General features: G+C 62.7%; 46 protein-coding genes, 3 tRNA genes and 1 other RNA gene (2 of these 50 cut by a window edge). 23 read left to right on the top strand and 27 right to left on the bottom strand.

The genetic code is table 11. The annotated features are described in order from the left end of the window. Positions 1-1,574, bottom strand: partial view of a hybrid sensor histidine kinase/response regulator gene (locus G365_RS22770; RefSeq protein WP_019644647.1) — the 5' portion only. 460 nt of this gene lie to the left of the window's left edge; the window shows 1,574 of its 2,034 coding nt (coding positions 1-1,574); the start codon lies at positions 1,572-1,574; its stop codon lies beyond the left edge, outside the window. Positions 1,575-1,836: 262 nt separating this feature from the next. Between G365_RS22770 and G365_RS0106240 the strand changes: the two genes are divergently transcribed. From G365_RS0106240 to G365_RS0106210, 7 genes are all read left to right on the top strand, one after another. Next, a complete protein-coding gene (locus G365_RS0106240; RefSeq protein WP_019644646.1) occupies positions 1,837-3,261 on the top strand; it encodes a bifunctional enoyl-CoA hydratase/phosphate acetyltransferase in 1,425 nt (474 codons plus the stop codon). A 3-nt stretch (positions 3,262-3,264) separates the two neighbouring features. After that, a complete protein-coding gene (locus G365_RS0106235; protein WP_019644645.1) occupies positions 3,265-4,455 on the top strand; it encodes an acetate/propionate family kinase in 1,191 nt (396 codons plus the stop codon). A 186-nt stretch (positions 4,456-4,641) separates the two neighbouring features. Further along, on the top strand, positions 4,642-5,619 hold the full coding sequence (locus tag G365_RS0106230; protein ID WP_019644644.1) for a GNAT family N-acetyltransferase: 978 nt from the start codon (positions 4,642-4,644) through the stop codon (positions 5,617-5,619). 96 nt (positions 5,620-5,715) lie between these two features. Next, positions 5,716-6,435, top strand: a complete 720-nt coding sequence (locus tag G365_RS20570; RefSeq protein WP_019644643.1) for a Crp/Fnr family transcriptional regulator — start codon at positions 5,716-5,718, stop codon at positions 6,433-6,435. 92 nt (positions 6,436-6,527) lie between these two features. Then, the gene (gene yaaA / locus G365_RS0106220) at positions 6,528-7,301 is read left to right on the top strand and encodes a peroxide stress protein YaaA (RefSeq protein ID WP_019644642.1); all 774 of its coding nucleotides are present in this window, start codon (positions 6,528-6,530) and stop codon (positions 7,299-7,301) included. A 22-nt stretch (positions 7,302-7,323) separates the two neighbouring features. Continuing rightward, a complete protein-coding gene (locus G365_RS0106215; protein ID WP_019644641.1) occupies positions 7,324-7,740 on the top strand; it encodes a DUF1489 family protein in 417 nt (138 codons plus the stop codon). A 35-nt stretch (positions 7,741-7,775) separates the two neighbouring features. Continuing rightward, positions 7,776-8,561, top strand: a complete 786-nt coding sequence (locus tag G365_RS0106210) for an alpha/beta fold hydrolase (protein ID WP_019644640.1) — start codon at positions 7,776-7,778, stop codon at positions 8,559-8,561. On the opposite strand, the gene G365_RS0106205 is transcribed toward G365_RS0106210, so the two are convergent. The 6 genes from G365_RS0106205 to G365_RS22765 all read right to left on the bottom strand — a co-directional run bounded on the left by G365_RS0106205 (position 8,536) and on the right by G365_RS22765 (position 16,974). Next, complete coding sequence (locus tag G365_RS0106205) at positions 8,536-10,017, bottom strand: adenylate/guanylate cyclase domain-containing protein (RefSeq protein WP_019644639.1); 1,482 nt, start codon at positions 10,015-10,017, stop codon at positions 8,536-8,538. The genes G365_RS0106210 and G365_RS0106205 overlap by 26 nt on opposite strands. A gap of 124 nt (positions 10,018-10,141) precedes the next feature. Beyond that, positions 10,142-11,920, bottom strand: coding sequence for a single-stranded-DNA-specific exonuclease RecJ (gene recJ, locus G365_RS0106200; protein WP_019644638.1), 1,779 nt, complete (start codon positions 11,918-11,920; stop codon positions 10,142-10,144). Between the two features lie 23 nt (positions 11,921-11,943). After that, a complete protein-coding gene (glpX, locus tag G365_RS0106195; RefSeq protein ID WP_019644637.1) occupies positions 11,944-12,936 on the bottom strand; it encodes a class II fructose-bisphosphatase in 993 nt (330 codons plus the stop codon). Between the two features lie 141 nt (positions 12,937-13,077). Further along, entirely contained in the window at positions 13,078-14,382 is a 1,305-nt protein-coding gene (locus G365_RS0106190; RefSeq protein ID WP_019644636.1) for a homoserine dehydrogenase, read from the bottom strand. Further along, entirely contained in the window at positions 14,379-15,617 is a 1,239-nt protein-coding gene (locus G365_RS0106185; RefSeq protein ID WP_019644635.1) for an LL-diaminopimelate aminotransferase, read from the bottom strand. Before G365_RS0106185 ends, G365_RS0106190 begins: the two co-directional genes overlap by 4 nt. Before the next feature lie 373 nt (positions 15,618-15,990). Beyond that, positions 15,991-16,974: an OmpA family protein gene (locus G365_RS22765; protein ID WP_019644634.1), complete on the bottom strand. Its 984-nt coding sequence runs from the start codon at positions 16,972-16,974 to the stop codon at positions 15,991-15,993. Positions 16,975-17,394: 420 nt separating this feature from the next. Between G365_RS22765 and G365_RS0106175 the strand changes: the two genes are divergently transcribed. Continuing rightward, positions 17,395-19,206 (top strand): PHA/PHB synthase family protein, encoded by a 1,812-nt coding sequence (locus G365_RS0106175; protein WP_019644633.1) that lies wholly within the window; start codon positions 17,395-17,397, stop codon positions 19,204-19,206. Between the two features lie 57 nt (positions 19,207-19,263). On the opposite strand, the gene G365_RS0106170 is transcribed toward G365_RS0106175, so the two are convergent. The 6 genes from G365_RS0106170 to rplM form a co-directional block, all read right to left on the bottom strand. Beyond that, positions 19,264-19,731 carry a GNAT family N-acetyltransferase gene (locus G365_RS0106170; RefSeq protein WP_019644632.1) on the bottom strand — a complete coding sequence of 156 codons (468 nt, stop codon included), beginning with the start codon at positions 19,729-19,731 and terminating at the stop codon, positions 19,264-19,266. Between the two features lie 188 nt (positions 19,732-19,919). Next, positions 19,920-20,474: a gamma carbonic anhydrase family protein gene (locus G365_RS0106165; RefSeq protein WP_019644631.1), complete on the bottom strand. Its 555-nt coding sequence runs from the start codon at positions 20,472-20,474 to the stop codon at positions 19,920-19,922. A 46-nt stretch (positions 20,475-20,520) separates the two neighbouring features. Next, positions 20,521-21,564 (bottom strand): N-acetyl-gamma-glutamyl-phosphate reductase, encoded by a 1,044-nt coding sequence (gene argC / locus G365_RS0106160; protein WP_019644630.1) that lies wholly within the window; start codon positions 21,562-21,564, stop codon positions 20,521-20,523. A gap of 165 nt (positions 21,565-21,729) precedes the next feature. Further along, the gene (locus tag G365_RS22760; protein WP_019644629.1) at positions 21,730-25,392 is read right to left on the bottom strand and encodes an ATP-binding protein; all 3,663 of its coding nucleotides are present in this window, start codon (positions 25,390-25,392) and stop codon (positions 21,730-21,732) included. Between the two features lie 183 nt (positions 25,393-25,575). Next, entirely contained in the window at positions 25,576-26,028 is a 453-nt protein-coding gene (rpsI, locus tag G365_RS0106150; protein ID WP_019644628.1) for a 30S ribosomal protein S9, read from the bottom strand. A gap of 3 nt (positions 26,029-26,031) precedes the next feature. After that, positions 26,032-26,496 (bottom strand): 50S ribosomal protein L13, encoded by a 465-nt coding sequence (gene rplM / locus G365_RS0106145; RefSeq protein ID WP_019644627.1) that lies wholly within the window; start codon positions 26,494-26,496, stop codon positions 26,032-26,034. Positions 26,497-26,849: 353 nt separating this feature from the next. On the opposite strand from rplM, the gene G365_RS0106140 reads away from it, so the two are divergent. Beyond that, positions 26,850-28,646 carry a potassium/proton antiporter gene (locus G365_RS0106140; RefSeq protein ID WP_019644626.1) on the top strand — a complete coding sequence of 599 codons (1,797 nt, stop codon included), beginning with the start codon at positions 26,850-26,852 and terminating at the stop codon, positions 28,644-28,646. A 10-nt stretch (positions 28,647-28,656) separates the two neighbouring features. On the opposite strand, the gene G365_RS0106135 is transcribed toward G365_RS0106140, so the two are convergent. Then, positions 28,657-29,082 (bottom strand): PaaI family thioesterase, encoded by a 426-nt coding sequence (locus G365_RS0106135; RefSeq protein ID WP_019644625.1) that lies wholly within the window; start codon positions 29,080-29,082, stop codon positions 28,657-28,659. 204 nt (positions 29,083-29,286) lie between these two features. On the opposite strand from G365_RS0106135, the gene G365_RS0106130 reads away from it, so the two are divergent. Then, on the top strand, positions 29,287-30,063 hold the full coding sequence (locus G365_RS0106130; RefSeq protein WP_019644624.1) for an enoyl-CoA hydratase: 777 nt from the start codon (positions 29,287-29,289) through the stop codon (positions 30,061-30,063). 30 nt (positions 30,064-30,093) lie between these two features. Here G365_RS0106130 and G365_RS0106125 read toward each other — a convergent pair whose 3' ends face one another. Beyond that, positions 30,094-31,110, bottom strand: coding sequence for a cytochrome-c peroxidase (locus G365_RS0106125; protein ID WP_019644623.1), 1,017 nt, complete (start codon positions 31,108-31,110; stop codon positions 30,094-30,096). A gap of 574 nt (positions 31,111-31,684) precedes the next feature. Between G365_RS0106125 and G365_RS20555 the strand changes: the two genes are divergently transcribed. Continuing rightward, complete coding sequence (locus G365_RS20555; protein WP_019644622.1) at positions 31,685-32,140, top strand: DUF3775 domain-containing protein; 456 nt, start codon at positions 31,685-31,687, stop codon at positions 32,138-32,140. Positions 32,141-32,216: 76 nt separating this feature from the next. Continuing rightward, positions 32,217-32,696, top strand: a complete 480-nt coding sequence (locus G365_RS0106115) for a CoA-binding protein (RefSeq protein ID WP_019644621.1) — start codon at positions 32,217-32,219, stop codon at positions 32,694-32,696. A gap of 101 nt (positions 32,697-32,797) precedes the next feature. Here G365_RS0106115 and G365_RS0106110 read toward each other — a convergent pair whose 3' ends face one another. The 8 genes from G365_RS0106110 to G365_RS0106075 all read right to left on the bottom strand — a co-directional run bounded on the left by G365_RS0106110 (position 32,798) and on the right by G365_RS0106075 (position 37,801). Then, a complete protein-coding gene (locus G365_RS0106110; RefSeq protein WP_019644620.1) occupies positions 32,798-34,219 on the bottom strand; it encodes a hypothetical protein in 1,422 nt (473 codons plus the stop codon). Between the two features lie 488 nt (positions 34,220-34,707). Then, on the bottom strand, positions 34,708-35,235 hold the full coding sequence (locus G365_RS0106105) for an SspB family protein (RefSeq protein ID WP_019644619.1): 528 nt from the start codon (positions 35,233-35,235) through the stop codon (positions 34,708-34,710). A 237-nt stretch (positions 35,236-35,472) separates the two neighbouring features. Further along, positions 35,473-35,829: a transfer-messenger RNA gene (ssrA, locus tag G365_RS23440) on the bottom strand. Positions 35,830-35,878: 49 nt separating this feature from the next. Next, the gene (locus tag G365_RS0106100; RefSeq protein ID WP_019644618.1) at positions 35,879-36,277 is read right to left on the bottom strand and encodes a VOC family protein; all 399 of its coding nucleotides are present in this window, start codon (positions 36,275-36,277) and stop codon (positions 35,879-35,881) included. Between the two features lie 263 nt (positions 36,278-36,540). Continuing rightward, positions 36,541-36,616 (bottom strand) — tRNA-Glu (locus tag G365_RS0106090). 55 nt (positions 36,617-36,671) lie between these two features. Further along, positions 36,672-36,747 (bottom strand) — tRNA-Glu (locus G365_RS0106085). A 67-nt stretch (positions 36,748-36,814) separates the two neighbouring features. Next, on the bottom strand, positions 36,815-37,300 hold the full coding sequence (locus G365_RS20550) for a Mov34/MPN/PAD-1 family protein (protein ID WP_019644616.1): 486 nt from the start codon (positions 37,298-37,300) through the stop codon (positions 36,815-36,817). Positions 37,301-37,321: 21 nt separating this feature from the next. After that, a complete protein-coding gene (locus G365_RS0106075) occupies positions 37,322-37,801 on the bottom strand; it encodes a hypothetical protein (protein ID WP_026345141.1) in 480 nt (159 codons plus the stop codon). Here G365_RS0106075 and G365_RS0106070 point away from each other — a divergent pair. Further along, a complete protein-coding gene (locus G365_RS0106070) occupies positions 37,745-39,019 on the top strand; it encodes an RluA family pseudouridine synthase (RefSeq protein ID WP_019644614.1) in 1,275 nt (424 codons plus the stop codon). The two genes, G365_RS0106075 and G365_RS0106070, sit on opposite strands and share 57 nt — an antisense overlap. A gap of 129 nt (positions 39,020-39,148) precedes the next feature. Here G365_RS0106070 and lon read toward each other — a convergent pair whose 3' ends face one another. Further along, positions 39,149-41,557 (bottom strand): endopeptidase La, encoded by a 2,409-nt coding sequence (gene lon, locus G365_RS0106065; RefSeq protein WP_019644613.1) that lies wholly within the window; start codon positions 41,555-41,557, stop codon positions 39,149-39,151. Positions 41,558-41,894: 337 nt separating this feature from the next. Beyond that, positions 41,895-43,247, bottom strand: a complete 1,353-nt coding sequence (locus tag G365_RS0106060) for a globin-coupled sensor protein (protein ID WP_019644612.1) — start codon at positions 43,245-43,247, stop codon at positions 41,895-41,897. A gap of 553 nt (positions 43,248-43,800) precedes the next feature. Here G365_RS0106060 and G365_RS0106055 point away from each other — a divergent pair. From G365_RS0106055 to clpP, 3 genes are all read left to right on the top strand, one after another. Beyond that, positions 43,801-43,885 (top strand) — tRNA-Leu (locus G365_RS0106055). Positions 43,886-44,019: 134 nt separating this feature from the next. Beyond that, complete coding sequence (gene tig / locus G365_RS0106050; RefSeq protein ID WP_019644611.1) at positions 44,020-45,438, top strand: trigger factor; 1,419 nt, start codon at positions 44,020-44,022, stop codon at positions 45,436-45,438. Between the two features lie 320 nt (positions 45,439-45,758). Beyond that, entirely contained in the window at positions 45,759-46,409 is a 651-nt protein-coding gene (gene clpP / locus G365_RS0106045; protein ID WP_043741762.1) for an ATP-dependent Clp endopeptidase proteolytic subunit ClpP, read from the top strand. Between the two features lie 60 nt (positions 46,410-46,469). Here clpP and G365_RS20545 read toward each other — a convergent pair whose 3' ends face one another. Continuing rightward, positions 46,470-47,771 carry a DUF1835 domain-containing protein gene (locus G365_RS20545; protein ID WP_019644609.1) on the bottom strand — a complete coding sequence of 434 codons (1,302 nt, stop codon included), beginning with the start codon at positions 47,769-47,771 and terminating at the stop codon, positions 46,470-46,472. A gap of 386 nt (positions 47,772-48,157) precedes the next feature. On the opposite strand from G365_RS20545, the gene clpX reads away from it, so the two are divergent. Further along, positions 48,158-49,429, top strand: coding sequence for an ATP-dependent Clp protease ATP-binding subunit ClpX (gene clpX / locus G365_RS0106035; protein WP_019644608.1), 1,272 nt, complete (start codon positions 48,158-48,160; stop codon positions 49,427-49,429). A gap of 74 nt (positions 49,430-49,503) precedes the next feature. Here clpX and G365_RS0106030 read toward each other — a convergent pair whose 3' ends face one another. After that, a complete protein-coding gene (locus G365_RS0106030) occupies positions 49,504-50,283 on the bottom strand; it encodes an EAL domain-containing protein (RefSeq protein ID WP_019644607.1) in 780 nt (259 codons plus the stop codon). Positions 50,284-50,455: 172 nt separating this feature from the next. Here G365_RS0106030 and G365_RS0106025 point away from each other — a divergent pair, with 172 nt between their 5' ends. The 6 genes from G365_RS0106025 to G365_RS0106000 form a co-directional block, all read left to right on the top strand. Then, positions 50,456-51,085, top strand: coding sequence for a GbsR/MarR family transcriptional regulator (locus G365_RS0106025; RefSeq protein WP_019644606.1), 630 nt, complete (start codon positions 50,456-50,458; stop codon positions 51,083-51,085). Positions 51,086-51,118: 33 nt separating this feature from the next. Next, the gene (locus G365_RS0106020; RefSeq protein WP_019644605.1) at positions 51,119-52,462 is read left to right on the top strand and encodes a cytochrome ubiquinol oxidase subunit I; all 1,344 of its coding nucleotides are present in this window, start codon (positions 51,119-51,121) and stop codon (positions 52,460-52,462) included. A 16-nt stretch (positions 52,463-52,478) separates the two neighbouring features. Further along, complete coding sequence (locus tag G365_RS0106015) at positions 52,479-53,489, top strand: cytochrome d ubiquinol oxidase subunit II (RefSeq protein WP_019644604.1); 1,011 nt, start codon at positions 52,479-52,481, stop codon at positions 53,487-53,489. A 222-nt stretch (positions 53,490-53,711) separates the two neighbouring features. Beyond that, entirely contained in the window at positions 53,712-55,460 is a 1,749-nt protein-coding gene (locus tag G365_RS0106010; RefSeq protein ID WP_019644603.1) for an acyl-CoA dehydrogenase, read from the top strand. 216 nt (positions 55,461-55,676) lie between these two features. Continuing rightward, positions 55,677-56,141 (top strand): hypothetical protein, encoded by a 465-nt coding sequence (locus tag G365_RS0106005; RefSeq protein WP_155976152.1) that lies wholly within the window; start codon positions 55,677-55,679, stop codon positions 56,139-56,141. A 276-nt stretch (positions 56,142-56,417) separates the two neighbouring features. Next, a protein-coding gene (locus G365_RS0106000; protein WP_019644601.1) for an SLC13 family permease crosses the window boundary here: on the top strand, positions 56,418-57,671 show its 5' portion. Its footprint extends 510 nt past the window's final position; the window shows 1,254 of its 1,764 coding nt (coding positions 1-1,254); it begins with the start codon at positions 56,418-56,420; its stop codon lies beyond the right edge, outside the window.

The raw sequence follows: 57,671 nt of genomic DNA, 5'->3' as shown, positions 1-57,671 counted from the left end.
GCCAACCCCAGCCCGGTACCGCCAAAGCGGCGGGAAATTGTGCTGTTGGCCTGAATGAAATGCTGGAACAGATGCGCCTGATCTTCCGGGGCGATACCGATGCCGGTATCCGTGACCGACAGGTCAACGGTTGCCGACAGGCCGTCTTCCGCCGCATGACAGCGCATCTCCACCCGTACACCGCCGGTTTCCGTAAACTTGACGGCATTGGACAGCAGATTCAGCAGCACCTGCCGCAGCCGCCCCTCATCCCCGGTGACCTGTACCGCCACATCCCCCTGCAGGACAACAGCCAGCTCAATTCCCTTTTCGCGGGCCGGGGCCTCCATCAGGGCAGCGGTTTCCTCCACCATCCGGGCGACGGAAAAGGGGTGGTCCTCAAGGCTAAGCCGCCCGGACTCCAGTTTGGAGAAATCAAGGATATCGTTCAGCACTTTCAGCAGGTTTTCCCCCGACGTCAGAATGATGCGGGAAAACTCCTGCAGCTCTTCCTCCGTCAGGCTGTCGCACAGCAGCTGCGCCATGCCGATAATGCCGTTCAGGGGAGTCCGGATTTCATGGCTCATCACTGCCAGAAACTCAGACTTGGCGCGGGACGCCTGCTCGGCATCGCGCTTGGCCTGCCGCAGGGCCTCCTGATAATCATGGCGGGACGTGACATCGCGCACGGTTGCGACGTATTGCACGGTTCCGCCAAGATCGAGCCGGTTGATCGACAGATCCATCGGGAACAGGCGGCCATCGGCATGGCGGCCCCGCACCTCTGACGGGCCGCTCCCGACCAGCCCTTCCGCCCCGGCACAGGCCGCAGGCCCCCACAGGGGCTTCAGATCAGTAGCGGTCGCACTGTCAAACAGCAGGGTAAACGGCTTGCCGAGCAGGCTGTCGGCGGTCAGGCCGAACACCCGTTCCGCCGATGGGCTGACCGAGCGGATCAGCCCCCAGCCGTCAATGGCGATCACCCCTTCCGGGATTGCCTGCAACAGCGTGCGGTAATGGGCCTCTGACGCCGCCAGTTCGCGGGTCCGGGCTTCAACCTGCCGCTCCAGCTCGGCATTGGCACTGGCAAGAATCCGCTGGCTGTCATGCAGGCTGGAAATCCCTTCATACGCCCGCAGGGCTGCCACCGTCACCGTCAGCAGCTTCTGGGCGGTCAGCTCTGTCTTGCTTTTGTAATCGTTGATGTCATAGCGCAGGATCACGTCGCGCTCCGGCGCCTGTCCGGGCTGACCGGTCCGCAGGACGATCCGCAGGGCTTCCAGCCCCATTTTGCCACGCACCTCAGACACCAGCGCCAGACCGGCGTCGTCGGTTTCCATCACCACATCCAGCAGCATGACGGCGGTATCGGGATGTTCTGCCAGCACCTCCCGCGCGCCACGGGCAGAGAAGGCAGAAAGAATTTTCAATTCACGGTTGCGAAAAACAAAACCGTCCAGCACAATCCGGGTCACATGGTGGATCTCGGCATCATCATCCACCACCAGCACTTTCCAGGGCAGGCCGACGTCAGGCCCGGAAACCTCATCGACCTCGGGCTGATACACCAGAATGTCATCATCCGCCGGTTTCATTTCACAACCCATTCAGCATTGTTTCAGGCCATTCAGCATTGTTTCAGGATTTTGCGGGCAATCCTGCCACGGGCCCTGCCCCTTGGCAAACGGCGGGACCACAGGCCGCATCTGATCAGAAAAGTGTCATAAACCCTTCCGCCGCTTTCTCCTTCGCTGTTGCAAAAATCCATATTAGTATTATGGCTTAGAACATGACGGTAACGGGGAACCGTCCGCACCGCTGCCCGGCCCGCTGCCGGACACTTTAGGGGAGTAAACCATGCAGAGTATCGAAAACCGGACCTATGCCGAAATCTCGATCGGAGACAAGGCCTCGCTGGTGCGGACCCTGACCAAGGAAGATACCGAGATGTTCGCCGCCCTGTCGGCGGATTACAACCCGACCCATCTGGATGAGGAATGGGCGAGCCGCCTGCTGAAATCCCAGAAGATCAGCGGGCATGGCATGTGGGGCGGCTCCCTGTTTTCCGCCCTGCTGGGCAACGAGCTGCCCGGCCCCGGAAGCGTCTATAAAACCCAGAGCTTCAGCTTCCATCGCCCGGTGGAACTGGGTGACACCCTGACCCTGACCATCACCGTCACCGCCAAAGAAGATGCCACCCGCAGCATCACTCTGGCCTGTCTTGCCATCAACCAGCGTGGCGAAACCGTGATTGACGGTCAGGCGGTGGTCGAGGCCCCGACCGAGAAAGTGCGCATTGCCGAGGCCTTTGTGCCGGAAGCCAAAGTGCGCCGCCGCTCGCATGTCTACGAAGACATTATCACCAAGGTCCAGTCGATGCCGCCGGTCTCGGTGGCGGTGTGCCACCCCTGCGACGAAATCTCGCTGACCGGGGCCCTGGATGCCTACCGCAACGGTATCATCACCCCGGTTCTGGTGGGGCCGGAAGACAAGATCCGCGAAACCGCTGAACAGTTCGGGCAGGATCTGACCGGCCTGCGCATCGTCAATACCGAGCATTCGCACGGCTCGGCTGAGGTGTCGGTTTCGCTGTGCCGCACCGGGGAGTGCGAGGCGCTGATGAAGGGCAGCCTGCACACCGACGAAATGATGCACGAGGTCGCCAAACGCGACACCGGCCTGCGCACCGGGCGGCGGATCAGCCATGTCTACATCATGGATACCCCGACCTATCCCAAGCCGCTGTTCATCACCGATGCCGCGATCAACATCTATCCGACGCTGGAAGACAAGGTCGATATCTGCCAGAACGCCATTGATCTGGTGCAGGTGATGGGGGTGGCCACCCCGCTGGTGGCGATCCTGTCAGCGGTGGAAACGGTTTACCCGAAGATCACCTCAACCATCGAGGCCGCCGCCCTGTGCAAAATGGCCGACCGTGGCCAGATCAAAGGCGCCATCCTTGACGGCCCGCTGGCCTTCGACAATGCCATTTCGCCGGAAGCGGCACGGATCAAGAAGATCACCAGCCCGGTGGCCGGCAATGCCGATATCCTGCTGGTGCCGGATCTGGAAGCCGGAAACATGCTGGCCAAGCAGCTGTGCTATCTGGCCGAGGCCGAAGCCGCCGGGATCGTGCTGGGGGCACGGGTGCCGATCATCCTGACCAGCCGGGCCGACACTGTGAAGGCCCGTCTGGCCTCCTGCGCGGTGGCAGCGCTGTACGCGCAGGCCCGCCGCACCGGAAAGAAAAAGCTGATGACCGGCGGAGGGGCGGAATAACCCATGTCTGACGGATTGCTCGTAATCAACGCCGGGTCGTCGTCGATCAAGTTTTCGGTCTATATCACCGATAACAGCGACCAGCGTCTGGTCTGTAACGGCCAGCTGGAAGGGCTGGGCGTGGGGATCACCCCCCATTTCTTCGCCAAAGATGCCGCTGGCAACGTGGTCGCCGATGATCTGTGGCCGGCGGTGGAGGTCGGGAAGCAGTCGGCTCTGCTCGGGCGGCTGATTGACTGGATCGAAGATCATCTGGGCGATGCCACCCTGCGCGCCGCCGGGCACCGGGTGGTGCATGGCGGGTCCGGTTATTCCGCGCCGGTGCTGGTGAACAAGACCGTTCTTGATGACCTGCGGGCCCTGACCTCGCTGGCCCCGCTGCACCAGCCGCACAATCTGGCCCCGATTGCCGCCCTGGCTGAACTGCACCCTGATCTGCCGCAGGTGGTGTGTTTCGATACCGCCTTCCATGCCCATAAACGGCTGGAAGCTGAAATGTTCGGCCTGCCGCGCAAGTACTATGACGCCGGGATCAAGCGGTACGGCTTCCACGGGCTGTCGTATGAGTACATTACCCACCGGCTGGAGGATCTGGACCCGCAGGCGGCACGGGGCCGGGTGATCGTTGCCCATCTGGGCAGCGGTGTCAGCATGTGCGCCATCAAAGAAGGGCGGTCGGTGGATACGTCCATCGGGTTCACCGCTGTCGACGGCCTGATGATGGGCACCCGCTGCGGGTCGCTGGATGTCGGTGTGGTGCTGCACCTGATGCAGCAGGACGGTCTGGATGCCAAGGCACTGGAAAAACTGTTCTACAAGGAATCCGGCCTGCTTGGCGTTTCCGGCGGTCTGTCCAATGACATGCGGGTGTTGATGGACAGTGACGCCCCGGAGGCAAAGCAGGCGGTCGATCTGTTCATCTATCGCGTTGCCAAGGAAGTCGGGGCGCTGGCAACCGCCATCGGCGGCGTCGATGCTCTGGTGTTTACCGCCGGGATCGGCGAACACTCCGCCGTCGTCCGTCAGCGGGTCTGTGATCTGCTGGGCTGGACCGGGGTGCGGCTGGATGCCGCTGCCAACGACAGTCACGCCCTGAAGGTCAGCGCCGCCGACAGCCACTATGGGGTCTGGGCAATCCCGACCAATGAAGAGCTGATGATTGCCCGCCACACCCGCAGGCTGGTGCTGGGATAACGTTAAAGACCATCGCCCGGCCTTCCGCAGTGGCACCCCGCTGCGGAAGGCCGTTTTCTTCTGCTGATACCCGTTTCATGACCACGGGTTGAAGGTTATGGCATTGGTAGACACACCGGTTTCCTGCACGGCACCGACACGGTACAACAGCGTCTGTGCCCTCCCCTCCGCCGTGCAGCAGGTGCCATGTCCTGTCCCAGCCTTTCTCCCGGTTTTCAGATCCGCCCTGCGGTCCCGGCAGATCTTTCCGCCTGCCTGCCGCTGACCTTCCGGGCCCTGTCATCCCTGCTGGAAACCGCCTGCCTGCCAGAACGCGAACGCCCCTTTCCCTGCGCCGCCGCCATTGCCGGGCATACCGCCAGCGGGCAGTGTGCCGGGCTGCTGCTGCTGGGCCCGCCCCTGAACAGGGAACCCGGGCTACAGGTGCATTCCCTGATGGTCAGGACCGCTTTCCGCCGTCAGGGTCTGGGCCGGGCCCTGCTGGAGGCAGCACCGACCCTGCTGCCGATGCAGCCGGGCTGGCCGCTGCGGACGGAGTGGTCAGACCGCCTGCCCGCACGGCAGGCCTTTGCCGCCACACTGGCCGCCGCCGGATGGAGCCCGCCCCATGCCTCGCTGCTGCGGATTCAGGGGCCGGTACGCCATACCCCGCTGATGATCCCCCGGCGGGAAGCGATGCTGGCCCGGGCCAATCGCAACGGCATAACCCTGACCCCGTGGACAGAGCTGACAGCGCAGGACCGGGCCGATCTGGCGACCGCCTGCGACCGCTGGGACGCTGCGGGAGATCTGCCCGACTGGGCCGACCCGCGCCCGGCGCTGACGGCTGCCCCTTCCCCTTACGCGCTGTTGCTGCGCACCGGAGCGGGGGCGGACGGGATCGGCGGCTGGATCACCTGCCTGCACCACACCAGCCCCCAGCGCTGGCTGTTTCCGCTGGGGTGGGTCAGGCCGGATCTGACCGGCAAGGGAATCCTGATGCTGACACTGGCCGATGTCACCCTGCGCCTGCACCGCGAACAGGGGCCGGATGCCATCGCCGCCTTTGAAACGTCTTACGACACCCCCGATATGTGGGCGCTGCTGGAACGGCACTTTGCCCCCCATGCCCATCTTGACGGCATGATCATTGACCGCCTGATGAGCAGCCAGCGGCGGGCCTGACCCGGCAGCCTTTTTGCTTGCCCCCGCCCGGCAGTCTGCGGCAGTCTGCGGGGATCCCCCTTTGGTCGGATCCCCCCCCTTCTTTCCGACGGAGACATGACGGCTGCCATGACCGCCCTGACCCGCCACGATCAGCTTCAGCTCGCCCGCATCCCGCTGTTGTCCGGGCTGCCCGATCCGGTCCGTTCGACCGTGCTCGACCGCAGCGGCGTGCTGTCCCTCAGCCGGGGGGAAACCCTGTTTGTACAGGGGGATACTGCCGACCGGCTGTTCATCGTGCTGGAAGGGTGGATCAAAGTCTTCCGCCTGACGGCTGAGGGCGGACAGACCGTTCTGCACATCTTCCGCGCCGGGGAGAGTTTTGCGGAACCGGCCGTGTTCGGTCTGGGCCGCTATCCGGCCTCGGCTGAAGCTGCGGCAGACAGCCGCCTGCTGGCCGTTCCCGGATCTGCCCTGAAGACCGCGCTGGAACAGGACAGCGGTCTCGCCCTGAAGCTGATCGGTGTTTTCGCCCAGCGCCTGAACACCATGGTCGCCGAGACCGAGCGCCGCCAGTTTCTCTCGACACCGCTGCGGGTGGCCGCCTTTCTGCTCGATCTGGTCAAGGCCGACCCTGATCTGGCGCGGGAAAGCGGGCCGATCACCCTGCGTCTGCCCTATGACAAGGCCCTGATCGCCGCCCGTCTGGGCATGACCCCGGAAAGTTTCTCCCGCGCACTGGCCAAGCTGAAAGACATGGGCATTGATGCACAGGGGGCGACCATCACCATTCCCTCCGCCAGAGATCTGGCCGAAACGCTGGAAACCGGGATCTGACCATCTCCCTTTCATAACAAGGGTTGCGCCCGCGCCCGGTTCGGTCCAGATATCGGGGGAGACACCCCTGAACAACCGACCGGATCCGCCCGATGCTTGCTGTTCTGTCCCCCGCCAAGAACCTTGATTTCACCGCCGCCGATCCGGCCCTGCCCCATACCCTGCCCGATCTGGCCGCCGACACCGCGGAACTGGCCGGGCGGACCCGTAGCCTGACTCCCGCCGACCTGCGGCGGCTGATGGATATTTCTGACAAGCTGGCTGATCTCAATCATGCCCGCTTTCAGGTTCTGGGCAGCGCGGAGTCCCGTGCGTCGGCCAAGCAGGCGGCGCTGGCCTTTGCCGGGGATACCTACATCGGTCTGCGCGCCGGGGAGATGTCAGCCGATGATCTCGGCTGGGCGCAGAACCATCTGCGGATTCTGTCCGGCCTGTATGGGGCGCTGCGTCCGCTCGACCTGATGGAACCGTACCGGCTGGAAATGGGGACCAAGCTGGATAATCCGCGCGGGAAAGACCTGTATGCCTTCTGGAAAGGCCGGATTTCAGCCGTACTGAACGCCGCCGTCGACGGCCACGCCCACCCGGTGATCATCAATCTGGCCTCGTCGGAATACTATAAGGCTGCCGATGACGGCCTGCTGACCCGGCGGGTGATTACCCCGGTCTTTCATGAGGAACGCGACGGAAAGGCCCGGGTGATCGGGCTGATGGCCAAGCGGGCGCGGGGCATGATGGCCCGCCACATCATCCTCAACCGGCTGGAAGACCCCGAACAGCTGAAAGATTTCAGCGATGGCGGCTACGCCTTCCGGCCTGCAGAGTCCGGCGACAGCGTGTGGGTGTTTGCCCGCCCGCAGCCATAACCGGACCGGGGAGCGGACCGCCATGCCCCTGAACCTGATCAAGCTGTGCGTCGGCATCGACAGCGCCGAACACCTGAAAGAGCGTCACGCCGAGCGGATGCGGACCCATGGCCGTCTGTTCGCCCATACCCGGATGATCCCCAAACGGGTGGAGGAGCTGCTGGACGGTGGATCGCTGTACTGGGTGATCAAAGGCTTTACCGGGGTCCGTCAACCCATTCTCGATATCGAGATGTACGAACGGGACGAGGAAGGCCGCCCGTACTGCCTGATCATCCTTGGCCCGGCTGTCACCGTTGCCGCCTATCCCCGCCGCCCGTTTCAGGGCTGGCGCTATCTGAAACCCGACGAGGCCCCGCCCGATGTCGGCGGGGATGCCGCCCATACCCCGCCACCGCCGGAAATGGCTGCCCACCTGCGGGCCCTTGGCCTGCTCTGATTTTTTCTCACCTGCCGCGACAGAAGGACCTGACGATGCCCCTCGCCCATATCCAGACCGGAGACCACGGCCAGCCGCTGCTGATTCTGCATGGCCTGTTCGGATCGGGACGCAACTGGGGGGCCATCGCCAAGCGCCTTGCCAACAGCTACCGGGTCTATGCGCTTGACCTGCCCAATCATGGCCGCAGCCCGTGGATTGAGTCCGTCACTTACCCGCAGATGGCCGACGCGGTGCGGGACTGGATGGAGGCGCAGGGCATGGCCTCCGCGCTGGTCCTCGGGCATTCCATGGGGGGCAAGACCGCCATGCAGCTGGCCTTGAACCACGGCGACAAAGTCGATGCGCTGATGGTGATCGATATTGCCCCGGTCAGCTACACCGGGCGGGAACACCTGTCTTACATCCGCGCCATGCAGGGCGTAGACCTGACCCGCTTCAGCCGCCGGGCAGAAGTTGAAGCCGAGCTGACGGATGCCATCCCCCTTGATGCCATCCGCAAATTCCTGATGCAGAATCTGGTGCAGAACGAGACAACCGGGCATCTGGAATGGCAGATCAATCTGGCGGCACTGGGGGAAAACATGGGTAATCTGATGGACTTCCCGCTGGAAGCCACCATGGAGCCCTTCGGCAACCCGACCCTGTTTCTGGCCGGTGGGGCCTCAGACTATGTAAAGCCCGACGCTGCCCCGGCGATGCAGCGGCTGTTTCTGGATCATACCCTGACGGTGATGGATGGCTGCGGCCACTGGCCCCATGCCGAGCAGCCCGCCGCCTTCACCGAACATCTGCTTACTTTCCTTGCAGAAGCCGGCTGAAAAAGCCTTTCCGTGAGCCTGCCGCCCCCAACGCCACAGGCGCTCCGCCGGGGCGGCAGCGCAGCACGCCATGGGCCTGTGCCACGCCCTTCAGGCGCGACGTTTCCGGGCTGAGGTGATACCCCCCTGCCGTCAGCAGCGCGGTCACCTCCGGGGTGGCGGCCTGCACTGCCGTGCTGAGCACGATTTCCCCCGCCTCTGCCAGCCCCTGCACCCGGGCGGCAATATTGACGGTCTGACCGAAGAAATCCAGCGCCCCCCCGGTGTTGACGGTCAGGGCCGGGCCGGTATGCAGGCCAACCTTCAGACCCGGCTGTTCCGGCTTCCAGTCTTCTGACAGGGCGCGGATGCCCTCCATCATCGCCATGCCGGCCCGGACGGCCTGCGCCGGGTCGGGAAAGGCCGCCATGATGGCATCGCCCATGGTTTTAACAATCGCCCCGGAATGGGCCTGTACCGCCTGCCGCAGAACCTGAAAATGCTTCTGCACCAGATCATAGGCAGGCAGATCACCCGCCCGGTCGTACAGCTCGGTCGAGCCTTTGAGATCGGTGAACAGCAGCGTGATCGCCTGTACCCGGATGTGCAGATCGGGGATCAGCTCCTGAATACCAAACAGATCACGGAAAACCTGATTGGTCAGCAGGTTCTTCCCGCTCAGGCGCGGCTGCGGCGGACGCCCGTCGGCAGAATAGGCGGCAATCTCCTGCGGAACACGGCGGATCACCTGTACCCAGATCCGGTCTTCGCAATGATTGGTCACCCCCAGCCGGACCGGACCGGCCCCCAGAGACGGGCCGGGGCCACAGAAGCCGCTGCCATCCACCACCACATCCAGCGTCGCGGCACCGTCTGCCGTCGTATACAGCGTGCGGGAAGCGTGGGATTCCAGCGAAATCAGGCGGTAATCCTGCCCCGGCTGTGCCGTAAACGTCAGATCGACTGTCTGGCCGGGGTCAATCCGGGCCTCGGCAACGGTATTCCGCTGGTGATAGGCGGCCAGTTCCGTTTGATAAGGATAGCTCTGCGAGGTGTGATAGCAGACATGGTCATGCAGATCCGCAAGCGGATCAAAACTGTTACTGGGGCAGGCAAACGTCACTTCCACCGTTTCATCGAGTGTCGTGGTGGTGGTGTTGTCGCAGAAACCACAGTGGAAATCATCGGTCACGCCGGAAATCGTGTCCATGGTATGGGCAAAGCTGCCGCAACCGGGACAGACCAGCCCCCATTCGAAGCTGAACAGGCCTTCGCGGGCCCCGGCAATCAGCAGGGTCAACGCCGTATCGTCCGCCAGCCCTGCCTTGCGGGCCAGCAGCGGCGGGTTGATCCGCGCCGCTTCCAACGGTGACAGAGTGCTGTATGCCTGTGTAAAGGCCTGCGCATCCTGCGGGGAAACCCCCTGCCGGAACGCCACCCGATACAGACGGTCATAAAATTCAGCCGGTAACGCCATAATCAGCCTGCCCCCGCAGAGAATCTCACCGGACCGACAGATCACGGTGCCGGATCACCATACGTAGAGGCAGAGACAATGCCCAGCCCGGAAACAGCCGCTCACGCAGTTGTTAAGGGCAGTCTTACGGGGTGACCGGGGCAGCGTCGTCGATCACCAGCTGGCATTCATTGCGACCATTCCAGGTATCCAGACGCAGCGTGCCGGCAACGTGCATCGCCATCCCCGCCGAGCCCAGCAGGGCCACACCAAGGTCTGTATCCACACATTTGAAAGCAATCGCCTTCAGCCGTCCGCCGCCGGGGGTGGTCAGGAAGGCACGGACATGGCCGCTGCCAACCACATCAGCCTTGCCGACCCGGACATTGGGGATCACAAAACGCGGCTGTTCATTCCCGGCCCCGAACGGGCCGACCCGGTCAATCAGACCCAGAAGATCCGGCGTCACACCGGACAGGGCCACTGCTCCATCCACTTCCAGCGTCGGGCTCAGATCACCGCCATCAAGCTGGTTGCGCAACCGCTCGGCCAGAAAAGCCCGGAATTCCGGCAGTTTCTCCGGCTTCAGCGAGAACCCGGCTGCCATTGCATGGCCGCCACCGGCCTCCAGCAACCCGGCCTCACGGGCGGCAATCACCGCCCGCCCCAGATCAAGACCGGCCACTGACCGGCCAGACCCCTTGGCCAGTCCCCCATCCAGGGCCACCACGCAGGCCGGGCGGGCATAGCGCTCCTTCAGGCGGCTGGCGACAATGCCGATCACGCCGGGGTGCCAGTTTTCCCCCGAAACCATAATCAGAGGCGATCCGTCATCGGCGGCACTCTCGGCCTGCTCGATGGCCTCGAACAGCACCGCCGCCTCAATCTCCTGACGGTCGAGGTTGTATTCGTGCAGACGCAGGGCCAGCGCGACGGCTTCTTCCGCGCTGTCCGTCCACAGCAGGCGGCTGCCCAGATCAGACTGACCGACCCGCCCCCCGGCATTGACCCGTGGCCCCAGCACATAGCCAAGGTGATAGGCGTCCGGCCGTTCTTTGATTCCGGCCACATCCGACAGGGCGGCAATCCCCGGGTTCCCCCGCCGGGCCATCACCTTCAGGCCCTGTGTGACCAGCGCCCGGTTCACCCCGGTCAGCGGCACCACATCGCAGACGGTGCCCAGCGCGACGATATCCAGCCAGTCCATCAGGTTGGGTTCGGCCCGGTGCGGCCCAAACCAGCCCATCGCCCGCAGGGCACGGTTGACCGCCACCACCAGCAGAAAGGCCACCCCCACCGCCGCCATGTGCTTATGCGGGCTGGCGTCATCAAGACGCTTGGGGTTGATCACCGCCGCTGCCGCGGGCAGACGGGGCTCCGCCTCATGATGGTCAACGACAATCACATCCAGCCCGGCATCCGCCGCCGCCTGCAAGGGCACAAAGGCTGTGATCCCGCAGTCCACCGTAATGACGACAGAGGCACCACGCTCCCGCAGGCTGAGCAGGGCCGGGGCATTCGGGCCATAGCCTTCGGTCATGCGGTCAGGAATATACAGGACCGGATCGGCCCCCGCCGCCCGCAGAAACCGCATCAGCAGGGCGGAAGACGTCGCCCCGTCCACGTCATAATCCCCGAAGACGGCGATGGTCTCGTCTTCTTTCAGAGCCTGAACCAGACGCTGCACCGCCCGGTCCATATCCCGCAGATGGGACGGATCGGGCAGCAGCTCTTTCAGGGTCGGGGACAGGAACCGGTCAGCCTCGTCGGGGGAAACCCCACGGGCTGCCAGCACCCGCCCGACAATTTCCGGCAGGCCGAGGCGCTGACTCATCGTCATCGCCTGCCGCTCATCCCCGGCGCGCAGCACCCAGCGCCGCCCGCCGTAGGAGTGATCCACCGAAAGGAAGGATCCTGCCGTCATGGTTGTTACCGCCTGTGCCGTGATCAGACCTTCGGCAGCATGACCTTGCGGTCAAAGTTATGCTGGGCTTCGATCCACCGCACGGTGCCGGACTTGGACCGCATGACCAGCGAATGGGTCTTGGCCCCGTTGTGCCAGCGGCGGACACCGCGCAGCATCGCCCCGTCGGTCACGCCCGAAGCCGCGAACATCACGTCACCACGGGCCATGTCATGCAGGGTGTACTTACGGCTGAGGTCCTTGATCCCCCAACGCTCGGCCCGGCCACGCTCGTCATCATTCCGGAACAGCAGACGGCCCTGCATCTGCCCGCCGATGCAGCGCAGCGCCGCAGCCGCCAGCACGCCTTCCGGGGCACCGCCGGAGCCGATGTAAAGGTCCACGCCCGACTCCGGGGTCGAGGTGGCGATAACGCCCGAAACGTCGCCATCGGGGATCAGCATGATGCGGGCCCCGGCTTCCCGCACGCGGGCGATCAGCTCTTCATGGCGCGGACGGTTGAGAATGCAGACCAGCAGGTCGGAGATTTCGGCATTCTTGGCAGCAGCGAGATTCTTCAGGTTGGTATCGACGCTGTTATCCAGATCGACCACCCCGTCCGGCAGACCGCCGCCGACGGCGATCTTATCCATGTAGACGTCCGGTGCATTCAGGAATCCGCCCTTTTCAGCGCAGGCAACCACGGCCAGCGCGTTGGGGCCGCCGGTGGCGGTGATGGTGGTGCCTTCCAGCGGATCAAGGGCGATATCAACCTTCGGGCCGCTGCCGGAGCCGACCTTCTCACCGATGTAGAGCATCGGGGCTTCGTCACGTTCCCCTTCCCCGATCACCACGGTACCGTCGATGTTCAGGGCATTCAGGGCGCGGCGCATGGCGTCCACGGCGGCCTGATCGGCGGCCTTCTCATCCCCACGGCCCATCCACAGTGACGATGCCAGCGCCGCCGCTTCGGTCACGCGGCACATTTCCAGCGCCAGATTGCGTTCCAGCAGATTGGTTTCGGTCTGGTCGGACATGGAGATCCCCTTCAGTACGAGCTTGTTATCTCTGGTTGGTCTTAAGGTGCCTGCGGGACGGCATTTACAGGCTGCGCGAACAGGCCGCAAGCACAGAAAAAGCCGGACCGGGGCGTGTCCTGCCCCGATCCGGCCCAATCATCACAGGGTTTCGATACGGATGACGCGCGGCGGCTCGACCACTGCGGCAATGGCCGAAATCCGCTGCAACGCATCATTCAGCCGCACCTCTTCGGTCTCGTGCAGGGTCAGCACCACCGGCACCACCTCATCCGGCGAACGGCCCCGCTGGATCACCGCCTCCATCGACACGTCGGAGTCCCGCAGCGCCGCGGCGATATCGGCGAATACACCCGGATGGTCTTCGACCATCAGGCGGATGTAATAGGCACCGACATGCTGATCCATCGACCACGCGGGCAGCGGTTCCAGCAGGTCTGCCGGAATCCCGAAGGTCGGGGTCTGACGGTTGGCAACGATATCGATCAGGTCTGCCACCACCGCCGACGCGGTGGGACCGGCCCCGGCGCCCCGTCCGATCGAAACCGACCGGCCAACGGAATCACCTTCCACCACGACGGAGTTGAACACCCCTTCGACGGTGGCGATCGGTTCGTCCTTACGGACCATGCACGGATGCACCCGCTGCTCAATGGCGCCGGAGGCAGTCTTGCGGGCAATGCCCAGCAGCTTGATCCGGTAGCCCAGCTCTTCGGCAAAAGCGATGTCGGTCGCCGAAACGTGGCGGATGCCTTCGATATGGATGCTGTCAAAGTCAACCTGCGTCCCGAAGGCAAGGCTGGTCAGCAGCGACAGCTTGTGCGCGGTATCCACCCCGTCAACGTCGAACGACGGATCAGCTTCGGCATAGCCGAGACGCTGGGCATCGGCCAGAACGTCGGCGAAATCCCGCCCGGTCTCGCGCATCGTGGTCAGGATGTAATTACACGTCCCGTTCATGATGCCGTAAACGCGGCCGATGGTGTTTCCGGCCAAACCTTCGCGCAGGGCCTTGATGATCGGGATGCCCCCGGCCACCGCCGCCTCGAACCCAAGGGTCAGCCCCTTGCTTTCAGCGGTCTTCGCAAGGGCCACACCGTGATGGGCCAGCAGCGCCTTGTTGGCGGTGACCACGTGGCGCCCGGCAGCCAGAGCCGCTTCGACCACGGCCTTAGCCACCCCGTCAGAGCCGCCGATCAGCTCGCACACCACATCAGCGTCAGCAGAAGATGCCATCAGCACCGGATCATCGTACCAGTCGATGCCGTCCATGGCGAAGCCCCGGTCCCGCCGGGACCGGGCCGACACCGCGACCACCTTAATAGTTCGACCATAGCGGGCCGCCATCAGATTCGCCTGCTTCTGCAGAACCTTGACCGTTTCGGCGCCCACCGTGCCCAGACCGGCGACGGCGACTTTCAGGGGGTTTTTGGCAACGCTGTTCACTTCACCCACCACTCGTTCGCTTTAAGACGATGCTCTTCGGAATTGGCCAGAACCTGATCGTAGTTCTGGAAGAAGCCCTTGATATTACGCAGGGCCTGACGGATCCGGTGCTTGTTTTCCACCAGACCGATACGGACGTGACTGTCACCCTGCTCGCCGAAGCCAAGCCCCGGGGCCACCGCCACCTTGGCCTCACGCATCAGCAGCTTGGCAAATTCCACCGACCCGAGATGCTGGAATGCCGGCGGGATCGGGGCCCAGGCAAACATCGACGCCGGGGGCGGCGGAACCATCCAGCCCATCTGGTGCAGGCCTTCAATCAGCACGTCGCGGCGCTCTTTATAGGTATTGCGGATCTGTTCAACGCAATCCTGCGGGCCGTTCAGCGCCGCGCTGGCCGCCACCTGAATCGGGGTGAACGCCCCGTAATCGACATAGCTCTTCACCCGTGCCAGTGCCGAGATCAGGCGGCGGTTGCCCGCCGCAAAGCCGACGCGCCAGCCCGCCATATTGTAGCTTTTGGACATGGAGGAGAATTCAACCGCCACATCCTTGGCCCCCGGAATCTGCAGGATCGACGGCGGCGGATTGTCGTCGAAGTAGATTTCGCAGTACGCGATATCGGACAGCACATAGATTTCGTGCTGGCGGCAGAAATCAACGATTTCCTTATAAAAGGCCAGATCCGCCACCATCGCCGTCGGGTTGGACGGGAAGTTGACGATCACCGCCACCGGCTTGGGCACACTGTGGCGCACCCCACGGTCAAGCGCCCGCAGAAAGTCTTCATTCGGGGCAGCCGGGATCGACCGCACGGAGCCACCGGCGATGATAAAGCCAAAGGCATGGATCGGGTAGCTGGGGTTCGGTGACATGATGATGTCACCGGGGCTGGTGATCGCCTGCGCCAGATTGGCCAGACCTTCCTTGGAGCCCAGGGTGGCGATCACCTCGGTCTCCGGGTCCAGCGTCACATTAAAGCGGCGCTCGTAATACCCGCAGAGGGCCTTGCGCAGCCCGGGAATCCCCTTGGAGGTGGAATATCCGTGGGCCCGCGGATTGGCAGCGGCTTCCGCCAGCTTATCAACGATGTGCTGCGGGGTGGGCTGATCGGGGTTCCCCATGCCGAGGTCGATGATGTCTTCGCCGGCAGCTCGGGCGCGTGCCTTCATCGCGTTGACTTCAGCGAAGACGTACGGCGGCAGACGCTTAATACGATGGAATTCCTGTTCCATGATATTTTCCCGAGACAGAGGGGTTAAACAAACAGCACAATTGCTGACGGCCCGCAACACTCACGGCAGGGGCCATCGGTCTGTTTACCCCGGCTGCCGGGCAAATGCGACAGTTTGTTTCGGCAAAACCCTCTGGTTTGCCGCAGATCATTCCACACGAATGAACTGAAATGCCTTAATTTGGAATAATATTCATAAAATATGCAAAACCATCGCATAGGATTGCTATTTTATCAAATTCACCGCAATCCACCGGTTTTTCGCCCCTCCGGCAACAGGGCGAAACTAAAAACCGCAGGAGAACCAAAAGCAAAGGGGCGTGAACCGACGTTCACGCCCCGATGACAGACAGGTTTTTTCGACCGCTGCCGCCTTAGTAGTCCAGATAGATCTCGGTCCGGCGGTTTCCGGCCTCGCCGGACGGCATGCTTTCCACATACACCGGATCAGCAGCCCCGGCGGCAGCGGTGGAAATCGACCGGCGCGGCACCCCATAACCGGCAAGAGCCTGCGCCACTGCATCCGCACGCCGCAGCGAAACCTCAAGGTTAACCGCCTGCTGGCGGGCAAAATCCATATCCCCGGTGCGGCCGGAGGCATGGCCGATCACCCGCACCTTCGCCCCCCGCTGCTTCTGCAGGGCAGCAACCTGCCGCAGAATACTCTGATCCACCCCGGACAGCACCGAAGAGCCATTGGCGAACTGAATGGTGGCCACCAGCTGCCCGGCACCCCCGCTGATCGCCGCCAGCGGATCAAAACCATCATCCGGCAGGGCTGAGGCAGAATGCGCATAGGTCCGGCCATCGCCGCCGATCACCACGGTGTCATCCCCGTACGGGCTTCCCATCATCGACCCCATCAGCGGGGCCGGGGCCACCGGCGTCGGTTCCGGGGTCAGCGGCACCGGTGCCGGGGCGGGTTCAGCCACCGGCGCGGGGGCCGGAGCCGGAACAGGCTCGGGCGCAGGGGCCGGAGCGGGCGCGGGTGCAGGCTCCGCCGCCGGGGCGGTGCGGGCTTCCGGCTGGGCTTTCGGCTTCGGCTCGGTCAGGGCGCGGGCAGTGGTCGGTTCCTTCCGGCCTTTGCCGGTGGCATATCCGGGGCGGTCAGACGGGGCAATCAGCCCGTCAACCGTGGTGTCTACCGGGCCGGAAGCAGACGAGGAGGCCCCGTGCGAGGACCCGCCGTCACTGCCGAACATGGAATCCCACGCCCCGCCGACCGAGGAACACCCGCTGACCATCAGCGCCATCGCCAGAAGAACCGCAGGGCGGCTGCCGGACCGCAACAGCCCCCGGGACAGATTCCCCCGGAACAGCGGAAGCAGGCTGGACGAACGGAAACGATCGGTGATCACGCTGAAACTCCTACAGGGATACCTTATAAACCCCACACGGGCCCGATACCGTACACAGCCCATGACATACACGCGCACCACGGTCAAACCCGTTTGTGGCCGCCACAAAAATAAAACGTGATTGCGGCAAACCATACACTATTTTTCCGTTTGAAACGGAAAAAGACCGACCCGGTGCTTCAGCTTAACAGCCGCCTTAAAAACAGGTATACCCTGATGCAGGGGAACGGATCCCGGGGGCTGCTGGCCGAACCATCCTCCCAGACACCACCCTGGGTAAAATTTCCCGCCGGGAATATACCCGGGGCCGCAGGCTGCAGACATCGGGATCCCCATCAAACATCTGTGGGCAAAATCAAAAATTCGGCGCACGATAGCCGAAGGCACACAGGGACAGAAACAGTCAGGAAAGGCGCACCTATGGCAGACAGACATGCTGGCAAGCCTGAAACCCCGGACATCAAAATGCCGGACCCCGCAGAAGTTTCGGCGGCAATGACCAATATCGCCGAACGCAGCCAGCGCCTGATCAACGATTTCATTGCCCGGCAAAGCGCCCAGCCGGAAACGCCGACGTTTGATCCGCTGAACATCGCCGGGGCCTTTCTGGAGATGACCACCCGCCTGATGTCCGATCCGGCCAAGCTGGTGGAAGCTCAGGTGTCACTGTGGCAGGACTATATGAACCTGTGGCAGAGCACCGCCCGCCGGATGATGGGTGAGGACCCCACTCCGGTGGTGGAGCCGGACAAATCCGACCGCCGCTTCAAGGATGACGCCTGGAAGGACAATGATGTCTTTGACTTCATCAAGCAGTCCTACCTGCTGACCTCCCGCTGGGTGCAGTCGCTGGTCAACGATGTCGATGGTCTGGATGACAAATCGGCCCAGAAGGTCGATTTTTATACCCGGCAGTTCATCGACGCGATGGCCCCGTCGAACTTTGTGCTGACCAACCCGGAAGTGCTGCGGGTCACCGCCGAAACCGGCGGGGAGAACCTGCTGAAGGGGCTGGAGCACCTGCTGAGCGATCTGGAACGCGGGAATGGCCGTCTGCGCATTTCGATGACGGATGAAACCGCGTTTGAGGTGGGCCGCAATGTCGCCACCACCCCCGGCAGCGTGGTCTTTGAAAATGACCTGATCCAGCTGCTGCAGTACAGCCCGACCACCGAAACCGTCGGCACCGTGCCGCTGCTGATCGTGCCGCCGTGGATCAACAAGTTCTACATCCTCGACCTGCGGGACAAGAACAGCTTCATCAAATGGTGTGTCGATCAGGGACTGACCGTCTTTGTGATCTCGTGGGTTAACCCCGACGAGACCCTGGCAGACAAGTCTTTTGAAAACTACATGCTGGAAGGCAGCCTTGCCGCTATTGAGGCGATCATCCGCCAGACCGGATCGCCGAAAGTCAATGCGGTCGGCTATTGCCTTGGCGGCACCCTACTGGCTTCGACAATGGCCTACATGGCCGCCACCAAAGACGACCGTCTGGGCTGCGGCACCCTGCTGACCACCCTGACCGACTTCACCGACCCCGGCGAAATCGGCGTGTTCATCGACGATGAACAGCTTAAGGCGCTGGACGAGCGGATGCAGCGCACCGGCTACCTTGACGGCTCGGATATGGCGACCAGCTTCAACATGCTGCGGTCCAATGATCTGGTCTGGTCGTTCGTCATCAACAACTATCTGCTGGGCAAGGAGCCCTTCCCCTTCGATCTGCTGTACTGGAACGGCGACTCCACCCGGATGCCCGCCGCCATGCACAGCTTCTACCTGCACAACATGTATCAGGAAAACAACCTGATCAAACCGGGTGGCATCACCCTGTGCGGTACGCCGCTGGATCTGCGGGATATTAAGGTTCCGGTCTATATGCTTTCCGCGCGGGAAGACCATATCGCCCCGTGGAAATCGACTTTTGCCGCCACGCAGGTGTTCTCCGGCAAGGTCCGCTTTGTGCTGGGGGCCAGCGGCCATATCGCCGGAGTGGTCAATCCCCCGGTTTCGAAAAAGTACTGCTACTGGACCAACAGCAAGAAGGTGAAGTCTGCCGACACCTGGCTGAAGGGAGCCGAGCAGCATGACGGCAGCTGGTGGAGTGACTGGATCGAATGGCTGAAGCCTGCCTCCGGCCCGCAGATTCCGGCCCGCAAGCCGGAGGATGGTCCGCTGGGAGTGATCGAACCCGCTCCGGGGCGCTACGTGAAAGTGCGGGCGGTTTAAGCCCCTAAGACAGACTGAAAACGGCGCAGAGATTTTTCCCTGCGCCGTTTTTTATTTTCAGCCGCCGCCCTGCCCGTCCGGCGGGATCAGGGCCATGGCCATGACCTCAAAAGGCAGGCCGTCATCATCGTGTGGCTGGCGCCCGACTTCGGTAAAGCCGAGGCGGCGATAGAAAGCAACCGCCCCTTCATTGCGGGTATAAACCCCCAGCAGCAGGTGCCCCCGCAGGGTCAGCGCATGGGCGATCAGGGCCCGGCCTATGCCCCGGCCGTGATCGTGCGGATCCACGAACAGTCCGCCGACCAGATGATCGAGCAGGGCAACAAAGCCGGTCAGCCGCCCTTCTTCCTCGGTCACCCACATCTCCGCCTTGGGAATGTAAACATCGCGGACCAACTGATACTGCCGGTCAATCTGCTCGGCAGACAGAAAAGGGTGGCCGTGCCGTGACGCCCGCAGCCAGAGATCAAGAAGGCAGGGAAAATCATCCGGTGTCGCGCACCGGATCAGACCTGTAAAAGTCATCGTCTTTGTCCAGAGAAAGCGGTGTGTCACCGCCGCAGAAAACCGATGGCCAGACACGCCAAATCGCCCCGGAAAAATCCTTCCGGGCTGTCAGGCCGAACGAAAACCGTCCGGGAGAGGGCTTCTGCGCATACATCTCCTTGAAAGAAAAACGGGACCGTCAGACAGAGACGGTACAGAGCGTCGGTTTACAACGCCCCCGGCGAGGCCATCTGCTCCAGCATCGCTTTATACTGGGCGGCATTTTCGGCGTAATGGGCACACTGACGGATAAAAAAGTCCATCTCTTCCGGGCGCAGATCCCGCAGCTTTCTGGCCGGGTTCCCGGCCCACAGCTCGCCGCGCGGCACCCGCTTGCCCGGCGACACCAGCGCCCCGGCGGCCACCAGCGCCCCCCCTTCGACCACCGCACCATCCAGAATGGTCGCCCCCATGCCAATGAACGAGCCGCTTTCCAGCGTGCAGGCATGAATGGTGCAGTTATGGCCGATCAGCACATCATCACCGATGTAGGTGCCGAATTTGCCTTTCGACACATGCACGACGGTACCATCCTGAATATTGGTGCGGGCACCGATACGGATCTCGTGCACATCACCGCGCACCACACAGCCGAACCAGACAGAGGAGGCATCCCCGATCACCACGTCACCGATCACACTGGCCCCCGGCGCGACAAACACGCTGGGGTCAAGCACCGGAGAAACGCCCTGCCACGGCAGGATAATCGGGGACGCTGTCATCTCATGACCCTCACACCAGAACGGAACCGGGAGTACGGAAACAGGATTACGGGAACAGCGGCTGCTGCTCCAGCCCCATGTCTTCCGGGAAGCCGAGCATGACGTTCATGTTCTGAATCGCCTGCCCCGACGCCCCCTTCACCAGATTGTCGATCGCCCCGAACAGGATGGCGCGGCCCGGCACCCGGTCCTTGAACACCCCGATCAGACAGAAGTTGGAGCCCCGGACAAAACGGGTCTGCGGCGCGGTGCCAAACGGCAGAACACGCACGAACGGCTCCCCGGCATAGCGCTTCACCAGTGCGGCATGCAGGTCTTCCGCCGTTGCCGCCCCTGCCAGCTTGACGTAAATGCTGGACAGGATGCCCCGGCTCATCGGCATCAGGTGCGGGGTGAAGTTCACCAGCACATCCTTACCGCTGGCCCAGCCAAGGCCCTGCTCGATCTCCGGGCTGTGGCGGTGACTGGCGACACCATAGGGATGGATCCCTTCCGCCACTTCAGTGAACAGATTGGCTTCCTTGGCGGAGCGCCCGGCCCCGGAAACCCCGGACTTGGCATCGATGATGATATCTTCAGCCTGCACCAGTCCCTGTTCCAGCAGCGGGATCAGCGGCAGCTGCGACGCGGTCGGGTAGCAGCCGGGATTGGCAACCACACGGGCCCCCTTCACCTTCTCGCGGTGGATTTCGGTCAGGCCATAGACCACCGACTTCTGCAGGTCGGTCGCCATATGCGCATGGCCATACCACTGGGCATAGGCTTCCGGGTCGAACAGACGGAAATCAGCGGACAGATCGACGACCTTCACATGCTCCGGCAGACCGGCGATCACCTCCTGCGTCGTGCCGTGCGGCAGCGCGCAGAAGCAGACATCAACACCGGCCCAGTCCACCTCGGCGATGGTCACCATCGTCGGCAGCCCAAGCCCGCCGAGATGCGGGAACACCGCTTCCATCGGCTGTCCGGCGCGGCGGTCGGCGGTGAGGGCGACGATTCGGGCACGCGGATGACGGACCAGCAGACGCACCAGCTCTGCCCCCGTATAACCGCTGGCACCCAGAATGGCGATGTTCACCACGTCCGACATCCCGTCAACTCCTTCTGCGTCGGGTCAAAAATCAGGCGGGCCCCTGTTCCGGCAGGCGGAGACGGGGCGCGTCCCCTCTGGTCATAGCAAAGACCGCCATAAAGGACAGTGTTTTTTATAGGGCCTCAGCCCAATCTCCGCTCAGCCTGACCCCACCGGCCCTGCTTACAGCGGCCAGGCCCCGGTCTCGACATCGTGGATCAACCCGGCCAGCACGGCCGCATCCTCCTGCGTTACGCCATCCAGACGGCTGAGGGCATCAATCAGGCGGCCATCCTCCTGCCCAAGATAACGGGCAAGCTCCAACTCTTCCGCCAGATCGCCGGTGCGGTGCGCCCCGAACTGCCGGGCCACCCCTTTCAGGCTGTGGGCCGCCTCGCGCCCGGCGGTCATACCGTCACGCAGGAAGGCACAGGACACCTGCGCCCCCCCGTCTTCCAGCTTCTGGCGGGCGGAAGCCATCAACGGCAGAACCCGGGCCGGGCCAACCAGCTCCAGCAGTTCCCGCAGCCAGGGGGGCGGCACAGCGGGGCGTGGTAGCGGCGTGGGCTCCGTCAGCAGCAACGGGGCCCCCGGCGACAGATCCATCACCCGGTCCGGTACAGCCTGCGGTGCGGCCCCGGTTTTCTGGCACCAGTACAGAATCGTTTCCTGCATCCGCTTCCAGTCCACCGGTTTGGTCAGATACCCATCCAGCCCGATCTGTTCATAATGGCGGCGCTGATCCGCCAGAACATCGGCGGTCAGGGCCAGAACCGGCATCGAACAGCGGGGCGGCGGCAACATCCGGACATAGCTGGCCACCCCCGGCCCGTCCAGCAGCGGCATATGCATATCCAGCAGCAGCAGGTCGAAGTCTTCATCCTCAATCGCGGCAATCGCCTCGCGCCCGTTGGGGACCGCCCGCACCACATGGCCCAGCCGTTCCAGCCCGATGGTGATCAGCATGCGGTTGGTTTCTTCATCCTCCGCCAGCAGCAGGCGGTAGGACTGCCCCGGTACCGCCGCCGGCATCGGCGCATCGACGGTCGAGGCGCTGACCGCCATCTCAGGATTTCCGGCGGGAAGACACAGGGTGATGGCAAACGTGGTGCCATGCCCGACCCGGCTGAACACCCGGATCTCGCCCCCCATCAGCTCCGCCAGACGGCGGCAGATCGCCAGCCCCAGTCCGGTACCGCCGAACCGTCGGGTGGTGGAGGAATCAGCCTGCCGGAACGGCTCAAAAATCTGCTGCTGCCGGTCCGGCGGAATGCCAATGCCGGTATCCTGCACATCCAGCATCAGATCAACGGTTCCCGGCTGCATCCCCGGGGCGGACCGCAGGCGGACGGTCACTCCGCCATCCTCAGTGAATTTCAGGGCATTGCCGACCAGATTAAACAGAATCTGCCGCAGGCGGGTTGGATCGCCGACCACCACCACCGGCCTGTCGCCGCCCTCCTCCGGCAGATCGACGCGCAGGGTCAGCCGCTTTTCCTCAGCCTTCGGACGCAGGAACGTCACCACATCGTCAATCACATCCGCCGGGATGAAATCGACTTCCTCCAGACTCAACTGTCCGGCCTCGATCTTGGAAAAGTCGAGGATGTCGTTCAGCAGGGTCAGCAGGGTCTGCCCCGATCGCTTCAGACGGGTCGCATAAACCGTCTGCTCAGAATCCAGCGGAGAAGCCAGCAGCAGATCCGTCAGCCCCAGAACCCCGGTCATCGGGGTACGGATCTCGTGGCTGACGTTGGCCAGAAACTCGCTTTTCAGGCGGGTTGCCTCCTCCGCCCTCAGCCGCTCCTTGGCATTCAGCTCCGCCAGCGCCGTCAGTTCCGCCGCCTGCTGCTGCAACAGGTCCCTGCTGGCCTCCAGCTCCATCGCCAGACGCTTGGACTCGTCAATGTCATAAACCCAGACGATGCGGTGGGCATTCAGCTCCTCCCGCGCCCGGCTGACCGACACCAGCGCCCAGAACACCTCTCCGGTCTGCCGGCGCATCCGCATTGGCCGGTCCCAGACCGCCCCCAGCCGCTCAAAATCCGCCAGCAGACTTTTCCGCTCCAGCGGATCGGCGTACAGCGATGGCGGAAAATCGAGTGAAAAATGCCGGTCCGGCATGCGGAACAGTTCCGCAATCCGGCGGTTGGCATACAGCACCACATCCTGCTCGGTCAGCAGCACCGCCCCGACCGGCGAGGTTTCCATCAGGGCCCGCAGCCGGTTTTCGTTGGCACGGACCGTCTCTTCCGCCCGCATCATGTCGGTGATATCGGCCCGCAGCCCGACCACATAGCCCTGATCGGTGACCCGCTCCTCAATCCGCAGCCAGCGACCATCGGCGGTCTGCTGGGTCAGCTGCCCCGGCGGAACCCGGTGCTGCCGCAGACGCTGCATCAGCCAGCGCTGGCGTTCCTCCGGGGTATATCCGGCCTGCGGGTACTGACCCCGGCTGAGACCGTAGCGCAGGATCTCTTCAAAGCTGCTGCCTTCCCGGATCGCCGGGGCCGACAGGGCATAGATCTTCCGGTAGGCCTCATTGCAGATCACCAGACGGTCATGGTCGTCATAGACCACAAACCCTTCCGGGATCGTGTCGAGGGCGACTTTGAGAATATCCTCGGCCCGGCGGCGGGCGGCTTCTGTCGCAACCCGCACCGAAATGTCGCGGACAATCGCCGTGAAAACGGTGCGGGCCCCGACCGACCGTTCAGCCACCGACATTTCAATGGGAAACTCCTCAACCCAGCCCCGCACCCCATAAAGCGTGCCATGAACCGCCGCATCACCGACCGCTTCCCACACCCGGTCGTCAGTCACCTCGCAGCCGTCAGGGGTACGGCGGATAATCAGGCGATTCAGGTGCAGGCCCGGCACGTCGCCCGCCGACAGGCCAAAAATACGCCCGGCGGCGGCATTGCTGGTTTCAATGACCCCGTGCTCATTAAAGGTCAGGATCGCATCAGGGGCCGTATCAAGGATCAGCCCCAGCCGCCCTTCCCGGACCTGCACATCCTGCAGGCGTTCCCGTGACTTGCCGTGCAGCCACAGCAGCAGGGCGGTCAGCAGGGTCAGGCCGGAACCGACCGCCAGCACCAGAGTCTCGCTGTTTCCCGCATAGGCCTTCATCATCGCCAGAGACGGTCTGGTCTCGACTGTCCAGGTCCCGTTTGCGACGGACACCGGAGTCACCACAGCGTCCGCGCCCCGGGCCGGGGCGATGCGCGGGGACAGCACAACAGCGTCCTCATGACGGACAGTCAGGGCGATATCCTTGTCGCTGATCACCGCTGCGGCGATCTGCTCTGTCAGGATACTGCTGCGGTTGACCGCAACGATGGTGCCAAGAAAACTCTCGTTGGAAAAAATCGGTGCGTAAATCAGAAAACCGGTCCCGCCCCCCAGAAGCTGCAACGGCGCAGACAGCTGCGGACGCCGGGTTTCAATGGCGGTCATCAAAGCCTGACGCCGGCGCTGTTCGGTTGCCAGATTCTGCCCGATCATCGGCTGACGGATTTCCTGCGGCTCCGCCCAGCGGACGATATGGCCCTGATCCACCCATTCGATGGCTTCCAGCGCGTTATAATCTTTAAGATAGCGGCGCACATCCTGCCGCCACTCTGCCTCCGGGGTGCCGCCGCGTGTTGCCCAGCGGTCTGCCAGACGCGACAGGGCCCCGGTCCGGTCTTCCAGCTTCTGCCGCAGGGTCTCGGCGATTGCCCGGCTTTCAGCCTGCAGGACCAGATGCATCGCTGTTTCTGCGTTGCCGGTCACGACCTCCGCCAGAAGGACGGTGGTACCCATCCCCAGCGTGAAGACCAGTCCTGCCAGCAGCCGCTTCATTGGCGCGTCGCCCCCTTTTGTTTAGCAATGCCCCGTCTGTCTGTGTTCTGACATGCACAGACCCCCGCAGGATAGTCTTCTTTTCCCAAGCCGCCTATCAGCCAAAACACCCATGCAAAAAGGCCCGCCGTGGGGCGGGCCTTCCTGCCGGATAACCAGGACTGGATACAGGATCCGTCGAGATTAACGCTTCGAGAACTGGAAGGAACGGCGGGCCTTCGGCTTACCGTACTTCTTACGCTCGACAACGCGCGGATCGCGGGTCAGGAAGCCAGCGGCCTTCAGGGCCGGGCGCAGAGCCGGATCGAACAGGGTCAGAGCGCGGCTCAGACCGTGACGGATCGCGCCGGCCTGACCGGACAGACCACCACCGGTCACGGTGCACATGATGTCGAACTGGCCGACAACATTGGCGATCGAGAACGGCTGGTTGACCATCATGCGCAGCACCGGGCGCGGCAGGTAGTTGTCCAGCTCGCGGCCGTTAACGATGAACTTGCCGGAACCGGCCTTCACCCACACGCGGGCCACGGCGTCCTTACGACGGCCGGTGGCGTAGGAACGACCCAGCGCATCGCGCTTCGGTTCGGCCTTGGCGGGCTGCTGAACGACGCCCTTGAGATCTTCGAGGGACATGGATTACGCGCTCCGCTTGTTCTTCGGGTTCCGGGCAGCGATGTCCAGAACTTCCGGGTTCTGGGCGTCGTGACCATGGGTCGGGCCAGCGTACACGCGCAGCTTCTTCAGCTGGGCGCGACCGAGCGGGCCACGCGGAACCATGCGTTCAACGGCCTTTTCAATGACGCGGTTCGGGTACGGACCGGTCAGCAGCTGTTCCATGGTGCGGTCTTTGATACCGCCCGGATGGCCGGTGTGCCAGTAGAAGCGCTTCTGGGTCAGCTTGCGACCGGTCAGGGCGACCTTCTCGGCGTTGATGATGATCACGTGATCACCGGTGTCGATGTGCGGGGTGAACATCGGCTTGTGCTTGCCCCGCAGGATGTTTGCGACGGTCGCGGCAAGGCGGCCGAGAACGATGCCTTCGGCATCGATCACGTACCACTTCCGTTGCACATCCGTCGGCTTGGCGGAATAGGTCTTCATTGTTCTCACTTCTCAGTCGCTGGGGAACCGGTTGCGGCTCCATGTGACGAGCGGAGCCCGTGATTGAGCCGTCCGCCCCAGTGAATCCAGGCCGCGGAGTATGCCACGAAAAACAACAGCGTCAACGTCTTTTAATTCAATAAAATCAATTCATTATAATGCGGTATAATGATACCTCATTCCAAACCCGCCCGGGGCCTGCCTTTGAGGCAGATCGTTGACTGACGGCCCTCTTTGGGTCCGGACCCGCAAAAAAACCTTGAAAACTCCGTACTTTGTCCTTCGCGCTGCCACGACTCTCTTTATTATTATCGGGGCAGTCACACCACTCCGGGGCACAGAGGGGGCAGAGCATGGACGCAGCCAACCATTTCATCCTGCTCGGCGGTGGCCTGATGCTGGCAGCGATTCTCACCGGGGCCCTGTCCACCCGCATCGGCGCCCCGCTGCTGTTGGTTTTCCTGGGGGCCGGTATGCTGGTCGGCGAAGACGGGCCCGGCGGCATCCAGTATGCCGACTACGGCACGGTCTATACGCTGGCCAGTCTGGCGGTGGCGGTGATCCTGTTTGACGGCGGGCTGCGCACCTCGTTCCGCACCGTGCGGCGATCGTGGGGGCCCGCCGCGTGGCTGGCCACCGTCGGGGTGGTCATCACCGCCGGCATCACTGCCGCCGCCGCGTGGTCAGTCTTTTCCGTGCCGCCGGTGATCGCCCTGCTGATCGGCACCGTCGTCGCCTCCACCGATGCCGCCGCCGTGTTCCTGCTGCTGCACCAGCGCGGGCTGGAGATCCGGGAGCGGGTATCGGCGACGCTGGAGCTGGAGTCCGGGGCCAACGATCCGATGGCAATCCTGCTGACCATGCTGCTGGTCAGCGCCGCCACCGGCACCCTTCAGGCAGAGGGCATGGGGATCAGCGTCGTCCTGTCGCTCGCCAAGGCCTTTGCCGTCGGCGGTCTCCTCGGGCTGGCGGGCGGACAGGCGATCAGCTGGGCGGTCAACCGCCTGATGCTGGCCCCGGGGCTGTATCCGGTGCTGGTGATTGCCGGGGCGCTGACCCTGTTCGGCCTCAGCCATACGCTTGGCGGATCCGGCTTCCTGACCGTTTATGTCGCCGGGATCGTGGTCGGCAACCAACGCCTGCGGGCGCAGGTGGTGATCCGGCGGTTTCATGACGGTATCGCCTGGATCAGCCAGATTCTGCTGCTGGTTATGCTGGGTCTGCTGGTCACCCCCCATAAGCTGCTGCCCGACCTGATCCCAGCCGGACTGACCGCACTGGCAATGGTGTTTATCGCCCGCCCGATTGCCGTCGCCCTGTGCCTGTGGCGCAGCCGCCTGACCATCCGCGAACGGCTGTTTGTCGCCTGGGTCGGTCTGCGCGGCGGCATGCCGATCTACATGGCAATCATCCCGGTCCTGTCCGGCGTGCCCGAGGCCGGGCTGATCTTTAACGTCACCTTTATTGTCGTGCTGGTCTCTCTGGTGTTGCAGGGGTGGAGCATCTCTGCCGTTGCCCGGCTGCTGCGGGTGGAAATTCCTCCGGCGCCGGAACCGCAGGGCCGCCTTGACATCGACATCCCGTCGAACATGGATCAGGACATCGTCGGCTACACCATCACCCCGGCAAGCCCGGCTGCCGGAATGGCGCGGGAAGATCTGCGCCTGCCGGGGCGCAGCCGCCTGCTGTCGGTGCTGCGCGGCAATGTGGTGGTCCCTGAACAGGGGCTCGACAGCTTCCAGCCCGGCGACTTTGTGCTGCTGCTGACCCCGCCGGAGCAGGGCCTGACGCTTGACCGGCTGTTTCTGCCCAAAGACAAAAAGACCCGGCGGGTGGCGCTGGCCGACTTTGTCATCCCCGGTGCCGCACCGCTGGGATCGGTCTGCGATGCCTATGAAATCAGCGTGCCGGATGACCAGCGCCAGAAAACCATCGGCCAGTTTGTTGCCGACACCCTTGGCGGCACCGCCGGGATCGGCGACTGCCTGCTGGCGGGAGCGGTCGAGCTGGTTGTGGTGCAGATGGAAGGCGACCGCATTGCCTCGGTCGGGATCCGGCTGGAGCCGGACCGGGGCGCGGCGTGGGAAACCGTGGTTCCCCACCGCCTGCTGACCCGGATCCGCCGCTGGCGTCCGCGCCGGGCCGCCTGACAGCCGCGTCTTATCCGGCCTCCGGCGGGACGGAATAGGTCCCCGTCACATGGGCAACCATCGCCTCCGGGTCACCGGCAGAATACAGCTCCACCTCAGCCACGACCAGACGCTTGCCACGCTTCAGGATTGATCCTTTGGCAATCATGTCTTCCTGCCCCGGCTTCCGGAGAAAGTTGACCGTCAGGCTGGTCGTCACCGCCAGTTCAACCCGCCCCACCAGCGACAGAACCACCCCATACAGGGCCAGATCGGCCAGCGCCATGGTTGCCGGACCGGCAATGGTGCCGCCAGGACGGATCAGATCAGGCTTGAAGGCCATACGCACCGTGCAGCGCCCCTCGCCGATCTCTTCAAAGGTACAGCCTAACAGGCTGGCCAGCGGCAGTTCCGCATCCAGAATATCCTGAATTTCAGCAATCGTGATTTTTGACATGCATCCTCCCGGTTTTCAGCCCGGCCTTTTTGCGGCACAGTTTTTTGCGGGCCTGCGTGATCATTGTCAGGAGTGCCGTCTGTCTCGACGGTTCCTGAAAATGCCCGAGAAGCCTACACGCCCGGTCCGGGCCAATCCACGGTGCCCCAGCGTCAAGCCGGGCAGAAAAATGTGGTTCTTTTTTAACGGGAGGAGTCCTCACCCATGTCAGCCCCCCTGCTGCTGCGCACCGATGCCGACGGCGTCTGTACCCTGACCCTCAACCGCCCCGAAGCGCGGAATGCCCTGTCACGCCCGCTGATGGCCGCCCTGCAGGCGGAGCTGGACCGCATCGCCGCTGACAGCAGCGTGCGGGTGGTGGTGCTGACCGGATCTGGCCCGGCTTTCTGCGCCGGACATGACCTGAAAGAAGTCCGCGGGCTGGATCAGGCCGAATATCTGCCGCTGTTCGAGCAATGCTCCCGCCTGATGATGACCGTGGTGCGCCTGCCGCAGCCGGTGATCGCCCGGGTTCACGGCATCGCCACAGCCGCAGGATGCCAGCTTGTCACCTCCTGCGATCTGGCCTATGCCACGGACACCGCCCGCTTTGCCACGCCCGGGGTCAACATCGGGCTGTTCTGCTCCACGCCGATGGTCGCTCTGTCCCGGGCGGTGCCCCGTAAGGCCGCGATGGAAATGCTGCTGTCCGGCCAGCCGGTGCTGGCCGCCGATGCGGTGCGTCACGGCCTGATCAATGCCGCCCTGCCCGCCGAAGAACTGGACAGTCACGTTGCCGCCATGGCCGCCACCATTGCCGCCAAATCCCCCCTGACCCTGAAAATCGGGAAAGAAGCCTTTTACCGGCAGCTGGAACAGCCGATGGACGATGCCTATGCCTACGCCAGCCGGGTCATGACGGAAAATATGATGGCCCGCGATGCCGAAGAAGGGATTGATGCCTTCCTCGGCAAGCGCGAGCCGGTCTGGTGCGGGGCCTGAAACCCCACTCTCTTTCTTATTAAAACAGGCTTATTCAAACGGGGTCGGGCGCGGTGTCGCGTCCGACGACGGCGGCAGGATCGGCAGCCTGAAGTCCGGCTGATCACCGGTCAGGGTCTTCAGGAAGGCCACAATTTTGGCATTCTCGTCCTTATTGAACACCCGGCCGAGCTGGATCCGCCCCATGGTCTCGACCGCGTCGGACAGGGTTGCAGCCTCGCCGTCGTGGAAGTACGGGTAGGTCATTTCGACGTTGCGCAGGGTCGGCACCTTGAAGTTGAAGCGGTCCGCCTCATCCTTGGTCACCGCCACCCGGCCTTCCGCCGGACTGGTCGCCTTATAGGGCTCCACCACCCCCATCTTCTGGAAGGAGTTGCCCCCCACCGCCGGGCCGTTGTGGCAGGCGACACAGCCACTGTCACGGAACAGTTCGTACCCTGCCTTTTCATCGGCGGTCAGCGCAGTGTCGTCACCCAGCAGCCATTTATCGAAGCGGGCGTTGGGGGTCACCAGTGTTTCCTCAAAGGCAGCGATGGCCTTGGTCACCTCCTCGATGGTGATCTTGCCGGTGCCGAACACCGCCCCGAATTCGGTGACATACCCGGGGATCGATTCCAGCACATCAACCGCCAGCTTGTGGGTGAACGCCATTTCGCCGGGATTGGCGATCGGCCCCCCGGCCTGCGCCTGCAGGTCAGCGGCACGGCCATCCCAGAACTGGGCAACGTTCAGGCTGGAATTCAGGACCGTCGGGGAATTGATCGGCCCCTTCTGCCAGTTGTGACCGATGGAGGTCTTGAGATTATCGGTACCGCCCATCGACAGATTGTGACACGAGTTGCAGGAAATGAAGCCCGACTTGGACAGGCGCGGATCGAAGTACAGCTTCTTCCCCAGCTCTGCCAGCGCCGGATTGCTGACCTTGGCCGCCGCCAGCGGCTGGATCGGCTCATCGGTGCGGGGGGCTGCCGCCTGCGCCACAGCCACCGCCGTCGCCAGCGCTACCCCGGCCGCAATCACCGGCCCCAGAAATACGGTTTTCATCATGCGCTCTCCTCTCCCGATCCCCGGCAAAGCTCCGCCAACCGCCTGCCTGACCGGCAACGGACCATCGGGGTCTCATCTTTGACGTGTAAGCCGGTGGAGCGGTGCCTGCACCGCAGCCGGACCGGCCAGCCGGAGCAGAAGACAGGGTCCGCCGCGCCGTGACCCCACTATTCCCCACAGGAGGTGTGGGAACATTGAGGCATATCAAACCTTCAAATCACTCTAATTTAGAACAGCACAGCCCCTGTCAGGCCCTCTGGCGTTCTGTCAGAGTTATATCCATATGATAAAAAAGGGCTTCCCCGGCTGTATCCCGGTTACTTCCAGTTTAGAATGGAACCGGACAGGAAAAGCCTGAGCGCTCAATTTTTTTCTCCGGTCCAAGTCTCCGGTCCCAGTATCCAGTCCCGGAGCGCCCGCGGTCTCTGTCCTTCACCGGCGAAAACTGGCATACTGCAACCGGGAAGCCCGGTGGTCTGTCACGCCCGGCCCTCCCCCCCCTCCGCCATACAGGTCGCACAGAAGTGTCAGTCCGGCGCCGAAGCGCCCGCCGTGCAACACCGGAGCCGCCGCCATGCGTGACATATCCCCCTCTCTGAAGACCCGGGACCGTCCACCGGTCCCCCTGAACATTCCGGCCCCGACACTGGCCTATATCATCGCCCGGGCCCGGGAGTTTGACGCCGCACTGGATCCGGCGCAGGAGCAATCGGACGACGCCCTGCGGCTGCCCGACCTTGACGGTGACTTTCTGCCACAGCAGGACCACGAAACCCCGTACGATGATCTGCACAGCGCTCTTTCACTGCTGAACGAAGAGCAGATGATCACTCTGGTCGCCATTCTCTGGGTCGGGCGGGGAGACTATGGGCGGGCAGACTGGAAGGAAGCCCGCCGTATCGCCGCCGACATTCTGGAAGAGCGCGACGGAACCGACTATCTGTGCGGCACCCCGCTGATCGCCGACTATCTGGCGGAGGGACTGGATACACTGGGGCACCGGACCGAAGACCCCGGCGAGAGGCTGTAACCCCGGGGCAGGCTGGTCAAACCACCGCCGGGTCCGGTAGAGTGGCAGACCATGCCGCCTTACCGGAGCCGTTGCCATGACCTTTCCCCGGTTTACCCATGACCGCTGTGCCGCCGATGCGCCGATCCCTTATCCGGACGGTTACACACTGGCAGTTCTGGCCGGGGTGCGCACCATTGCCCTGATCGGCATTTCCGCCAAGGAAGACCGCCCCAGTTATCATGTGATGCATTTTCTGCAGGATCATGGCTTCCGGGTGATTCCGGTCAATCCGGGGCTGGCCGGGCAGACCGTGCTGGGAGAAACTGTTTACGCCACGCTGGCTGATATCCCCGACCCCGTTGAGATGATCGATATCTTCCGCAATGCCGAGGCCGCCGCCGCTGTGGCAGACGAGGCGATCGCCCTGAACGCCAGCCGCTCCGGCGATAGCCAGATCCGGGTGGTCTGGATGCAGCTGGGCATCCGGCATGACGCCGCCGCCCTGCGTGCCGAGGCCGCCGGGCTGACCGTCATCATGGACCGTTGCCCGAAAATAGAGCTGGAACGGGTGTAAGGGCATAAAGAAAACGGGGCAGTCGGACTGCCCCGTCTGGAGTTATCTGCTGCAACAGAATGATATGTCTGCCGGAAACAGGGCTGCCAAAAACAGAGTTGTCAGCCCTTATCGGTCTTCTTCAGGCCGATGGTTTCTGCCGCCAGCCCGAAGGGGGCCCGGGGCTCTGCATCCTCAATCCCCACAGCGGTGCCGGAAATCACGGTAAAGCCCTCGGCGACCGCCAGCTTAACCTCGCCAGCGGAATGCAGATCCCAGACATACCGGGTTTCCGGGGCCTTGCCCTTCATTGCCTTAACCGCAGCACCAAACTCCTTCAGTGCCAGACGCCGCTGGGATGCGGTTGCCCCATGGCGGCTGAGCTCGTTCATATCAATCCCGATGCCATCGGCCCGGCCCAGATGCGGCGTGATTCCTTCCAGACCGCCATGCAGCACCCGCACATGCACCTGCCCGAACAGGGACCGCAGCTCGTTGATGGTATCTGGCAGCAGGGTCAGCGGATGGGCATCGAGAATACCGACAATCTCCGGCACGACGCCAAGCCGCAGGGCTTTCGGCACATTGGTTTCCAGCGCCCGCAAAATCCGGTCACGGTTGCGGCCGAGCAGGGAACGGTTATGCAGCGGCAGCGACAGCTTCGGTAAGGTCGGCAGATCCTGCAGCCGGGTAATCTGCTGAGCGACCGCTTCAATGATCCGCAGATCAACCCCCAGCGAGAACGGATCTTCGTACCCACCGTTCAGGACCCACTTCCCCCGGTAAATCCCATAATCGGTATGACGCCGGGCCAAAGCCTGATAGCCGGTCACGGTCTCCTTCCCCGGTGCCCAGACCGGAGAAAAACTGAACGACAGCTGCTTGTGCAGGCGGGCCGCCACTTCCCCCACCGACAGCTCGACCTTCGGCGCGCTGACGGCAACCGCCAGCGAGGTGTCGGCCAGCGGTGCCGGTTCCGGGGCGATGCCCTTTGACAGCAGATCGCCAAACGTCACCCGCTCCAGCTGAATGCCAAAGGATTTCCCCTGCGGGGTCGAAGGCCCCAGCAGATTCTGACGCAGCTCCCCCAGAATACGGCTGGCCCGCTGCGGGGCCTGATCGGCATGCTCGCCGCCCATATGGACCACAAACGCATTGTCAGCATGACGCAGGAAGGTATCGGCAGGCCCCAGCCGCTTGCGCAGCACGATTTCAACGACTTTCATCGCCTTCGCCGACAGGCGCGGCCATTCCGGGCCAAAGGCCAGCTTCAGTTCCTGTAAGGAATAAAGATGCAAAGGCACCGTGCTGACCCCTTCCTCCGCATAGCGCAGACAGGTCTTCAGCATATTATCCAGACCAAAGCGCGGACCGAGGGCCGAAACATCCGGCTCAATCAGATCAGCAGCGTAAATACGGTCCGCCATACGGTGCAGTACATCGGCGGTCTTGGACAGCAGTTCTTCCCGCAGGCGTTCCACCCCGGTCTTCCCCCCGGTCGGTGTCGCCAAAGCCTGGTCAAGAATCAGCTCTGCGCTTGACATTGTCAGCGCCCCTCCCCTGTTTCCGCAGACCGGCCGGAGTTCCCCCTCCCGCAAGGTCTGCTCACCCATGCCATTCAGCCCAGATCCCCGCAGACTGCCCGCTGCACGGTCTGGCCCTGTGTCCCCCTCTGGCCTTCCCTGAGATCGAAACGGCGTATAAACACCGCCCCCGCCACAAGACCGGTGGCGGGTTCCCGGTTTATCCGGGTCGAATTTTGTATGAGTACAGTTTTTATTGCGTCAGGGCCGCTTTTCGCAGTCTTAGACCAGTCAAGACAGCCATTTGCATATCATAAGACCTTAAGACTATATCAAAGCGATATAGCCCTTAGCACCGAGACAAAAGGGTTATACCTCAGTTTTTCGATCATACCAAAACAAATGAAAAAGCGGAGATCGTTCGCCCATGACGATCTCCGCATATGAAAATATCGAAAGATTACAATATAATCGGTAATCTGCTGAAAGTAATGATCCCTTCGCCGATATTACTTTCTGCGGAAGGCGTCCAGCGTGACCACCTTGCTGTCTGACGTATCGGCAGTCTCTTTGCCTTTTCCGGCATCATCGCCATTATCAGCATCAAACAGCGACGCCGAATCGGAAAAAGCCTCATCATCCTCGAAGTCTTCATCGTCGTAGAGGTCGGCATCAGCCGCCAGACCACCCTGAAACTGAAGACCAAACTGGGCATGCGGATCAGCGAAGCCGGTAACAGCCTCAAACGGGACAACCAGACGCTCTGCCTTATTCTGGAACGACAGCTCAACCGCAAACCAGTCTTCGTGGACTTCCAGATTCCAGAACTGATGTTGCAGAACGATGGTCATTTCTTCCGGGTACTGCGCCTTCAGACGCGGCGGAATCGCCACACCGGCATGCGTGGTGCGGAACGTGATGTAAAAATGATGCTGCCCCGGCAGACCGCTGGTCAGCACCAGACGCAACGCATCCCGCAGAACGCCGCGCAGCGCCCGTTCCACCAACATTTCATACTGAATACCCGGTGTATCCACCTGTAATCACTCCGCCAGAAAGGCGCGGCATACCGCCACGCTGAAACCCCGGGCCGGATCCACCGTTGCCACAGGTACAGTCAGCACAGGCACACAGCGGCGGCCGAGGGAGGAAACACATCAGCCAAAGCCCGCTTTCTCCACCAGACTGGACCGGATCAGGCGATACGCCCCGGAACGGAGTTCCGCCGGTTTCTCTGGGTCAGGTCAGTCATCTTAAAGCGGCATCAGCACTTAAGTGGGGGGCTTCTGTTGCCCGGCGCCCCCCGGACCGCGCTTACCGGCAATTAAGCGGCAGCGGCAAGTTCAACGTTGTCGTTGGCACTTGTTGAGATTGGCCCGATAACGGTGGCTACCATGCCGAGTACAGCCGAAACCTTTACTACGCACGTCGATCCTGTTTCGTCCCCATTCCGTCGGCTTTTAAGGGCCTATCCCTGTCAGGCACCTGCAACGCAGGACCAGAAGGGAAGATGGTGGAGACGCCGGGTACCGCCCCCGGGTCCGTAACGTCTATTCCGTGACGGGTTTAGCACCATAGCCGGGCAAGCCCGGCACCCCCAATATAGAGGCTGCGCCGCAGTGCGCAAGAGTTTGTGCAAAAGGATCTGAAATTCCCTCAGCCTTACCCCCGCCAAGGCAATCAGGGGGAGGACGGAACCGGGCTGCACAGCTCCACCAGCAGGCCGTCGGGGCAACGCAGATGCGATACCGTCTGCCCCCAGGGCTGACGCACCGGCGCCTGAAGGGAAACCGCACCGGCAGCCACCGCTTTCTCATGCGCGGCGGGGACATCGTCTGTCACCAGCGCCACCTCCATCCCCAGCGGGCGGTCGGACTGATCAGCCGCCACATACCCTTGCGGCAGCAGGGCGTTGGCGACGGAATGTGCGGCAAAGGCCAGCACCGTATCGCCAGTTGCCAGCTCGCCATAATCAGAACTGTCGTGCAGATAGCGGGTTTCCACCCCGAAAGCCCGGCCAAAAAAGGCCAGAGAGGCCGGAACATCGGCAACATAAATGATGGTGTAACCAAAACGCATGCGCTATCCCCCTTCGCTTCCGCACGGCCGTCAGGGCCGGTCGGGATAACAGAGGCAGGCAGAGCGCGCGTTCTGCCTGCCATGGCCGGCAACGCTGAGGAAGGCACTGTCAAAGCACTCAGCGCAGCAGGGGCCAGTTGCGCGCCACACCGACTTGATCTGGATGTGGCGGACAAAGAGCGTATCGCAGGTGCAGAAAAGAAAAAAGGCCGCCTTGCGGCAGCCCGGAAATTTCTTGCTGAAAACAGCGCGTGACGCTCAGGTGGCGTCCCCACGGGGATTCGAACCCCGGTTATCGCCGTGAAAGGGCGGTGTCCTAGGCCTCTAGACGATGGGGACAGACCGCAGATGGTGCATAACCCTGCCGGGGTGGGATTGCTCCCGTTCTCTTCAGTGGCGTCCCCACGGGGATTCGAACCCCGGTTATCGCCGTGAAAGGGCGGTGTCCTAGGCCTCTAGACGATGGGGACGCGGCCTGAAGAGGAGCGGTTTTTAGACTTTCAGCAGGTCACCGTCAAGGCCTTTTTTGACATTTTTTCATTTTTCCGGGTCATCCCGCAGAATCCGCCGGGCAGACAGCAGCAAAACCGGCCTGAAACCGGCTTTCCCTTGTCTCTCAACAGGATGCCAGGCGGTGATTGCCCCGGGCGTCCCGGTCTGCGGATCAACGGCGACAATCACCCAGACCGCCGCCGGATCGGCAATGGCGGCAACATCGGCGGCACTGGGGCGGGCCAGCCCGTTGGGGTGCGAATGGTAATGGCCGATAACCGCCCCGCCCTCCTGCCGCGCACGGCGGTGCGCCCCCAGAAGGTCTGAGACGGCAATCTCAAACCGGTCCGGGGTTGGCGAGCGGTTTATCATCGGCATGGCCTGCACACGGCCATCAAAGCACGACAGCAGCAGGCCGCAGCATTCCGCCGGGAAGGCAGCCTGCGCCTGCTCACGCAGGGCCTGCTGTTCTTCCGCCCTCAGGACCAGACTCTGATCCCGGGGAACCCGGTATCGCCGACGGAACGGCATTCCTCCGGCACCACCGCGCCGTTAGCGTGCCGGATGCGGCGTCTGCCCCTGAGAATGCCCCTGCTGTGCCGGGGCCTTCAGGCTGACCCGCCCGAGAACACGCCCGGCGGTGAGGTCAACGATATGCAGGCTGGGGCCGGTGCCTTCCAGCACCGTCACCGTCAGGATGGTGCCGGATGTCTGTACATCGACAATTTCAGCCCCATCCGCCGCATCAAGGGTGATTGACCCGAACACCGGCAGCGTCACGGCCGGGCCGTGAGGCACCGTTGCCCCGGCCACCGGCACCCCGGCAGCCGGGACCACTGCCGACGATGCGGCATCAGCAGACTTGCCAAGCTTATCAGCCTTGGAATACATCCCATAGCCAAGAGCCCCGATGCCCACCACAAGCAGCACAGCCATCCCAAGGGCAATGCCCTTGACCGTCCTCAGGCGTCGGGCATGCTGCTGGTCAAAGGCGTCCTGTTCGGTATCATCGTTATCGCGGTACGTCGTCATCTCAGGGGTCCGATCCTCAACGGAAACCGGGGTGCTGACGGTCAGGCCCTGCTGCCGCGCAACCCCGTACTCAGAGTCCTGTCCGTGCCCCGATCCAAGCCCCCTTCCCGCGCCCTGCCCCCCACCTCTGTCGGTCTGCCCGACGAGGAATGGGATGACGACCTGATCTCCGCCGCCGACGAAAGCGGCGATGATGACCTGACCGGCGATGCAGCCGGGGCGCCCCCTGCCGGAGACTATCCGGGTGAAGGGCCGCTGACCCTGCCGCCGGTTACCGCCGAACAGGCGGGAACACGGCTGGATAAGTGGCTGGCCGAAGCTGCCCCGGCCCTGTCACGGTCACGCCTGAAAGCGCTGATCCTTGACGGACGGGTCAGTCTGGACGGCGCCACCATAGTTGACCCCTCGATCCGGGTCAAACCCGCACAGCACGGGGTTATCGACCTGCCTGCCGCCACCCCGGCCCTGCCGGTGCCGCAGGACATCCCCCTGACCGTGGTCTATGAGGACGATGACCTGATCGTCATCGACAAACCGGCCGGGATGGTGGTGCACCCTGCCCCCGGCAGCCCCGATGGCACACTGGTCAACGCCCTGCTGTACCATTGCGGCGACCGCCTGTCCGGTATCGGCGGGGTCCGCCGTCCCGGCATCGTGCACCGCATCGACAAGGATACGTCGGGGCTGCTGGTGGTCGCCAAAAGCGACCGGGCCCATCACGGCCTGTCCGCCCAGTTTGCCGATAAGTCCGCCGAACGGGCCTATTGGGCGCTGGTGTGGGGCTGCCCGCTGCCCCGCGCCGGGGAGGTGGAAGGCAATATCGGCCGCAGCCCGCAGAACCGTCAGAAAATGGCCCTGCTGCGCAACGGCGGCAAACCGGCCCTGACCCGCTTCCGGACCCTGCAATCGCTGTGCGGCGACGCGGTAGCCCTGATTGAATGCCGTCTGGCCACCGGGCGGACCCACCAGATCCGTGTTCATCTGACCCACATCGGCCACGGGCTGATCGGTGACCCGATGTACGGCGCCGGGCGGCGGGTGCGCGGCCTGCCCACCGAAGCCCGCGCCGCAGCCGAGGCTTTTCCCCGGCAGGCCCTGCATGCCTGGCTGCTGGGCTTCACCCACCCGGTCAGCGGTGAGCAGATGCGCTTTGAAAGCCCGATGCCCGACGACATGGCAGCCCTGCTGGCCGCTCTGGGCGGAGACCCGACCGAATAAGCGGCCGGCCCCGGCCCCGGTCATCAGACCGGCATCCGCTTTACGCACACGGCTCCGGGCAAGCATAAAAAAACCCCGCCTTTCCAGATCGGAGAGGCGGGGTTTTTTGTTTTACTCAGAGGACGCTGATCAGTGGGTGATCACGGCGTCATCCGCCTCCTTGGCCTTCTGACGGGCCAGCTCGGCAGCGGCTTCTTCCTCCTCGTTCCACTCGATCGGCACCGGCTGCTCGACCAGAGCATGCTTCAGCACTTCATCGGCAGTGGAAACCGGGATGATCTTCAGCCCTTTCTTCACATTATCCGGGATGTCCGGCAGGTCTTTTTCATTTTCCTGCGGGATCAGCACGGTCTTGATACCGCCCCGCAGGGCAGCCAGCAGCTTTTCCTTCAGGCCGCCGATCGCCAGCACCCGACCGCGCAGGGTGATTTCGCCGGTCATGGCGACATCAGCGCGGATTTTGATGCCGGTCAGGGTCGACACGATGGCAGTGCACATCGCAATCCCCGCCGACGGACCATCCTTCGGGGTTGCCCCTTCCGGCACGTGAACGTGAATGTCCTTCCGGTCGAAAATCGTCGGCTTCAGGCCGAAGGTGGTCGCCCGCGACCGCACGTAAGACCGTGCCGCCTCGATCGATTCCTTCATCACGTCACCCAGCTGACCGGTGACGGTGAACTTGCCCTTACCCGGGACGGTGACCGCTTCAATGGACAGCAGGTCGCCCCCCACTTCGGTCCACGCCAGACCGGTGACGGTGCCGACCAGATCTTCCATCTCGGCCTCACCATAACGGTACTTGCGCACCCCGGCGTACTTTTCCAGATTCTTCGGCGTCACCGTCACCTTTTTCAGATTCCGCATGGTGATCTCTTTGATCGCCTTGCGGGTCAGGGTGGCGATTTCACGCTCCAGATTACGCACCCCGGCTTCCCGGGTGTAATAGCGCACCAGATCCCGCAGGGCGGCATCGCTGATGCTCCATTCGGTCTTCTTCAGACCGTGGGCGTCCATCTGCTTCGGAATCAGGTGACGGCGGCAGATCTCGACCTTCTCATCTTCGGTGTAGCCCGACAGCCGGATCACCTCCATGCGGTCCAGCAACGGCTGGGGCATGCGCAGGGTGTTGGCGGTACAGACGAACATCACGTCAGACAGATCGTAATCCACTTCCATGTAATGATCCTGGAAGGTGGCGTTCTGTTCCGGGTCCAGCACTTCCAGCAGGGCCGAGGAGGGATCTCCCCGCCAGTCCTGCCCCAGCTTGTCCACTTCATCAAGAAGGAACAGCGGGTTAGAGGTCTTGGCCTTCTTCATGCCCTGAATGACCTTGCCCGGCATGGAGCCGATATAGGTCCGGCGGTGACCACGGATCTCGGACTCATCCCGCACGCCGCCCAGCGACACACGGACGAAGGCGCGGTTGGTGGCCTTGGCAATCGACTGCCCGAGAGAGGTCTTACCGACGCCCGGCGGGCCGACGAGGCACAGAATCGGCCCCTTCAGCTTGTGGGTCCGCTGCTGGACCGCAAGATACTCAAGGATCCGTTCCTTGACCTTATCAAGGCCGAAGTGATCGGTATCCAGCACCTTCTGGGCGCCCTTCAGGTCGTTTTTCAGACGCGAAGGCTTCTTCCAGGGAATGGTCAGCATCCAGTCGAGGTAGTTGCGCACCACGGTGGCTTCCGCCGACATCGGGCTCATCGACTTCAGCTTACGCAGTTCACCCAGCGCTTTTTCGCGGGCTTCCTTCGACAGCTTGGTCTTCTTGATGCGCTCTTCGAGTTCGGCGGTTTCGTCCCGGCCTTCCTCGCCCTCGCCCAGTTCCTTCTGAATGGCCTTCATCTGCTCATTCAGATAGTACTCGCGCTGGGTCTTTTCCATCTGCCGCTTGACGCGGTTGCGGATGCGCTTTTCGACCTGCAGAACCCCGATCTCATTTTCCATGAAACCGAAGATATGCTCCAGCCGCTCGGCAACGGTCGGCAGCTCCAGCAGTTCCTGCTTTTCAGCGATCTTCAGCGACAGGTGAGAGGCCACCGTGTCGGCCAGCTTGGCAGGCTCTTCGATCTGGTTGATCGACACCAGCACTTCCGGCGGAATCTTTTTGTTCAGTTTGACATACTGTTCAAACTGCGAAATCACCGAGCGGGCCAGCGCTTCCTGTTCCCGGCGGTCGGCTTCCCCTTCCTCGAGAACAGCGGCCTCGGCCTCGAAGAAGTCTTCGCGGTCGGTATAGCGCAGGATTTTGGCCCGCTGGCCGCCTTCCACCAGCACCTTGACGGTGCCGTCAGGCAGTTTCAGCAGCTGCAGCACGGTCGATACCGTGCCAACGTCGTAGATGTCCTGCGGCGCCGGATCATCCTGCGAGGCATTACGCTGTGCCACCAGCAGGATCTGCTTGTCGTCATTCATGACGTCTTCAAGCGCCCGCACACTTTTCTCGCGGCCGACAAACAGCGGCACGATCATGTGGGGGAAGACAACGATATCCCGCAACGGCAGGACCGGGTAGGTCTGAGAAGAACCCGTCACCACTCTGAACCTCTTCTTTCAGGCGGCTGCAACCCTCTTGGAGGCATCGCGCCACGCCAAATACAGCACCGCAAGCGTGAAAAAGGCGGCATCCGCACGCCAAAAAACGATTTCGGCACCCTTACTCTACGCTGTGATATAGGCAGATACAAAGGAAACGCCAGATCCAAAGCATATTTCCTGTGGATGGAATGGCGGAAGCGGTCATTTTTCAGACCTTTGGTGCAGAAAACACAACCGTCTTCAATCCGTCATTCCGGCGGGCGGATACAAAAACGCCGCCCCGGATCCCCCCGGAGCGGCGCCTGAACAACGGCCTGACCGGCAAAACGCCGGAAAATCACACCACCCGGATGCTGCGCAGGAAGTCATCGACCCGGGACTTCAGCTGCTCCGACTGCTGCGACAGCTGGCGGGAGGCTGACATCACTTCCCGCGCCGCCATCCCGGTTTCAGAAGACGCTTCGGTCACCTGACAGATATTGCCGGTAACCTCCGCCGTTCCGGCAGAAGCCTGCTGGACATTCAGCGCAATCTCGCGGGTTGCGGCCCCCTGCTGCTCCACCGCCTCGGTGATTGCCGCAGCAATCCCATTGATCCGGGAGATGGTGCCGCCGATTCCCTGAATTGCCGAAACGGCATCTTTGGTTGCCGTCTGCACCGATGAAATCTGCGAGGAAATGTCACCCGTCGCCTTTGCCGTCTGGTTGGCCAGACTTTTCACTTCGTTGGCGACCACCGCGAATCCTTTTCCGGCCTCACCGGCGCGGGCAGCCTCGATCGTGGCGTTCAGGGCCAGCAGATTGGTCTGGCTGGCAATGTCAGAAATCAGCCGCACCACCTGCCCAATCCGGTCCACCGCATCGGCAAGGCTGTTGATCAGGGCGTTGGCCCGGTCGGCCTCCTGCACCGCATCGGCAGAAATCCGGTTAGAATCCGTCACCTTGCGGGAAATTTCGCTGATCGACCCATGCAACTGCTCTGCGGCGGCGGCAACCGTCTGCACATTTCCCGCCGCATTTTCAGCGGCGTTGGCGACCAGACTGGCCTGCGCGCTGGTCGCCTCGGCGGTTTCAGCCATGCTTTGAGAGGTCGCCTGCAGCTCGGTGGCCGCCGCTGCCACGATTTCCACCATGCCGTGGACTTCGCGCTCAAAGACGCTGGCATGACCGTTCAGGGTATCCGCCGCCGTTTCCCGGGCCGTCTGGATATAGACGGAGATCGCCAGATCCATATCCAGAAAGACCGCCTTGTTGATCGCGGCCAGAATTTCCCCCGCCCGCTCCGGCTTTTTGCGATAGGCCTGCTGCACCATCGCCACAATGCGGTTGAGCGTGAAGCAGTACCCGCCGATGTACCAGCGCGGCTCCAGACCGATCCGCTCGTGGGTACGCCCGATGATCACCACCTGACGCATATAGGCATCGCCGAAATCGCCGGTGAAGACGTTGTCAAGCCAGTGATGGCGCTGCATAGACCGGGCGTGGGCAATCCGGGACGGATCGGCAAACAGACTCTTCAGCCCGTCATTTTGCAGAATATATCCATAGAAAGTATCCAGAACGCTGTCTATGTGCTGTTCCAGCAGCGGACGGACTTCAAGAAGCGCCGCGCGGGTGCCCTCATCCATCTGCAGATAGGCCAGCCGGCCATTCCGGTCCAAGTCGGTCCCCAGTCCCGCGTCACGCAGCATCCGACACTCTCCTTCCCCTTCATCGGGCCTTATTATACGGCCCATGCTCCGGCCCCTGTCTTGGCCCTGCCCCCTGCCCGGGCGCAGTCCCGACCCCCCCTTCTTTTTTTAAGGGTTTCAGGAAGGCGCAGGTGTACACCGAAATTTTAATAAAAAAAATGGTGTTATTTAGTCTTACTCCGAATGTGCATACACTTATTTATGCCAACCTGACAGGAACCAACTGGCTCTCTTTACCCTCCCCCTTCTTTTTCAGAGAGTTCCACCCCTTCCCTGCGGTTTTCCGCAGGGTCCCGGGTCATGCCGGAAATAAAGCGGACCCCTCCGGGATTCATTTTTGTTGCCCCGGAGAGGCGTATTGTCTATGTGATGTGGGTTCTGGCGGCCGGAGTCCCGGCGGCCGGGTTCTGCGTTGCCGTTCTGCCTCCCCGGAAATCCTTTTCCCGGGAATGTCAGGGCCGGTGGCCGGAGACCCGGACGGGACACAGGGCCGAGGCTCAAAAAGTTTTCAGGGTACGGGGTCCTGCCATACAGCGGGGATCCCGCACCGCCTGCGGGCGTGGCGAAATTGGTAGACGCGTCGGATTTAGGTTCCGGTGGCTTTGTCCGTGGGGGTTCAAGTCCCTTCGCCCGCACCAAAACATTTACCTGCCTTGCGGGATAACCCCGAAGGGCACTTGTTCAGACACGCCGGAACCGGCCGCACTGATTGTATGACGGGCGGAACGGACCGGCAGGAAACGCAACGAAGCACTTTTATTCGGGATTTTCCATGCAGGTCACTCAAACCACCGCCGACGGTCTGAAGTACGGTTTCAAGATTGTCGTTCCGGCCGACGCCATCGCCGCCAAGGTTGATGCGCGCATTCAGGAACTCTCCGCCAAGGTCAGCCTGCCGGGCTTCCGTCCGGGCAAGGTGCCGCTGGCCATGGTCCGCAAGCGCTATGCTGGCTCTGTGATGGGCGAAGTGCTGGAAGACGCGGTGCAGGACGGCGTCCGCTCCACCCTCGAAGAGCGCAAGCTGACCCCGGCCATGCAGCCGAAGATCGAAGTGGTCTCCTTCGACGAAGGCAAGGATCTGGAATTCACCGTCGAATTCGAAGCCCTGCCGGAAATCGGTGATGTCGACTACGCCGGTATCGAGCTGACCAAGCCGGTCGTCAAGGTTGCCGACACCGAGATCGACGAAGCCCTGACCCGCATCGCCGAAAGCCGCAAGACCCCGGTTGCCACCGACTCCAAGCGTAAGGCCAAGAAGGGCGACGTGCTGGAGATCGATTTCGTCGGCTCCGTCGACGGCGTCGAATTCCCGGGTGGCAAGGGCGAAGGCTACGATCTGGAACTGGGCTCCGGCTCTTTCATTCCGGGCTTCGAAGACCAGCTGATCGGCGCCAAGGCTGACGATCAGGTCACCGTCAACGTCTCCTTCCCGGAAGACTATCACGCCAAGGATCTGGCCGGTAAGGCCGCCCAGTTCGCCGTGACCGTCAAAGCCCTGAAGGAAATGCAGATCCCGGAAATCAACGAAGAGTTCGCCAAGTCGGTCGGCCTCGAAGACGTTGATGCCCTGAAGGCTGCCGTGCGCGAGCAGATCGAAGGCGACTACACCCGTATCGCCCGTGGCCGCATGAAGCGCGACCTGCTGGACAAGCTGGCCGAGATCGTCTCCTTCCCGGTTCCGGAATCCATGGTTGACGCCGAGTTCGGCGGCATCTGGACCCAGATCGAACAGGCGATCAAGGCCGACCGCCTGGACGAAGAAGACAAGGGCAAGTCGGAAGACGAGCTGAAGACCGAATACCGCGCCATCGCCGAGCGTCGCGTGCGTCTGGGTCTGCTGCTGGCCGATGCCGGCCGCAAGAACAACATTCAGGTGACTCAGGAAGACCTGAACCGTGCCGTGATGCAGGAAGCCATGCGCTACCCGGGTCAGGAACGCGCTGTGTTCGAGTTCTTCCAGAAGAACCGCGATGCCGTTGAGCAGCTGCGCGCCCCGATCTATGAAGACAAGGTCGTCGACTTCATCCTCGAGCTGGCCAAGACCACCGAGCAGGAAGTCAGCGCTGAAGAGCTGGTGAAGGCCGACGCCGAAGGCGAAGACGACAAGCCGAAGAAAAAGGCTGCCGCCAAGAAGAAGGCCCCGGCCAAGAAGAAAGACGCCGAAACCGCTGAAGCCACCGAAGAAGCGTAAGCTTTTCGCGGTTTCCGGTTCCGTCCGGTGATCAGACAGGGCCTCCGTCGCTGACGGGGGCCCTGATCTTTTTGGCCCTCTTCTTTTTTCGGTCCAGCTGCCTTAGATATGACAGGGATGGCGGCAAAACCGGTCTTCCCGTCCGCTGAAAACGCTGCGGATGCCGAATGCCGCTTGATCCCTGATAGATTTGGTTTTTTACTGCGGGTTGGTTTTTTTCAGGGGACGGTCTGTCAGGCATGCGCCTGCGGACAGATGACCCGATGTTATATCCCTGCCCGCCGGTTTCCGGCGGGGCCCTGTTTTGGAAAGGCGGAAGAATGCGCGAGCGGGATCCTTATGATGTCTATATGAACACCCTGGTGCCGATGGTCATCGAGCAGACCAGCCGGGGCGAGCGCAGCTTCGACATCTACTCTCGGCTGCTGAAGGAACGCATCATCTTCCTGACCGGCCCGGTCAACGATGTGGTGTCCAGCCTTGTCTGCGCCCAGCTGCTGTTCCTTGAGTCGGAAAATCCGTCCAAGGATATCGCTTTCTACATCAACTCGCCGGGTGGGGTGGTGACCTCCGGTCTGGCGATGTACGACACCATGCAGTACATCCGTTGCAGCGTCGCCACCCTGTGCATCGGGCAGGCCGCCTCCATGGGCTCCTTCCTGCTGATGGCCGGGGAAGCGGGCAAGCGCTTCTCGCTGCCCAATTCGCGGATCATGATCCATCAGCCGTCCGGCGGCTTCCAGGGGCAGGCCACGGATATCGAAATCCACGCCCGCGAAATCCTCAGCCTGCGGTCGCGCCTGAACAGCATCTATGCCAAGCACTGCAACAAGCCGATCGAAGAAGTTGAAGCGGCGATGGAACGTGACAAGTTCATGACCGCCGACGAAGCCAAGGCCTTCGGCCTGATCGACGAAGTGGTGCAGGAACGCCCGAAGGCCGTCGATACCGGCGAAAAGTCCGCCGAGTAATCCACAGCCTGATGGCAGCAGACAACAGGGGGGAGACCACAACGGCCTCCCCCTTTGCTTTTATCCCTGCAGGCCCGGCACCACCCGCCGCGCCTGCGGATCCCAGCGGGGACCGTCATACCCCGGCCCGATCACCAGCGGGCCGAACCAGCGCCGGGCGGCGGTGATGGCCATGTAGTCCATCCGTCCCGCCAGAACCTCAGCCCCGGCGGGCGTCAGAAACAGACGGCGTTCCGGCCACCGCGCCGCTCCGTCAGGGCAGATCATCACCGACGGGTCCGCCGCCAGCAGGTCCGCCAGCTCCCGCCAGTACATCATATCCCCCAGCCACGGCAGCGGCTCAACCTGCCGGAGAAGCCGGCGGAACAGCCCGGCGGCAGTCATCCCCTCTGGCCCCGCATCGGCCAATAGCGTCAGCGTCAGATGTTGGGTCAGACTGAGGCCGGAGAGAACCGAAGGAAGTTCCTGCACATGCCGGGCAACCGCCCCGGCCATCGGCGGAAGGGCGGCAAGGCCATCGGCGGCCAGACGCATCAACTCCATCACGTTTCCGCTGGCATAGGCCTGCCAGACGGCGGCCCCCGCCGCAATATCCTGCGCCAGCACCGGGCGCCGCCGGGCCTCCCACAGCATCAGCAAACTCTCAGGGTTCAGTTGCCCCAGTCCGACAAACTGCCCGACCCCGGGGACGGCATCGACACAGACCAACTCCATGATACGGCGGGGCGGGGCCATCGACAGGCGCCACAGCAGATAAGCCAGTATCAGCTGGTCATACGCGTCGTGCTCAAACCACAGCACCACCGGGCCGCCCTCCCCTGCCAGAACGGCCGTCAGGTCACTGTAGGACCGGGCAACCCGCGCTGCGGCATCGGCCGGATCAAGGCCATAGGCCCCCTGCAGATAAGCCCGGCGCAGAAGGGGCAGATCAGCCCCGGCAGAAACCGGACCATGACAGAACGGGTCGGAGAATTCGACGAACCGGCCCCGGAAACCGGCAGTCTGCAATGCCTGGCGGATATCACTGCCGCAACGGAGATGTACTGTCTCCGCCGTGTCCGGCTGCCGGACAGAACCGGCAGCAATCTGCTGCCGCAGAAACGTCTGACGGCTGACATAATGACGCAGCTTCGGCCAGCTGGAAAAACCGTTCTCGCGGGCGATCACCAGCAAAGCATCGGCCAGCTGCGCGCCCTCTGGCGGGCAGGCGGGATGTACGGTAACAGCCCGGCGGATGGCGTCCGGCTCTTCTGCCCTGACCGCCTTCAGCAGACGGCGGGCAGCCTTGCGCAAATACTCCAGATTCAGAGATCCATCGGCCAGCGGAGCCGTATTATCATGGTCAGAGATAGGTGTAGACATGGGATTCCCTCTGTCGAGATCAGCCTGCGTCTGCCTGACAGGCGAGGAAATCCGAAAAATGCGTCAAAGACGGTGGGCAGAGCCCTTTTCGCAGACAGGAAGGCTTGGCGAAAGCCCACCACAGGCCTAAATCAGAGAGGTCAGGATCGTCAAGCTTCTTCCTGTCTTCAGGCCCGTTCGTGCGTCAGAATATCGACAATCGGGCGATATAACGGCAGGAGGGCGAAAAAGCCGATGATTTAGGGATTGTGCCCCGCTCGCAGGAGCGGCTAACATGGCGGGAAAGCTACGACTTCGTGGCAAGACTTTGTCCTGGCGGCGGCAGCCGGTTCTGTGGGGATCTTCCCGCTCCCCTCCGGCCTGTCGTTGCATGGAGTGGAGATACAATGAGCAAGTCCTCCGGCGGCGATTCCAAGAACACCCTGTATTGCTCGTTCTGCGGCAAGAGCCAGCACGAAGTGCGTAAGCTGATTGCCGGACCGACGGTTTTCATCTGCGATGAATGCGTCGAGCTGTGCATGGACATCATCCGTGAGGAACACAAAACCCATCTGGTGAAAACGCGGGACGGCGTGCCTTCTCCGCGCGACATCATGAAGGTTCTGGATGATTATGTGATCGGCCAGAGCCACGCCAAGCGGGTGCTGTCGGTCGCGGTGCATAACCACTACAAGCGCCTGTCGGCCATGGGGGCCAAGGGCAATGAGGTGGAGATTGCCAAGTCCAACATCCTGCTGGTCGGCCCGACCGGCTGCGGCAAGACCCTGCTGGCCCAGACACTGGCCCGCATCCTTGACGTGCCGTTCACCATGGCTGATGCCACCACCCTGACCGAAGCGGGCTACGTCGGGGAAGATGTCGAGAACATCATCCTCAAGCTGCTGCAGGCCGCCGACTACAATGTCGAACGCGCCCAGCGCGGCATCGTCTACATCGACGAAATCGACAAGATCAGCCGCAAGTCTGACAATCCGTCGATCACCCGCGACGTGTCCGGTGAAGGCGTGCAGCAGGCCCTGCTGAAGATCATGGAAGGCACCGTTGCCTCTGTGCCGCCGCAGGGCGGGCGTAAGCATCCGCAGCAGGAATTCCTGCAAGTTGACACCACCAACATCCTGTTCATCGTCGGCGGGGCGTTCGCCGGTCTGGACCGCATCATCGGCCAGCGCGGCAAGGGCAGCTCCATCGGCTTCGGTGCCGATGTGCGTGACCCCGAACAGCGCCGCACCGGTGAGCTGCTGCGGGAAGTGGAGCCGGAAGATCTGCTGAAATACGGCCTGATCCCGGAATTCGTCGGCCGTCTGCCGGTGGTTGCCACCCTGGACGATCTGGACGAAGCCGCCCTGATCCAGATTCTGACCGAGCCGAAAAATGCGCTGGTAAAGCAGTATCAGCGCCTGTTCGAGATGGAAAACACCAAGCTGTCCTTCCATGAGGAAGCCCTGCGGACCGTCGCCAAGAAGGCGATTGCCCGTAAGACCGGTGCCCGTGGCCTGCGGTCGATCATGGAAGGCATTCTGCTCGACACCATGTTCGATCTGCCGGGCATGGAAGGTGTTGAGGAAGTGGTCGTCAATGCCGAATCCGCTGAACTGCGGGCCAAGCCGCTGATGATCTATTCCGAGACCGCCCGAGGCGAAGAGGCGGGCAGCGCCTGAGCGCAGCCTGACTGCTGAAAGAAAAACCCCCGGGGCTCTGCTCCGGGGGTTTTTTCTTCAGATCGGCCCTGACTTCAGCGGCAGACCAGATCCCATTGAATGGCCGAATCCGGACACAGTGTTTCAATCTGCGGACGGGCAAAAAAGAAGCCCTGAAAGCGGTGGACCCCCATGCCCAGCAGATGACAGGCTTCTTCTGCAGTCTCCACCCCTTCGGCAACCACCGACATTCCAAGCCGCTCTGCAATCAGCAGCACCCCGGCGACCACGGCCTGCCGGGATGGATCAGCCTGAATACCGGTGATCAGCATCCGGTCAATCTTCAGAACATCGGTCTGAAAATCAGCCAGCAGAGACAGCCCGGCATAGCCAGCCCCGAAATCATCAAGCGCGGTCATAAACCCGTGACGCCGGTAGGTATCGACAATACTGCGCAGATGGCGCCGGTCGATGATGTGCTCATCTTCAGTGAATTCGAAGGTGATCAGATCCCGCGGGAAGCCATGCTCAGCCGCTGCCGCCAGCGTCACCTGCAGGCAGGCTTCGGGATGATAGACAGCATTGGGCAAAAAATTGATGTTCAGCCGTCGGTCCAGCCCCAGCCGGGCCGCCAGCTCAATCGCCCGGACCCGGCAGGCCTGATCAAAGGCGTAACGGTTTTCGTCGGTGACCTGAGCGAGAACAGTACCCGCGCCTTCCCCGGCCGGCCCGCGGACCAGTGCCTCGTAGGCATAGATCCGCCGTTCCCGGACATCAACAACCGGCTGGAACGCCATGGTAAAATCAAAAGGCGGCTTACTGCCGCAGCGGCCACCGCAAGGACGGGCCCCGGTGTGGGCCTGCAGCTCGGTCATGGTCTATAGGCTCCGAAACTCTGTGAACTGCCTTTTCTAGACTATAGGTCAAATCCTTCCCGCTCCACCCCCCTTTCATCAGAGAGGCTATTCATCCATAAAATTTCTATGGTTGAATGATTTTCTGGAATTTCTATAATTTCACAAATTTCTGAAATTACGGAACATACCGATGAACCTGCCACCGCTGATCCAGACCTTTGTGCTCCACTTTGGGGAAATGGGCAGCCGGTGGGGCATCAACCGGACCGTCGGGCAGATCTACGCCCTGCTGTTTCTGTCCCCTGATCCCCTGAATGCCGAACAGATCGTTCAGCAGCTTGGGTTCTCGCGGTCAAATGTCAGCATGGGCCTGAAGGAACTGCAGGCCTGGAATCTGGTGCGCCTGCAGCACCTGCCCGATGACCGGCGCGATTACTTCACCACCCCCGGCGACCTGTGGGAAATCCTGCGGACGCTGGCTGAGGAACGGAAGAAGCGCGAGGTGGACCCGACCCTGACCATGCTGCGGGAAGTGCTGATGCAGACCCCGTCTTCTGACGCGGAACGCCATGCCCAGACCCGCATGCAGGATATGCATGACCTGATTGAACTGCTGACCCGCTGGTACGATGACATCCACCGCATCGAGCCATCGCGGCTGGCACAACTGCTTTCACTGGGGGCGAAGGTCCAGAAGATCTTCGAGGTGAAAGATTGGCTGACCGGCGGTGGCCCGGAACGGACAGGCAGGTCCGTTCCCGCCGCCCCGGCCGATAGCGGCGACACGACGGACAGACGCAGACCTCCTTCGGGGTCATAATCCGACGCCTCGCCCTCTCCGGAGGGATCATCTATGGACGCCCTTGTCCTCGCCCGGATCCAGTTCGCGGCGAATATCTCCTTTCACATCCTGTTTCCGACCATCACCATCGCGCTGGCGTGGGTGCTGCTGTTTTTCAAGGTGCAGTACAGCCGCACCGGGGAAAGCCGCTGGATCGACTGTTACAGCTTTTGGGTCAAGGTGTTTGCCCTGTCCTTTGCCCTTGGCGTGGTCTCGGGCATCACCATGTCGTTCCAGTTCGGCACCAACTGGCCGGGCTTCATGGAACGGGTCGGCAATGTCGTCGGCCCCCTGCTGTCATACGAAATTCTGACCGCCTTTTTTCTGGAAGCCGCCTTTCTCGGTATCATGCTGTTCGGGCGCTCAAAAGTGCCGTCATGGCTGCATACGCTGGCCACCGCCGTGGTGGCGGTCGGTACTTTCCTGTCGGCGTTCTGGATTCTGTCGGCCAATTCCTGGATGCAAACCCCGCAGGGGCATGAGATCCGTGATGGCGTCGCCCATGTGGCAGACTGGATGCAGGTTATTTTCAATCCGTCCTTCCCCTACCGGCTGGCCCACATGCTGCTGGCCAGTTTCCTGACCGGTGCCTTCCTGCTCGCCGGACTGTCGGCATGGCGCTGGCTGAAGGGTGACCGCTCCGCCGCAGTGCGGACCGCCCTGAAGACCGGGCTGGTGATGGGGGCGGTACTGATGCCGGTACAGATTGTCGCCGGAGACATGCATGGCCTGAACACACTGGAACATCAGCCGCAGAAAGTGGCGGCGATGGAAGGCAACTGGGAAACCGGGGCCAAAGTCCCCCTGCTGCTGTTTGCCCTGCCCGACGAGACCACCCGCAGCAACCGCTTTGAGATCGGCCTGCCCGGAGTCGCCAGCCTGATCCTGAAGCATGATCCTGACGGCGTCGTCCCCGGCCTGAATGATTACGTCGGCAATCACCCGCCGGTGGCCCCGGTGTTCTGGTCCTTCCGGGTGATGGTCGGCACCGGCATGGCGATGCTTCTGGTGTCCTGGGCGGCCCTGTGGCATCTGCGCCGCCGTCGCGGCGATCTGTCCGGGGTCATGGCTAAGATTCTGGTTGGCATGACCTTCTCCGGCTGGGTTGCCACGCTGGCAGGCTGGTACGTCACCGAAATCGGCCGCCAGCCGTGGCTGGTCACCGGGGTGCTGCGGACCGCCGATGCCGCCTCAGCCGTGCCCCCCGCGCATATCGGCATCAGTCTGGCGGTGTATCTGCTGACCTATGCCGGGTTGCTGGTGGCCTATATCGGCACACTGTTCCATCTGGCCGGAAAAGCCGCAAAGCCGGATGCACCCCCCTCCCCCACCCTTGCGCCGCTGCCGGCGGAATAACCGGACGGAGGATCTGATGATGGATAGCCTTCTCAACGCCCACACCCTGCCACTGATTTTTACCGCTCTGATGGCGGTGGCAGTCCTGGCCTATGTGATCCTTGACGGTTATGACCTTGGCATCGGCATTCTGCTCGGGTTGGCACCGGAGACTGAGAAAGATGTGATGATCGCCGCCATCGGCCCGTTCTGGGATGCCAATGAAACGTGGCTGGTGCTGGCGGTCGGCCTGCTTCTGGTGGCTTTTCCGATGGCACAGGGGGCTATTCTCGGCACCCTGTACCTGCCGGTTCTGGTGCTGCTGATCGGCCTGATCCTGCGCGGCGTGGCCTTTGATTTCCGGACCAAGGCCCGCGCCGGACACAAACAGCGCTGGAACCGCCTGTTCGCGGTGGGGTCGATTGCCGCCACTCTGGCGCAGGGCTATATGCTCGGGCGGTTCATCACCGGGCTGGATGGCTCCCTGCGGTCAGAGCTGTTCTCTGCCCTGACTGCTGTCTGTCTGCTGGCGGCCTACGCCCTGCTGGGGGCCGGGTGGCTGATCCTGAAGGCCGACGGGGCGCTGCAGCAGCGGGCCCTGCGCTGGGCCCGCCCGGCGCTGATTCTCAGCGCGCTGGGGCTGGGGGCGGTCTCGGTGGTGACGCCGCTGGTCAACCCGATGGTCGCTGCACGCTGGTTCAGCCTGCCGGAATTTCTGCTGCTGGCCCCGGTGCCGCTGATGGCGGCGGGCCTCTGTATCGGTCTGTTTCTGCTGCTGTCCCGCCTGCCCCGTCAGGATGACCGCTGGTGCTGGCTGCCTTTTGCCCTGACCACCGGCATCATCGGTCTCGGGTTTCTGGGCATTGCCTACAGCTTTTTCCCGTGGATCGTCCCCGGAAAGATGACGGTCTGGCAGGCCGCCAGCTCGCCGGAAGCCCTGATCGCTATTCTGGTGGTGGCAGCCCCGATTCTTCCGGTGATCATCCTCTATTCCCTGTTTTCCTATCGGGTGTTCTGGGGCAAGACCGGCGCGCTGCGCTACGACTGACCCCGCCGGGCCTGCCTGCCCGGCCTCACCCGGTGCGCGCCGCCTGATCCCCATCGGGCGGCGCGTCTGTCTTCCCGGCGACCTATGCGGAATACACCTGCCCGGACTACGGCAATGTCACTTGCGCGATGCAGCATATTCCCGCACTGTGGAGGCAGGTTAAAGAGCACTTAAACGTGCTGGACCTGACTCTTGCGCCACACCCGTCCTGGAGGAAACACCATGGCGACCTACGCCGCCCCATTAAAAGATATTCAGCTTGCCATGCAGATTGCCGGTCTGGAGACCGTCGCCGCCCTGCCCGGCTATGAGGAAGCCACCGGCGACCTGATCTCGGCGGTTCTGGAGGAAGCCGGGCGTCTGGGTGCGCAGGAACTGGCCCCCCTGAACAAGGACAGCGACAGCTTTGGCGTTAAGCTGGACAACGGCGTGGTCAGCGTGCATCCGCCGCTGAAGGACTTTTATACCAACCAATACCTTGAAGGCGGCTGGAATGCCCTGCCGTTTTCGCCCGATTACGGCGGGCAGGGCCTGCCGTGGCTGGTCGCCGCCGCCGTGCAGGAAATCTGGCAGTCCGCCAACATGGCCTTCGGTCTGTGCCCGATGCTCAATCAGGGCGCCGTCGATCTGCTGACCGAACATGGCTCGGAAGAGCAAAAAGCCCTGTACCTGCCGAAGATGATCTCCGGCGAGTGGACCGGCACCATGAACCTGACCGAGCCGCAGGCCGGATCTGACCTGTCGCAGGTCAAGACCCGCGCGGTCCGCGACGGGGACCATTACCGCATCACCGGCACCAAGATCTTCATCACCTATGGTGACCATGATCTGACCGACAACATCATCCACATGGTGCTGGCCCGCCTGCCGGACGCGCCGGAAGGGGTGAAGGGCATCTCGCTGTTCATCGTGCCGAAGGTGCTGGTCAATGCTGACGGCAGCCTTGGTGCCCGCAACGATGTGGTCTGCGCCAGCCTTGAACACAAGCTGGGCATCCATGCCAGCCCGACCGCGGTGATGAGCTTCGGCGAAAAAGACGGTGCCATCGGCTATCTGGTCGGCGAGGAAAACAAGGGCCTCGCCTATATGTTCACCATGATGAACAACGCCCGCCTGAACGTTGGCCTGCAGGGCTATGCGGTGGCGGAACGGGCCACCCAGCACGCTGTCTCCTACGCCAAGGAACGGATTCAGTCGCGTCCGGTGGTCGGCAGCTTCTCCGGCGGTGCGCCGATCATCAACCATCCCGACGTGCGGCGCATGCTGGTCAGCATGAAGGCGCAGGTGCAGGCCGCCCGCCTGCTGACCTACACCGCCATTGCCACCATGGACGTGTCGATCAAGGCTGCGGATCCTGAGGTCGCGGCCCGTGCCGCCAACCGGGTTGCCCTGCTGACCCCGCTGGTCAAGCTGTGGGGCACCGAGGTCGGGGTCACTGTCGCCAGCGAAGGGGTGCAGGTCTTCGGCGGTATGGGCTTCATCGAGGAAACCGGGGCTGCCCAGTTCTACCGCGATGCCCGCATTGCCCCGATCTATGAAGGCACCAACGGCATTCAGGCCGCTGACTTCGTCGGTCGCAAGGTCCAGAAGGATAAGGGCGCGGAACTGCTGGCGCTGGTGGCCGACCTGCGGGCCGGACTGACCGGGGCTGACGCCAGCCTGTCGGCAGACCTGAACGCTGCCCTTGACCGGGTGGAACGCACTGCGGCCTTCATCACCGCTGCGGCCCCCGCCGATGCCTATGCTGCCTCGGTACCGTTCTCCCGCCTTGCGGCACTGACCGTCGGCGGCTGCCTGCTGCTGCAGGCCGCTGAAGCCGCCAAGGCAGACTCTGACCCGCTGTATGTGCAGGAAAAGCAGGTGGTTGCCCGCTACTTCATCCGTCATCTGCTGCCGCAGACTGCGGCGCTGGAGGCGGAGGTACTCGCCGGGGGTGAAGCCGTGATGGCCCTGCCGGTGGAAGCCTTCTGAAACCTTTGACCGCACGACGTAACGGAAAGGGTCCCTGACGGGGCCCTTTTCTGTTGCGCCGGAAAATACCGCAGCAGCGAGAAGAACACTTGCAAGGGGTATCCGGGCACACCATGATCCGCCTGTTGGCCCGGTTTCTGTCTGACAGACCGCCTGATGCGGCAAAACCGGCCCCGCCTCTCTCCCCCGCCCTTTCTATCGTCGACGGTTGTGATCATGTCCCTCTCTTCTTCCCGCATGGCCCGTGGTACCCGGCTGCTGCTGGTCAGCCTGTTTGCCACCCTGACCGTCCTGATCGGCGGCGGGACCAAGGTTGCGCTGGATCTGCGTGACCGCAACGCCCGGATCACGGCGCTGGAGGCTGAACTGGATCAGGCCCGGCAGCAGATCGCCGCCGCCGAGGTCAGCCTGAGCGAGCGTGCCACCCAGCTGGCGGTGACCGAAAAAGAAAAAGCCGATCTGGCGAAAAAGCTGGATAACAGCTATGCCGCCGTGCCGGTCGGTGGGCGGGTCGATTTTCCCATCATGCGCGGCATGGCGCGGGAAGGCGATACCGTCGCCACCTTCGCCAAACGCGAAGGCACCACCCCGGATGTGGTGATCGCCCTGAACCCATGGCTGAAGGGCCAGAAAGGCGGCCAGCTGGCTGACCGGGCATCCCTGTGGATCCCCAAGCGGTAAACTGGCGCAATCCCGCATAAAATATGAGGCTTCTGGTATCAGTTTTATCAAAGCCCTCCATAGGCTGGCCTTATGGTTTCATTTGCCAAGGGGGGCTTTGATGCGTTAAGCCGGTTATGACGTACCCGCAGGGGTGGGGAAACAACCTGTAGAGCGCTTTCAGCAAAAGTGGATGCCGGTTTTGCCGCTGGAAACGCTCTGTCTCTGACACAAAGAGCCTTTTCCGATTGGCCGGTCTCCACTGAGTCGGAAAATGCTTTTGCTGGGGGGAACCGGATGACGCTGAATCAGGGGCTGGCACTGGCCGTCCTGGCCATCACCATCGGCCTGTTTATCTGGGATCGCCTGCGATATGACGTGGTGGCGATGCTGTCTCTGCTGGCCGGTCTTGCCACCGGCATTGTGCCGATGAAAGCAGCCTTCACCGGCTTTGCTGATCAGGTGGTGATCGTGATGGCATCGGCGCTGGTGGTCAGCACCGCTCTGGCGCGCTCAGGTATCGTCGAGCGGTTGACCCGCCCCCTGCAAAGCCGCCTGACCAAACCGGATACGCAGGCCGCCGTACTGGTCGGTGCTGTGACGTTCCTGTCTGCATTCATGAAAAATATCGGGGCGCTGGCCCTGTTCATTCCGGTCGCACTGCGTCTGTCGCGGCGGGCCGGCTTTTCCCCCTCGTTGCTGCTGATGCCTCTGGCATTCGGGTCGCTGATCGGCGGCCTGATCACCCTGATCGGCACATCCCCCAACATTGTGGTGTCGCGCATCCGCGGTGAGGTGACCGGCCAGCCGTTTTCAATGTTTGACTATGCTCCGGTCGGGCTGGGCATTGCGGTTCTTGGCGTGGTGTTCCTGACCTTCGGCTGGCGCCTTTTGCCCAAGGAACGGCAGGCCCGCGTCTCGGCAGAGGATCAGTTTCAGATTGAGGATTATCTGGCCGAAGTGCAGATTCAGCCCGGGTCTGCCCTGATCGGCAGCACCGTCTCTGATATTGAGCGGCTGTTCTCTGAAGGGGCGATTACCGTTGCCGCGATCATCCGCGATCAGGGGCAACGCTATATTCCGGGGGAACACTGGGAGTTTTCAGAAGGCGACATCGTCGTTCTGGAAGGTGATCCGGTCGCGCTGAAATCGTTCCTCGCCAATGCCGGACTGACCCTGCTGGAGCAGGCGGAAGGGCGGTCGGCTAAATCCTCCTTCGTTCTGCAGGAAGCGGTGATCAGCCCGAATTCGGTGCTGGTCGGCACCAATCAGGAACGGATTCACATCCGCTCCCGCTTCGGGGTCAACGTTCTTGCCGTCAGCCGGGCCGGGCGGCATCTGGTGGCACGGCTGCGGCAACTGGAATTTCAGGTCGGCGACGTGCTGATGATTGAAGGCCCGGAACAGGCGGTGCCCGCGGCCCTGCAGGCCATGGGCCTGCTGCCGCTGGCCCAGCGCAATCTGGCACTGGAACGGAAACCTGCCCTGCTGCCCCTGCTGATTCTGGCGGTGGCCATGGTCGCAATGGCCCTGGAGCTGGTGCCGGTCGCC

Origin of the sequence: Novispirillum itersonii subsp. itersonii ATCC 12639 (assembly GCF_000381985.1) — a bacterium.
Classification (GTDB): Bacteria; Pseudomonadota; Alphaproteobacteria; order Rhodospirillales; family Rhodospirillaceae; genus Novispirillum; species Novispirillum itersonii.
The sequence above is the reverse complement of the archived record's forward strand: the minus strand, read 5'-3'. Positions and strand labels throughout refer to the sequence as shown.

Excerpts from the sequence above, each read along its gene's own strand:
- G365_RS0106215 (WP_019644641.1), top strand. The coding sequence starts at position 7,324 with ATGCCCCTGAACCTGATCAAGCTGTGCGTCGGCATCGACAGCGCCGAA.
- G365_RS0106230 (WP_019644644.1), top strand. The coding sequence starts at position 4,642 with ATGTCCTGTCCCAGCCTTTCTCCCGGTTTTCAGATCCGCCCTGCGGTC.
- clpX (WP_019644608.1), top strand. The coding sequence starts at position 48,158 with ATGAGCAAGTCCTCCGGCGGCGATTCCAAGAACACCCTGTATTGCTCG.
- G365_RS0106115 (WP_019644621.1), top strand. The coding sequence starts at position 32,217 with ATGACCTTTCCCCGGTTTACCCATGACCGCTGTGCCGCCGATGCGCCG.
- recJ (WP_019644638.1), bottom strand. The coding sequence starts at position 11,920 with ATGACGGCAGGATCCTTCCTTTCGGTGGATCACTCCTACGGCGGGCGG.
- yaaA (WP_019644642.1), top strand. The coding sequence starts at position 6,528 with ATGCTTGCTGTTCTGTCCCCCGCCAAGAACCTTGATTTCACCGCCGCC.
- glpX (WP_019644637.1), bottom strand. The coding sequence starts at position 12,936 with ATGTCCGACCAGACCGAAACCAATCTGCTGGAACGCAATCTGGCGCTG.
- rplM (WP_019644627.1), bottom strand. The coding sequence starts at position 26,496 with ATGAAGACCTATTCCGCCAAGCCGACGGATGTGCAACGGAAGTGGTAC.
- G365_RS20570 (WP_019644643.1), top strand. The coding sequence starts at position 5,716 with ATGACGGCTGCCATGACCGCCCTGACCCGCCACGATCAGCTTCAGCTC.
- argC (WP_019644630.1), bottom strand. The coding sequence starts at position 21,564 with ATGTCGGACGTGGTGAACATCGCCATTCTGGGTGCCAGCGGTTATACG.
- G365_RS20545 (WP_019644609.1), bottom strand. The coding sequence starts at position 47,771 with ATGTCTACACCTATCTCTGACCATGATAATACGGCTCCGCTGGCCGAT.
- G365_RS0106240 (WP_019644646.1), top strand. The coding sequence starts at position 1,837 with ATGCAGAGTATCGAAAACCGGACCTATGCCGAAATCTCGATCGGAGAC.
- G365_RS0106175 (WP_019644633.1), top strand. The coding sequence starts at position 17,395 with ATGGCAGACAGACATGCTGGCAAGCCTGAAACCCCGGACATCAAAATG.
- G365_RS20555 (WP_019644622.1), top strand. The coding sequence starts at position 31,685 with ATGCGTGACATATCCCCCTCTCTGAAGACCCGGGACCGTCCACCGGTC.
- G365_RS0106140 (WP_019644626.1), top strand. The coding sequence starts at position 26,850 with ATGGACGCAGCCAACCATTTCATCCTGCTCGGCGGTGGCCTGATGCTG.
- clpP (WP_043741762.1), top strand. The coding sequence starts at position 45,759 with ATGCGCGAGCGGGATCCTTATGATGTCTATATGAACACCCTGGTGCCG.
- G365_RS0106070 (WP_019644614.1), top strand. The coding sequence starts at position 37,745 with ATGCTGCTGGTCAAAGGCGTCCTGTTCGGTATCATCGTTATCGCGGTA.
- G365_RS0106210 (WP_019644640.1), top strand. The coding sequence starts at position 7,776 with ATGCCCCTCGCCCATATCCAGACCGGAGACCACGGCCAGCCGCTGCTG.
- G365_RS0106205 (WP_019644639.1), bottom strand. The coding sequence starts at position 10,017 with ATGGCGTTACCGGCTGAATTTTATGACCGTCTGTATCGGGTGGCGTTC.
- G365_RS0106005 (WP_155976152.1), top strand. The coding sequence starts at position 55,677 with ATGTCCCTCTCTTCTTCCCGCATGGCCCGTGGTACCCGGCTGCTGCTG.
- G365_RS0106110 (WP_019644620.1), bottom strand. The coding sequence starts at position 34,219 with ATGTCAAGCGCAGAGCTGATTCTTGACCAGGCTTTGGCGACACCGACC.
- G365_RS0106125 (WP_019644623.1), bottom strand. The coding sequence starts at position 31,110 with ATGATGAAAACCGTATTTCTGGGGCCGGTGATTGCGGCCGGGGTAGCG.
- G365_RS0106060 (WP_019644612.1), bottom strand. The coding sequence starts at position 43,247 with ATGCTGCGTGACGCGGGACTGGGGACCGACTTGGACCGGAATGGCCGG.
- rpsI (WP_019644628.1), bottom strand. The coding sequence starts at position 26,028 with ATGTCCCTCGAAGATCTCAAGGGCGTCGTTCAGCAGCCCGCCAAGGCC.
- G365_RS0106020 (WP_019644605.1), top strand. The coding sequence starts at position 51,119 with ATGGACGCCCTTGTCCTCGCCCGGATCCAGTTCGCGGCGAATATCTCC.
- G365_RS0106235 (WP_019644645.1), top strand. The coding sequence starts at position 3,265 with ATGTCTGACGGATTGCTCGTAATCAACGCCGGGTCGTCGTCGATCAAG.
- G365_RS0106135 (WP_019644625.1), bottom strand. The coding sequence starts at position 29,082 with ATGTCAAAAATCACGATTGCTGAAATTCAGGATATTCTGGATGCGGAA.
- G365_RS0106130 (WP_019644624.1), top strand. The coding sequence starts at position 29,287 with ATGTCAGCCCCCCTGCTGCTGCGCACCGATGCCGACGGCGTCTGTACC.
- G365_RS20550 (WP_019644616.1), bottom strand. The coding sequence starts at position 37,300 with ATGCCGTTCCGTCGGCGATACCGGGTTCCCCGGGATCAGAGTCTGGTC.
- G365_RS0106165 (WP_019644631.1), bottom strand. The coding sequence starts at position 20,474 with ATGACAGCGTCCCCGATTATCCTGCCGTGGCAGGGCGTTTCTCCGGTG.
- G365_RS22760 (WP_019644629.1), bottom strand. The coding sequence starts at position 25,392 with ATGAAGCGGCTGCTGGCAGGACTGGTCTTCACGCTGGGGATGGGTACC.
- tig (WP_019644611.1), top strand. The coding sequence starts at position 44,020 with ATGCAGGTCACTCAAACCACCGCCGACGGTCTGAAGTACGGTTTCAAG.
- G365_RS0106025 (WP_019644606.1), top strand. The coding sequence starts at position 50,456 with ATGAACCTGCCACCGCTGATCCAGACCTTTGTGCTCCACTTTGGGGAA.
- G365_RS0106170 (WP_019644632.1), bottom strand. The coding sequence starts at position 19,731 with ATGACTTTTACAGGTCTGATCCGGTGCGCGACACCGGATGATTTTCCC.
- G365_RS0106015 (WP_019644604.1), top strand. The coding sequence starts at position 52,479 with ATGATGGATAGCCTTCTCAACGCCCACACCCTGCCACTGATTTTTACC.
- G365_RS0106010 (WP_019644603.1), top strand. The coding sequence starts at position 53,712 with ATGGCGACCTACGCCGCCCCATTAAAAGATATTCAGCTTGCCATGCAG.
- G365_RS0106100 (WP_019644618.1), bottom strand. The coding sequence starts at position 36,277 with ATGCGTTTTGGTTACACCATCATTTATGTTGCCGATGTTCCGGCCTCT.
- G365_RS0106075 (WP_026345141.1), bottom strand. The coding sequence starts at position 37,801 with ATGACGACGTACCGCGATAACGATGATACCGAACAGGACGCCTTTGAC.
- G365_RS0106030 (WP_019644607.1), bottom strand. The coding sequence starts at position 50,283 with ATGACCGAGCTGCAGGCCCACACCGGGGCCCGTCCTTGCGGTGGCCGC.
- G365_RS0106185 (WP_019644635.1), bottom strand. The coding sequence starts at position 15,617 with ATGGAACAGGAATTCCATCGTATTAAGCGTCTGCCGCCGTACGTCTTC.